General features: G+C 70.6%; 58 protein-coding genes, 2 tRNA genes and 1 riboswitch (2 of these 61 running past the window's edge). Of the genes, 30 read left to right on the top strand and 30 right to left on the bottom strand.

Translation table 11 applies throughout. The annotated features are described in order from the left end of the window. Window positions 1-41, top strand: a riboswitch (TPP riboswitch); it begins 75 nt to the left of the window's first position. After that, entirely contained in the window at window positions 31-1,368 is a 1,338-nt protein-coding gene (locus AB0K28_RS12450) for a cytosine permease (protein ID WP_364368498.1), read from the top strand. It overlaps the preceding riboswitch by 11 nt. Here the strand turns inward: AB0K28_RS12450 and AB0K28_RS12445 are convergent. Continuing rightward, window positions 1,337-1,906 (bottom strand): methylated-DNA--[protein]-cysteine S-methyltransferase, encoded by a 570-nt coding sequence (locus AB0K28_RS12445; RefSeq protein ID WP_345393466.1) that lies wholly within the window; start codon window positions 1,904-1,906, stop codon window positions 1,337-1,339. The two genes, AB0K28_RS12450 and AB0K28_RS12445, sit on opposite strands and share 32 nt — an antisense overlap. A 95-nt stretch (window positions 1,907-2,001) precedes the next feature. Here AB0K28_RS12445 and AB0K28_RS12440 point away from each other — a divergent pair, with 95 nt between their 5' ends. Together AB0K28_RS12440 and AB0K28_RS12435 are read left to right on the top strand one after the other, a co-directional pair. After that, window positions 2,002-3,870 (top strand): ATP-binding protein, encoded by a 1,869-nt coding sequence (locus AB0K28_RS12440; RefSeq protein ID WP_364368495.1) that lies wholly within the window; start codon window positions 2,002-2,004, stop codon window positions 3,868-3,870. Window positions 3,871-4,021: 151 nt separating this feature from the next. After that, window positions 4,022-4,444 carry an ATP-binding protein gene (locus AB0K28_RS12435; protein ID WP_364368492.1) on the top strand — a complete coding sequence of 141 codons (423 nt, stop codon included), beginning with the start codon at window positions 4,022-4,024 and terminating at the stop codon, window positions 4,442-4,444. On the opposite strand, the gene yidC is transcribed toward AB0K28_RS12435, so the two are convergent. The 3 genes from yidC to AB0K28_RS12420 all read right to left on the bottom strand — a co-directional run bounded on the left by yidC (window position 4,428) and on the right by AB0K28_RS12420 (window position 5,558). After that, window positions 4,428-5,069 (bottom strand): membrane protein insertase YidC, encoded by a 642-nt coding sequence (gene yidC, locus AB0K28_RS12430; protein WP_364368490.1) that lies wholly within the window; start codon window positions 5,067-5,069, stop codon window positions 4,428-4,430. The genes AB0K28_RS12435 and yidC overlap by 17 nt on opposite strands. Before the next feature lie 118 nt (window positions 5,070-5,187). Beyond that, a complete protein-coding gene (locus AB0K28_RS12425; RefSeq protein WP_345393481.1) occupies window positions 5,188-5,385 on the bottom strand; it encodes a DUF6412 domain-containing protein in 198 nt (65 codons plus the stop codon). After that, window positions 5,385-5,558, bottom strand: a complete 174-nt coding sequence (locus AB0K28_RS12420; protein WP_345393484.1) for a hypothetical protein — start codon at window positions 5,556-5,558, stop codon at window positions 5,385-5,387. Before AB0K28_RS12420 ends, AB0K28_RS12425 begins: the two co-directional genes overlap by 1 nt. A 94-nt stretch (window positions 5,559-5,652) precedes the next feature. Here AB0K28_RS12420 and AB0K28_RS12415 point away from each other — a divergent pair, with 94 nt between their 5' ends. Beyond that, entirely contained in the window at window positions 5,653-6,348 is a 696-nt protein-coding gene (locus AB0K28_RS12415; protein ID WP_355416044.1) for a response regulator transcription factor, read from the top strand. Further along, on the top strand, window positions 6,348-7,451 hold the full coding sequence (locus AB0K28_RS12410; RefSeq protein ID WP_364368485.1) for a HAMP domain-containing sensor histidine kinase: 1,104 nt from the start codon (window positions 6,348-6,350) through the stop codon (window positions 7,449-7,451). The genes AB0K28_RS12415 and AB0K28_RS12410 overlap by 1 nt, the downstream gene beginning before the upstream one ends. A 334-nt stretch (window positions 7,452-7,785) precedes the next feature. Here the strand turns inward: AB0K28_RS12410 and AB0K28_RS12405 are convergent, their stop codons facing one another. Continuing rightward, window positions 7,786-8,175, bottom strand: coding sequence for a hypothetical protein (locus AB0K28_RS12405; protein WP_364368482.1), 390 nt, complete (start codon window positions 8,173-8,175; stop codon window positions 7,786-7,788). Window positions 8,176-8,362: 187 nt separating this feature from the next. Here AB0K28_RS12405 and AB0K28_RS12400 point away from each other — a divergent pair, with 187 nt between their 5' ends. The 8 genes from AB0K28_RS12400 (at window position 8,363) to serS (ending at window position 18,728) form a co-directional block, all read left to right on the top strand. Beyond that, window positions 8,363-8,710: an STAS domain-containing protein gene (locus AB0K28_RS12400; protein ID WP_345393493.1), complete on the top strand. Its 348-nt coding sequence runs from the start codon at window positions 8,363-8,365 to the stop codon at window positions 8,708-8,710. A gap of 46 nt (window positions 8,711-8,756) precedes the next feature. Next, window positions 8,757-9,485: a glycosyltransferase gene (locus AB0K28_RS12395; protein WP_364368479.1), complete on the top strand. Its 729-nt coding sequence runs from the start codon at window positions 8,757-8,759 to the stop codon at window positions 9,483-9,485. A gap of 28 nt (window positions 9,486-9,513) precedes the next feature. Continuing rightward, window positions 9,514-10,053, top strand: coding sequence for a DinB family protein (locus AB0K28_RS12390; protein ID WP_364368476.1), 540 nt, complete (start codon window positions 9,514-9,516; stop codon window positions 10,051-10,053). A 244-nt stretch (window positions 10,054-10,297) separates the two neighbouring features. Further along, complete coding sequence (gene mptB / locus AB0K28_RS12385; RefSeq protein WP_364368473.1) at window positions 10,298-12,073, top strand: polyprenol phosphomannose-dependent alpha 1,6 mannosyltransferase MptB; 1,776 nt, start codon at window positions 10,298-10,300, stop codon at window positions 12,071-12,073. A 2,635-nt stretch (window positions 12,074-14,708) separates the two neighbouring features. Then, the gene (locus AB0K28_RS12380) at window positions 14,709-15,914 is read left to right on the top strand and encodes a glycosyltransferase 87 family protein (protein WP_364368470.1); all 1,206 of its coding nucleotides are present in this window, start codon (window positions 14,709-14,711) and stop codon (window positions 15,912-15,914) included. A 22-nt stretch (window positions 15,915-15,936) separates the two neighbouring features. Then, window positions 15,937-16,356, top strand: coding sequence for a DUF4446 family protein (locus AB0K28_RS12375; RefSeq protein ID WP_345393520.1), 420 nt, complete (start codon window positions 15,937-15,939; stop codon window positions 16,354-16,356). A 75-nt stretch (window positions 16,357-16,431) separates the two neighbouring features. Beyond that, window positions 16,432-17,352 (top strand): prephenate dehydratase, encoded by a 921-nt coding sequence (gene pheA / locus AB0K28_RS12370; protein WP_364368467.1) that lies wholly within the window; start codon window positions 16,432-16,434, stop codon window positions 17,350-17,352. A gap of 113 nt (window positions 17,353-17,465) precedes the next feature. Beyond that, window positions 17,466-18,728 (top strand): serine--tRNA ligase, encoded by a 1,263-nt coding sequence (serS, locus tag AB0K28_RS12365; protein WP_364368465.1) that lies wholly within the window; start codon window positions 17,466-17,468, stop codon window positions 18,726-18,728. 4 nt (window positions 18,729-18,732) lie between these two features. Here the strand turns inward: serS and AB0K28_RS12360 are convergent, their stop codons facing one another. Then, window positions 18,733-20,286, bottom strand: a complete 1,554-nt coding sequence (locus AB0K28_RS12360) for a hypothetical protein (RefSeq protein WP_364368462.1) — start codon at window positions 20,284-20,286, stop codon at window positions 18,733-18,735. Window positions 20,287-20,473: 187 nt separating this feature from the next. Beyond that, entirely contained in the window at window positions 20,474-20,677 is a 204-nt protein-coding gene (locus AB0K28_RS12355; RefSeq protein ID WP_043619750.1) for a cold-shock protein, read from the bottom strand. Between the two features lie 223 nt (window positions 20,678-20,900). Here AB0K28_RS12355 and AB0K28_RS12350 point away from each other — a divergent pair, with 223 nt between their 5' ends. Next, window positions 20,901-21,698: a Cof-type HAD-IIB family hydrolase gene (locus tag AB0K28_RS12350; protein ID WP_364368459.1), complete on the top strand. Its 798-nt coding sequence runs from the start codon at window positions 20,901-20,903 to the stop codon at window positions 21,696-21,698. A 30-nt stretch (window positions 21,699-21,728) separates the two neighbouring features. On the opposite strand, the gene AB0K28_RS12345 is transcribed toward AB0K28_RS12350, so the two are convergent. Both AB0K28_RS12345 and AB0K28_RS12340 read right to left on the bottom strand, forming a co-directional pair. Then, window positions 21,729-22,241 (bottom strand): bacterial proteasome activator family protein, encoded by a 513-nt coding sequence (locus tag AB0K28_RS12345; RefSeq protein ID WP_364368456.1) that lies wholly within the window; start codon window positions 22,239-22,241, stop codon window positions 21,729-21,731. 5 nt (window positions 22,242-22,246) lie between these two features. Next, window positions 22,247-23,203 (bottom strand): NAD(P)H-quinone oxidoreductase, encoded by a 957-nt coding sequence (locus AB0K28_RS12340; protein WP_345393538.1) that lies wholly within the window; start codon window positions 23,201-23,203, stop codon window positions 22,247-22,249. 201 nt (window positions 23,204-23,404) lie between these two features. Between AB0K28_RS12340 and AB0K28_RS12335 the strand changes: the two genes are divergently transcribed. Further along, window positions 23,405-25,603, top strand: a complete 2,199-nt coding sequence (locus tag AB0K28_RS12335; protein ID WP_364368453.1) for an AAA family ATPase — start codon at window positions 23,405-23,407, stop codon at window positions 25,601-25,603. 1 nt (window position 25,604) lies between these two features. Here AB0K28_RS12335 and AB0K28_RS12330 read toward each other — a convergent pair. Beyond that, window positions 25,605-25,691, bottom strand: a tRNA-Ser gene (locus AB0K28_RS12330). A 24-nt stretch (window positions 25,692-25,715) separates the two neighbouring features. Here AB0K28_RS12330 and AB0K28_RS12325 point away from each other — a divergent pair. Then, complete coding sequence (locus tag AB0K28_RS12325) at window positions 25,716-26,072, top strand: STAS domain-containing protein (protein WP_364368450.1); 357 nt, start codon at window positions 25,716-25,718, stop codon at window positions 26,070-26,072. Here the strand turns inward: AB0K28_RS12325 and AB0K28_RS12320 are convergent. The 6 genes from AB0K28_RS12320 to AB0K28_RS12295 are packed head-to-tail and all read right to left on the bottom strand — an operon-like array spanning window position 26,055 to window position 30,639. Then, entirely contained in the window at window positions 26,055-26,900 is an 846-nt protein-coding gene (locus AB0K28_RS12320; RefSeq protein WP_364368447.1) for an NUDIX domain-containing protein, read from the bottom strand. The genes AB0K28_RS12325 and AB0K28_RS12320 overlap by 18 nt on opposite strands. A 12-nt stretch (window positions 26,901-26,912) precedes the next feature. Further along, window positions 26,913-27,647 carry a M15 family metallopeptidase gene (locus tag AB0K28_RS12315; RefSeq protein WP_364368445.1) on the bottom strand — a complete coding sequence of 245 codons (735 nt, stop codon included), beginning with the start codon at window positions 27,645-27,647 and terminating at the stop codon, window positions 26,913-26,915. 29 nt (window positions 27,648-27,676) lie between these two features. Next, window positions 27,677-28,153, bottom strand: coding sequence for a universal stress protein (locus AB0K28_RS12310; RefSeq protein WP_345393553.1), 477 nt, complete (start codon window positions 28,151-28,153; stop codon window positions 27,677-27,679). Window positions 28,154-28,166: 13 nt separating this feature from the next. Continuing rightward, window positions 28,167-28,403: a hypothetical protein gene (locus AB0K28_RS12305; RefSeq protein WP_345393556.1), complete on the bottom strand. Its 237-nt coding sequence runs from the start codon at window positions 28,401-28,403 to the stop codon at window positions 28,167-28,169. Next, window positions 28,400-28,834, bottom strand: coding sequence for a hypothetical protein (locus AB0K28_RS12300; protein ID WP_345393558.1), 435 nt, complete (start codon window positions 28,832-28,834; stop codon window positions 28,400-28,402). Before AB0K28_RS12300 ends, AB0K28_RS12305 begins: the two co-directional genes overlap by 4 nt. After that, window positions 28,831-30,639 (bottom strand): MDR family MFS transporter, encoded by a 1,809-nt coding sequence (locus AB0K28_RS12295; RefSeq protein ID WP_364368440.1) that lies wholly within the window; start codon window positions 30,637-30,639, stop codon window positions 28,831-28,833. Before AB0K28_RS12295 ends, AB0K28_RS12300 begins: the two co-directional genes overlap by 4 nt. A 99-nt stretch (window positions 30,640-30,738) precedes the next feature. On the opposite strand from AB0K28_RS12295, the gene AB0K28_RS12290 reads away from it, so the two are divergent. The 3 genes from AB0K28_RS12290 (at window position 30,739) to AB0K28_RS12280 (ending at window position 33,893) form a co-directional block, all read left to right on the top strand. Further along, window positions 30,739-31,299 (top strand): TetR family transcriptional regulator, encoded by a 561-nt coding sequence (locus AB0K28_RS12290; protein ID WP_364368437.1) that lies wholly within the window; start codon window positions 30,739-30,741, stop codon window positions 31,297-31,299. 139 nt (window positions 31,300-31,438) lie between these two features. Next, complete coding sequence (locus tag AB0K28_RS12285) at window positions 31,439-32,788, top strand: glycoside hydrolase family 6 protein (protein ID WP_364368434.1); 1,350 nt, start codon at window positions 31,439-31,441, stop codon at window positions 32,786-32,788. 124 nt (window positions 32,789-32,912) lie between these two features. Next, on the top strand, window positions 32,913-33,893 hold the full coding sequence (locus AB0K28_RS12280; protein WP_364368431.1) for an LLM class flavin-dependent oxidoreductase: 981 nt from the start codon (window positions 32,913-32,915) through the stop codon (window positions 33,891-33,893). Here AB0K28_RS12280 and AB0K28_RS12275 read toward each other — a convergent pair. From AB0K28_RS12275 to AB0K28_RS12245, 7 genes are all read right to left on the bottom strand, one after another. Further along, on the bottom strand, window positions 33,890-34,288 hold the full coding sequence (locus AB0K28_RS12275) for a MerR family transcriptional regulator (RefSeq protein ID WP_364368428.1): 399 nt from the start codon (window positions 34,286-34,288) through the stop codon (window positions 33,890-33,892). The two genes, AB0K28_RS12280 and AB0K28_RS12275, sit on opposite strands and share 4 nt — an antisense overlap. 9 nt (window positions 34,289-34,297) lie before the next feature. Further along, complete coding sequence (locus AB0K28_RS12270; protein WP_364368425.1) at window positions 34,298-34,666, bottom strand: SDR family oxidoreductase; 369 nt, start codon at window positions 34,664-34,666, stop codon at window positions 34,298-34,300. Window positions 34,667-34,978: 312 nt separating this feature from the next. Then, window positions 34,979-35,416, bottom strand: a complete 438-nt coding sequence (locus AB0K28_RS12265) for a hypothetical protein (RefSeq protein ID WP_364368422.1) — start codon at window positions 35,414-35,416, stop codon at window positions 34,979-34,981. Between the two features lie 10 nt (window positions 35,417-35,426). Beyond that, window positions 35,427-36,500: a DUF6745 domain-containing protein gene (locus AB0K28_RS12260; protein ID WP_364368419.1), complete on the bottom strand. Its 1,074-nt coding sequence runs from the start codon at window positions 36,498-36,500 to the stop codon at window positions 35,427-35,429. Between the two features lie 80 nt (window positions 36,501-36,580). Further along, window positions 36,581-37,036 carry a hypothetical protein gene (locus tag AB0K28_RS12255; RefSeq protein ID WP_345393585.1) on the bottom strand — a complete coding sequence of 152 codons (456 nt, stop codon included), beginning with the start codon at window positions 37,034-37,036 and terminating at the stop codon, window positions 36,581-36,583. After that, complete coding sequence (locus tag AB0K28_RS12250) at window positions 37,020-37,811, bottom strand: PAS domain S-box protein (protein WP_364368416.1); 792 nt, start codon at window positions 37,809-37,811, stop codon at window positions 37,020-37,022. The genes AB0K28_RS12255 and AB0K28_RS12250 overlap by 17 nt, the downstream gene beginning before the upstream one ends. A 109-nt stretch (window positions 37,812-37,920) precedes the next feature. Next, the gene (locus AB0K28_RS12245) at window positions 37,921-40,290 is read right to left on the bottom strand and encodes a glycoside hydrolase family 2 TIM barrel-domain containing protein (RefSeq protein WP_364368413.1); all 2,370 of its coding nucleotides are present in this window, start codon (window positions 40,288-40,290) and stop codon (window positions 37,921-37,923) included. 364 nt (window positions 40,291-40,654) lie between these two features. Here AB0K28_RS12245 and AB0K28_RS12240 point away from each other — a divergent pair, with 364 nt between their 5' ends. Next, window positions 40,655-41,332 (top strand): SMI1/KNR4 family protein, encoded by a 678-nt coding sequence (locus AB0K28_RS12240; protein ID WP_364368410.1) that lies wholly within the window; start codon window positions 40,655-40,657, stop codon window positions 41,330-41,332. Here AB0K28_RS12240 and AB0K28_RS12235 read toward each other — a convergent pair. Next, window positions 41,329-42,255 (bottom strand): RNA polymerase sigma-70 factor, encoded by a 927-nt coding sequence (locus tag AB0K28_RS12235; RefSeq protein ID WP_345393597.1) that lies wholly within the window; start codon window positions 42,253-42,255, stop codon window positions 41,329-41,331. The genes AB0K28_RS12240 and AB0K28_RS12235 overlap by 4 nt on opposite strands. A gap of 128 nt (window positions 42,256-42,383) precedes the next feature. Here AB0K28_RS12235 and AB0K28_RS12230 point away from each other — a divergent pair, with 128 nt between their 5' ends. Both AB0K28_RS12230 and AB0K28_RS12225 read left to right on the top strand, forming a co-directional pair. Continuing rightward, window positions 42,384-43,229, top strand: coding sequence for an SDR family NAD(P)-dependent oxidoreductase (locus tag AB0K28_RS12230; RefSeq protein WP_364368407.1), 846 nt, complete (start codon window positions 42,384-42,386; stop codon window positions 43,227-43,229). A 205-nt stretch (window positions 43,230-43,434) separates the two neighbouring features. Then, window positions 43,435-43,629 carry a hypothetical protein gene (locus AB0K28_RS12225; RefSeq protein ID WP_364368404.1) on the top strand — a complete coding sequence of 65 codons (195 nt, stop codon included), beginning with the start codon at window positions 43,435-43,437 and terminating at the stop codon, window positions 43,627-43,629. Window positions 43,630-44,226: 597 nt separating this feature from the next. Here AB0K28_RS12225 and AB0K28_RS12220 read toward each other — a convergent pair. Together AB0K28_RS12220 and AB0K28_RS12215 are read right to left on the bottom strand one after the other, a co-directional pair. Further along, window positions 44,227-45,339: a hypothetical protein gene (locus AB0K28_RS12220; RefSeq protein WP_364368401.1), complete on the bottom strand. Its 1,113-nt coding sequence runs from the start codon at window positions 45,337-45,339 to the stop codon at window positions 44,227-44,229. A gap of 377 nt (window positions 45,340-45,716) precedes the next feature. Next, the gene (locus tag AB0K28_RS12215) at window positions 45,717-46,139 is read right to left on the bottom strand and encodes a MerR family transcriptional regulator (protein WP_345393615.1); all 423 of its coding nucleotides are present in this window, start codon (window positions 46,137-46,139) and stop codon (window positions 45,717-45,719) included. 44 nt (window positions 46,140-46,183) lie between these two features. Between AB0K28_RS12215 and AB0K28_RS12210 the strand changes: the two genes are divergently transcribed. Continuing rightward, on the top strand, window positions 46,184-47,008 hold the full coding sequence (locus AB0K28_RS12210; protein WP_364368398.1) for an MBL fold metallo-hydrolase: 825 nt from the start codon (window positions 46,184-46,186) through the stop codon (window positions 47,006-47,008). Window positions 47,009-47,408: 400 nt separating this feature from the next. Here AB0K28_RS12210 and AB0K28_RS12205 read toward each other — a convergent pair. Next, window positions 47,409-47,481, bottom strand: a tRNA-Arg gene (locus AB0K28_RS12205). A gap of 256 nt (window positions 47,482-47,737) precedes the next feature. Next, on the bottom strand, window positions 47,738-48,433 hold the full coding sequence (locus AB0K28_RS12200; protein WP_364368395.1) for a DUF4352 domain-containing protein: 696 nt from the start codon (window positions 48,431-48,433) through the stop codon (window positions 47,738-47,740). A 199-nt stretch (window positions 48,434-48,632) separates the two neighbouring features. Between AB0K28_RS12200 and AB0K28_RS12195 the strand changes: the two genes are divergently transcribed. The 3 genes from AB0K28_RS12195 to AB0K28_RS12185 are packed head-to-tail and all read left to right on the top strand — an operon-like array spanning window position 48,633 to window position 50,667. Continuing rightward, window positions 48,633-49,814 carry a histidine kinase gene (locus tag AB0K28_RS12195; RefSeq protein ID WP_364368392.1) on the top strand — a complete coding sequence of 394 codons (1,182 nt, stop codon included), beginning with the start codon at window positions 48,633-48,635 and terminating at the stop codon, window positions 49,812-49,814. Between the two features lie 30 nt (window positions 49,815-49,844). Next, a complete protein-coding gene (locus AB0K28_RS12190; RefSeq protein ID WP_364368389.1) occupies window positions 49,845-50,483 on the top strand; it encodes a response regulator transcription factor in 639 nt (212 codons plus the stop codon). A gap of 37 nt (window positions 50,484-50,520) precedes the next feature. Next, a complete protein-coding gene (locus tag AB0K28_RS12185; protein WP_364368386.1) occupies window positions 50,521-50,667 on the top strand; it encodes a hypothetical protein in 147 nt (48 codons plus the stop codon). 45 nt (window positions 50,668-50,712) lie between these two features. On the opposite strand, the gene AB0K28_RS12180 is transcribed toward AB0K28_RS12185, so the two are convergent. Continuing rightward, window positions 50,713-50,886, bottom strand: coding sequence for a hypothetical protein (locus AB0K28_RS12180; protein ID WP_364368383.1), 174 nt, complete (start codon window positions 50,884-50,886; stop codon window positions 50,713-50,715). Window positions 50,887-51,427: 541 nt separating this feature from the next. Here AB0K28_RS12180 and AB0K28_RS12175 point away from each other — a divergent pair. Genes AB0K28_RS12175 through AB0K28_RS12160 form a run of 4 tightly spaced genes read left to right on the top strand, consistent with a single transcriptional unit; the run spans window position 51,428 to window position 54,219 of the window. Further along, window positions 51,428-51,715 carry a hypothetical protein gene (locus AB0K28_RS12175; protein ID WP_345393645.1) on the top strand — a complete coding sequence of 96 codons (288 nt, stop codon included), beginning with the start codon at window positions 51,428-51,430 and terminating at the stop codon, window positions 51,713-51,715. 1 nt (window position 51,716) lies between these two features. After that, a complete protein-coding gene (locus tag AB0K28_RS12170) occupies window positions 51,717-52,448 on the top strand; it encodes a prolipoprotein diacylglyceryl transferase family protein (protein ID WP_345393648.1) in 732 nt (243 codons plus the stop codon). Then, window positions 52,445-53,962, top strand: a complete 1,518-nt coding sequence (locus tag AB0K28_RS12165) for a radical SAM protein (protein WP_364368380.1) — start codon at window positions 52,445-52,447, stop codon at window positions 53,960-53,962. The genes AB0K28_RS12170 and AB0K28_RS12165 overlap by 4 nt, the downstream gene beginning before the upstream one ends. After that, window positions 53,959-54,219: a hypothetical protein gene (locus AB0K28_RS12160; RefSeq protein ID WP_364368377.1), complete on the top strand. Its 261-nt coding sequence runs from the start codon at window positions 53,959-53,961 to the stop codon at window positions 54,217-54,219. Before AB0K28_RS12165 ends, AB0K28_RS12160 begins: the two co-directional genes overlap by 4 nt. A 4-nt stretch (window positions 54,220-54,223) precedes the next feature. Here AB0K28_RS12160 and AB0K28_RS12155 read toward each other — a convergent pair whose 3' ends face one another. Then, window positions 54,224-54,294 carry the 3' end of a MaoC family dehydratase gene (locus AB0K28_RS12155; protein ID WP_345393655.1) on the bottom strand. Its footprint extends 388 nt past the window's final position, so the window shows 71 of its 459 coding nt (coding positions 389-459); its start codon lies beyond the right edge, outside the window; the stop codon is at window positions 54,224-54,226.

Genomic DNA, 54,294 nt, shown 5'->3' with positions numbered 1-54,294 from the left:
TCCGGGTAATGCCGGCGTAGGGAGTGTGCGATGTCGCACGGCGTCGAAGAAGTTCCGCTGACCCTCGAAGGCGAGGCGCCCAAGACCCTGGGCGTGCTCGATCAGGGCGCGCTCTGGGCCAACCTCGGGGTCAGCCTCCTCGGCTTCTCCGGAGCGCTGCTGCTGCTCGACCCGCTGGGCAATGCGCCGCTCACTCTCGCGGCGGCGCTGGTCGCCACCGTGGTGGGCAGCCTGATCGGCACCGCCATGGTGGGCCTGTCGGCCATCCCGGGCACGCGCACCGGCAAGCCGGCCATGGTGCTGCTGCGCGGGCTGTTCGGGGCCAGGATCTCCTACGTCCCGACCTTGCTGAACATCATCCAGATGATCGGCTGGGGGGCCTTCGAGCTGTGGGTGATCGCCAAGGGGGCCGGCGCGATCTTCCCGTCGGTGCCGTACCAGGTGTGGGTGCTCGTCGCGGGCGTCCTGACGGCGGCGCTGACCGTCTGGCCGCTCGGCTCGATCCGGCTGCTGCGCCGCTACGTCACCGTCGGCGTCATCGTGGCGATGGTCTGGTTCGCGGTGTTCTTCCTGCGCGAGGCCCCCTCACCCGAGGGCGGGAGCTGGACGGCCTTCCCCGCCGCCGTCGACTACGTGATCGCGCTGTCGGTGTCGTGGGTGCCGATGGCGGCCGACTTCGCCCGCCACTCGCGGTCGGGACGCGCCGCGTTCACCGGCGTGGTCGGCGGCTACACGCTGGCCCAGGTGGCCTGCCTGGGGCTCGGCGTCTACGCGGTGGCCCTGGCGGGCGCCGACGGCGTGCTGGCCGACGCGACGTCGGTCTTCACGCCGTTCGTGGCGGTGCCGCTGGGCGCGCTGTTCTTCGGCATCCTGGTGCTGCGCGAGACCGACCAGTCCTTCGCCAACGTCTACTCCACCACCATGTCGCTGCAGAACCTCATGCCGCGGGTGGACCGCCGGATCCTCTCGACCGCCATCGGCGTGGTGACGGTCGTGATCGCGCTCTTCGCGGACGTCAACTCCTACGGCGTGTTCCTCGGCGTGATCGGCGCCGTGTTCGTGCCGATGTTCGCGGTGCTCGCGGTCGACTACTTCGTGCTGCGCCGCGGCGAGGGCTGGAACACCGCCGAGGACGCACCGTCGCGCTGGTCAATGCTGGTGCCCTGGGCGCTGGGCTTCGCCGCGTACTGGCTGACCACCTCGACGCCGACCTTCCCGCAGTGGGACGCGCTCTGGACGGGGGTGCGCGAGGCGCTCGGCTTCGTGCGTCAGTCGTGGATGAACGGCGCGCTCGGCGGCGCCTTGGTGGCGGCGCTGGTGACGCTGCTCATCGGGCTCATCCAGCGGTCGCGCGCTGCTCGACGTTGAGCAGGTGCTGCTTGGCGGCGGCGCCGCCGGCGTAGTCGCCCAGCCCGCCGTCCTCGCGCAGCACCCGGTGGCAGGGCACGATCACGCAGACGGGGTTGGAGGCCAGCGCGTTGCCGATCGCCCGCAGCGCGCGCGGCCTGCCGATGCTCTCGCCGATCTCCTCCAGCGTCGTGGTCGTGCCGTAGGGGACCGCCATGGTCTTCTGCAGCACCGTACGGGCGAACGGCGTCGCCAGCGTCAGGTCGACCGGCGTGGCGAACGTCCGCAGCCGCCCCGAGAAGTAGGCGTCGAGCTCTCTGCGCACCGGGTCGAGCCGCCGCGCGTCGGGCCCGATGAACCGCCCCACGTGCCGGGTGATCAGCTCGAACACGTCGTTTTCCGCCTCGAAGCTGCACGCCGCGATGCCTTTGCCGGTCACCGCCAGCACCATCCTGCCCACCGCGCCGTCGTAGGTGCCGAACGCGATGTCGGGTGGTGTCTCACCCCGATAGGTGCTGGAGGTCACCCGCAGCAGGGCATCGAGATCGTTGCTCGACATACCCCTCACCCTCCCACCTGCCGGGAATCACCGTGACCGCAGCGTATCGGACGGATCGCCCGACGCACCCACCGCGCCACGTGCACTATGGAGTAGTGGGGGACGAATGGGCCGGTAGTGACGATGAGATCGCTCGTGCGGCGCTCGCCAGCTCGCCCAACGCCATCGTGGCGCTCGACCGCGACCAGAGCGTGCTGGTGTGGAACGCCGCCGCCGAGCGCATGTTCGGCTGGAGCGCCGACGAGCTGCTCGGCCGCCGGGCCCCGATCGTGCCGGTCGAGCTGGGCGCCGAGCACAACGCGGTGCTGGAGCGCGTACGTACGGGAGAGCCCGTGTCGCTGCGCACCAAGCGCCTCCACGCCGACGGCCGGGTGCTCGACCTGCGGGTGGACATCAGCGCCCTGCGCCTCGGCAGCGCCGTCGCCGGTTACGTGTGCGCCTACCACCCGGCCAGGGCCGACGAGATGGCCGAGCACCGCATGGCGCGCCGCGCCCGGCTGGTCGCCCGCCTCACCGACGTCGTGGGGGACATCAACTCCGACCTTGAGCTGTCGGCCGTGCTCGACCGCATCTCGGCCAGCCTGACCGAGCTGACCGGGGCGGACGCGGGCGGGTTCGTGCTCATCGAAGGCGAGCGGCTGCGGCTGGTCAGCACGTACGAGCTGCCGGAGGCGATCAGGGGCACCACCACCGACCTGCGGACGAGCCTGGTGGACAAGCTCTTACGCACCGGCAAGACCGTGATGCTGGAGTCCCACGGGCTCGACGACCTGGTGTGGGCCAAGCTCAAGGGCCTGCACACGATCGCGCTGGGGCTCGCCGCGGTGGGCGGGCGGCCGTACGGCGCTCTCTATGCCCTGTTCGCCCGCCGCAACCCAGGACACCTGGAGCTGGAGCTGCTGGAGCTGCTGGCCGGGCACGCCGGCATCGCGGTCGGCAACGCGGTCGCCTACCAGGAGGCGGTGCGGCAGCGGGCGCACGAGCGGGCCGTGTTCGACGCCAGCGCCGACGGCATCGCCGTGCTCGACCAGGACGGCCTCGTGGTGCGCTGGAACCCGGCCGCCGCCGAGCTGACCGCGCTGCCCGCCGAGTCCGTGATCGGCGGCCCGCCGCCATTCCCGCTGCCCAAGGCCGGCGAGAAGGGCACCTTCCAGCTCGACAACGGGCGCTGGCTCGACGTGGTGAGCGCGCAGATCGAGGAGACCGGCGAGGTGGTCGTCGACTTCCGCGACGTGACCGCCGCCAAGGAGCTGGAGGAGGCCAAGGACCTGTTCCTCGCCACGACCAGCCACGAGCTGCGCACGCCGATCACCATCGTGCGGGGCTTCGCCAGCACGCTCGACTCGCGCTGGGACGACATGAGCGACCCCGCGCGCCGCTCGGCCGTGCACACGATCGCCGAGCGCGCGAGGTCGCTGGGCGTGCTCATGGACCACCTGCTGCTCGGCGCGCGGGCCGGCGCCGACGAGCTCAAGGTGCGCATCGAGGAGTTCGACCTGGGGGAGCGCATCGTGGCGGCCACGCTGGGGCTGCCCGAGCTGTCGGACCGGCACCGGGTCGAGGTGGACGTGCCCGAAGGGCTGCCGTACGTGCTGGGCGACGCGCTGGCCACCGACATCCTGCTCGGGCAGCTGCTGGAGAACGCGTTCAAGTACTCGCCCAAGGGCGGGCTGATCAGCGTGGCGGCCTGGCCGGAGGACGACAACGTGGTCGTCGTCGTGGACGACGAGGGAGTCGGAATCGCCCCGCCTGACCGTGAGCGGGTTTTTGAACGCTTCGTCCAGGTGGACAGCGGCGACCGGAGACGGTTTGGTGGAGTGGGGCTCGGTCTCTACATCGTCCGCAGTCTCGCCAGGGCACAGGGAGGAGATGTCAGCGCTCATTCGCGACCAGGAGGAGGCACCAGAATGCGGCTCGTATTGAGGGGCTCTTCCACTATCGGATCCGACACACCGATGCGGTAACGAGGTGGTCACGGTTGCGCTGATCTATCTTCCAATGTGTACAAGCTGTGATCGAGATGCGGTTTCTGGGATCGAGTAACGGGGCATTTCGGTCGTACCGGGGAGTGTTCCCGCGGGGGGCACAGGGAACGGGGAGGTGGGTGTGTCAAGCGTGGTGCTGCTGCCGTACGCGCCGTCCAGCGTTGCCGTCGCCCGCCAGCGTCTGAGCACTGATCTGCAGGACAGTGGGGTCTTCACCGCGGCCATCGACGATGCCGTGCTCGTCGTGAGCGAGCTTCTGAGCAACGCGCTGCGGCACGCTCATCCGCTGCCGTCGGGCATGGTGCGGGTGGCGTGGCTGCGCAGCGACGATCACATCGAGGTGGCGGTCAGCGACGGGGGCGCCGCGACCGAGCCCCGTGCGGGCCGGCCGACGCTGTCCTCGCTCGGGGGCCGGGGGCTCGGCATCGTGGAATATGTCGCCGAGAGCTGGGGGGTGCGGCACGACGGCGACACGACGACCGTGTGGGCGATTCTGCCCGCGCCAAGCAAAAGTGTGAACGGGCAGGTCGCGGCCCTCAGAGAGGCCGGCTAGCCAGCACGGCGCGCTCGCTCACTGCCCACGCCGTCGAGACGAGCAGATAGAGGCCGGCGGCCAGCGGCAGCACGAGCGCGGCCAGCGCCGAGCCGTACGGCAGCAGCCGCATGATCCGCTTCATGGCCTCCGGCTGCTCCTCGGCGACCTTGATCTGCCGGGCCGAGAGCCACGCCACCGCTGTGACCAGGGCGATGACCAATACAAAGACCAAAACCGGGGTGCTGACCAGACCGAAATGGGCGACCACGCCGGCCGCCTGCTCCCCCAGCGGCGCCCCGAACAACGTGTGCCCCGCGAGCGCGGTCGGATGCGTGGCCACCCGGTACATCAGCCACAGGAACGGCAACTGGGCCAGCATCGGCATGATCCCGGCGAACGGTGACGTGCCCTCCTTGGCGTAGAGAGCACTCAGCTCCTTGCTCAGGCGTTCAGGGTTGCGGCCATGGCGCTCACGCAGCGCGCGGAGCTTGGGGGCGAGCCGTTCGCGGATCTTCGCCGTACGGGCCTGGCGGACGTTCAGCGGCAGCAGGAGAAGGCGTACGGCGAGGGTGAACAGCACGATGCCGAGGGCGGCACTGCCGCCGGAGACGTGAATGACGAACGTGACGAGAGAATCGATCATGAGCCCTGTTCCCTGCTAGAGAGGCGTGATGACGACGGGCTCGCTCGTCATGGCCGAGGGAGCCCCGCTTCGACGGGGGCTCGTAAGGAAGCCCCGCGTCCAGGAACAGCGGGGCGCGCTAAGGGGCGCGGGGACGCGGCCGCCCGGCCGCGTCGGGGTCGCGCAGCCGCTGGAAGGCCGTGCGGCGCGCGTAGGACAGCGGGAAGCCCACCGGCTCCCCGAGAAGGACGGGCAGCAGCGTGGCCGCCCACGTGGCCAGCAGCAGGATCGCCATCATGGTGATCCCCACCAGCCACGGGTCGAACAGCAGCTGCATCAGCTGGAGCGGGACGTCTTACCGACGACGGTGACCGCGACGAATACGACCAGGGCGATCACACCGATGATCAAGGCAAGCTTGATCAGACCCACCAGCATCGGCAGGATGAAGGTGAAAAGCACGAAGAGACCCAGCAAGGTCCCCAGAACGAGCATCACGACTTTACCCATGCGCCCACCGTACGTCCTCGGGGCATGATCCGCGACCCTTACGAAGCCATGACGTACCGGCCGGTTCCGGGCGGCGGGGCCGTACCGTGAAGACGTGAACACGCGCATCCTGGTGGTGGACGACGATCCCACGGTGTCCGAGGTCGTGGCGCGCTATCTGGAGCGCGACGGGCACGAGGTGGAGTGCGTCGGCGACGGCGCCGAGGCGCTGCGCAGGGCCCTCGCCCATCCGCCCGACCTCATGGTCCTCGACCTCATGCTGCCCAAGATCGACGGCCTCCAGGTGTGCCGGCGGCTGCGGGAGCGCTGGCCGGTGCCCGTGATCATGCTGACCGCGCTCGGCGAGGAGATCGACCGGGTCGTCGGTCTCGAGACCGGCGCCGACGACTACGTGACCAAGCCGTTCAGCCCCCGCGAGCTGGCGCTGCGCGTCCAGTCGGTGCTGCGGCGGGCGCGCGGGGCCTCCGTCACCGGCGGCACCGGCGTGCTGCGCGACGGCGACCTGCTGGTGGACGTCGGAGCCCACGAGGTACGCCTGCGCGGCGAGGAGGTGCTGCTGACCGCCCGCGAGTTCGACCTGCTCGCCTACCTCATGCGCAACCCGCGCCAGGCCTTCAGCCGCTCCGCGCTGCTCAACCAGGTCTGGGGATGGTCGTTCGGCGACTCGTCCACGGTGACCGTCCACGTACGGCGGCTGCGGGAGAAGATCGAGCCCGACCCGACGGAACCGCGCAGGATCGTCACGGTGTGGGGGGTCGGCTACCGCTACGAGCCCCTGGACGGCCTCTGATGCCGCGCCCCGGCGACCTGCCCATGGTCATGGCCGTCACGGCCGGGCTCGGGCTGCTCATCGCGCTGGCGGGCGTCTGGCTGATGGGGCGGCTGCGCACGCGGTCGATCGGCGTGGCCATGGCCGTCGTCGTGGTGGTCGCGGTGGCGGCCACGCTGGCGGGCGTGGTGGCCATCATCAACAAGATGATCATCGAGGGGCCCACCAAGGACTTCGTGCTCAGCGTGGTGGCCGTCGGGGGGCTCGTGGGGTTGGGAGTGGCGTTCGTGCTGGCCAGGCGGGTCGTCCAGGAGAGCAGGCGGTTGGTGGCCGCCGTACGCGACCTGCCGTTCGTCGCGCCGACCGGGCTCCCGGCCGAGCTGCAGACGATCGCCAACACCCTGGAGGAGGCGTACGCGCGGGAGCAGGCCCTGGAAGGGGCGCGGCGCGAGCTGGTGGCGTGGGTGAGCCACGACCTGCGTACGCCGCTGGCCGGCATGCGGGCCATGGCCGAGGCGCTCGAGGACGGCGTGGTGACCGACCCCGAGACGGTCACCCGCTACCACGGGCAGATCAAGCTGGAGGTGGAGCGGCTGTCGGCGATGGTGGACGACCTGTTCGAGCTGTCCCGCATCCACGCGGGGGCGCTGCGGCTGTCACGCTCGCGGATCGGGCTCGCCGACCTGGTCGCCGACACGCTGGCCGGGGCCGAGCCGCTCGCCAGGGCCAAGGGGGTGATGCTCACCGCCGAGGCCGCCGCGGCCGTGCCCGTGGAGGCCGACGCGGGGGCTCTGGGGCGGGCGCTGCGCAACCTCGTGGTCAACGCCATCCGGCACACGCCGTCCGACCGGCCCGTGGTGCTCAGGGCCGCGGTCGAGCAGGGGATGGCCTGTCTGTCGGTCACCGACTGCTGCGGGGGGATCCCCGAGGAGGATCTGCCCCGGGTGTTCGAGGTCGCCTTCCGGGGGGAGGCCGCGCGGACGCCCAGCGCGGACGGCGGAGCCGGGCTGGGGCTGGCCATCGCGCAGGGGATCGTGGAGGCGCACGACGGGGAGATCGGCGTGGTCAACGACGGGCCGGGGTGCCGGTTCGAGATCCGGCTGCCGCTCGGAGAATCGAAGTGATTCTCTTGCCTGCTTCGCTTCGCTGGCATCTGCCGAGCCGGAACCTGGTCTTACGCCGCCTCCACAGGCGTTCAGCGTCTCCGGGGAACTGCCCGGCGACGTGAAACTAGGCCGCCCGCTCGCCTCGCGCGCGGCCGACAGATGCTCGAAACCGAACCTGGCGCATCTTCCCCTCTCGTGCCCGCTGCCAAGCGATCTGGTAGTGCACGCTGTTCGGCCGGGCCCAGCGGGAAAGCCTCACACGGCGACGGTCGCAGGGAAGAACTGATGCGAGCTGATCATTCCGCTGACAGCTGACAACCCTTGGTCGGCGAGATTTTGGCGTGCGGGTCTGTCAGGGGCCTTCTGCGGCCTCCCGGCCGAACGACTCCGACATCGCCCGAAACGTCGGGCAGGGCCAGCGCCACATGCAGCTCCTGCAGCGCAGGATCGGATGTGCCGCGTCGCTCGTGATGCCCCCCGCGTCGCGCGGCTGGTGGAGGTCGAGCAACCTCAGCCCGAGCTCCGAGAACCTGAGCAACTCCGTACGCGCCCCCGCCAGGAACTCCAGGTCCTCGATCGCGAGGCGGGTGCGGATGGGGACGTAGCCCTCATGGTTCACCAGGGCGCGCAGGTGACCTGCTTCTTCATGCCATGACGTCGCCTTCTCCGTGGTGATGAGGATGGTCTCCAGGCGTTCGCGGAGGCCCTGACGCTGCGGATCTTCGGGTTCGTCTGCGTTCATCGATCCGGGGCTCCTCGGTCGTGCCCCAGCCCTTCCTTCTCCGTGAGGCGGTGGCGGTTCCGGTGTCACGCTGTCAAGCTTCGCGTACTCTCCGTTTTCATGGAGCCCAAACGGAGGACAAAAACCTGTGGTTGCCCTATCGGCGTGACAACGTGACCGGAAGCCTCAGCGCCGCTAGCCTGCCCATGTGGAGCTCAAGGTCTCGACTCGATCACATGCCGGGTGCGCACTCGTTGCCGTCACCGGGGAAATCGACCTCTATACGGCGCCTCACCTGCAGTCCGAGTTCACTCGGCTGCTGCAGGAAGGGCCTAGCCGGGTGGTCATCGACATGTCCGCCGTGGATTTCTGCGACTCCACGGGGATGAACGTCCTGCTCTCGGCGCTCAAGCGGATGAAAGAGCAGGGAGGGACGCTGGAGGTGGCCGCGCCGCGTCCCGCCGTACGCAAGATTCTGCAGGTCACCGGGCTCGACTCGGTGTTCACCGTGCACGAAGAGGTGCCGCAGGAGTTCCTCATCACCGAGGGATCATGAGGCAACGCGATCGCGGCTGCGCCGCGCTTGAAGGAGGTGCGGCTCGATGAGCGCTGACACGGCGGTCGTCATCCCGGCCGCCAACGAGGCCGACCGCATCGCCGCCACCGTCAAGGCCGCCGCGGCCCTGCCGGGCGTCGATCTCGTCGTGGTCGTCGACGACGGCTCGCACGACCAGACCGGCAGGGTCGCCCGCGCGGCCGGCGCGCGGGTCGTCCGGCACAGCCGCAACCGGGGCAAGGCCGCCGCCATGGAGACGGGGGCCGAGGCCGTACGCCTCCTCGACGAGGACGACGCCCCCCGCCACCTGCTGTTCCTCGACGCCGACCTGGGCGAAACCGCTCAGACCGCCGCGCCTCTCATCGAGCCCGTACGCGCGGGCGAGGCCGACATGACCATCGCCGTCTTCTCCACCAGGGTGAAGCTGGGCGGCCACGGGTTAGTGGTCCGCCTGTCCAAAGAGGGCATCCGCCGCGCCACCGGCTTCGACGCCACCCAGCCGCTCAACGGCCAGCGCTGCCTGACCAGGGCGGCCTTCGAGGCGGCGCGCCCGCTGGCGCACGGGTTCGGAGTGGAGACGGCGCTGACGATCGACCTGCTGCGCAAGGGGTTCCGCGTCAAGGAGGTCGAGGTCGACATGGCCCACCGGGCCACCGGCACCGACTTTCGCGCCCAGCTCCACCGGGCGCGGCAGCTCCGGGACGTGGCGCGGGCGCTGGCGGTACGGGAGCCGGTGGTCGTACAAAATCTGGACAAACTTCGTCCCAAGCGCTGAACCGGCGAACCCCCTAAACTGACCGCCCATGACCGACACAGACGAGCAGGGCCGTCCTGAGCCTCCCCTCGCCGCCGACGAGCTCGGCACGCTCGTGGGCTACCTGGAGTTCCACCGGGCGACGTTCGCGTGGAAGTGTGCCGGCCTCGACGCCGCCGGGCTGAAGGCCACCGTGGGGGCGTCGGCGATGACGCTCGGGGGCATGCTGAAGCATCTGGCGTACGTCGAGGACCACTGGTTCTCCCGCATGCTGCACGACCGGCCCGGCCAGCCGCTGTGGACCACGGTCGACTGGAAGGCGGACCAGGACTGGGACTGGCACTCGGCGTCCGCCGACTCCCCGGAGGACCTGCACGCGCTGTGGCAGGACGCGGTCACCCGCTCCCGCCACCTCCTGGACGAGGCCCTGGCCGCCGGCGGCCTCGACCAGCCGGCCAGGCGCGCGTGGCCGGACGGCCGCGAGCCCAGCCTGCGGTGGATCCTCGTGCACATGATCGAGGAGTACTCCCGCCACAACGGCCACGCGGACCTCATCCGCGAGTCGGTGGACGGCCTCACCGGCGAATGATTTTCGCTCGGGGTGGCTAGAGGGCGCTCTGTGGCACGGTCCGGCAGCGCGTTCGCTTGAGCTTCGAGCGCGGGCTGACCGGCCTTCGGCTTGCCGGTGGATTCGACCCAAGCGTGCAGCAGCCTGTGGGCTGGTGGACGGAGAGGTCGGCGGGTTGTCCACAGGCCGGGGTGATTCGCTGCGGTTGTCCACAGGAGGGGCTGAGCGGGCCGGATCCCTTCCGCGGGTGTGCTGGAATCTTCCGGTGACTTCGGAAGCGCGGCGCAAACAGGGACGAGGCCGGTTGGCCGGGCCGGCCATGGTGGCGATCGTCGCCTCGATCCTGCTGACCATCACCATCGGCCTCCTGGGCCCGTCCGCGATGGTCCCCGCGCTCACCGGCCCCGCCTGGCAGCCGCCCTACTCCCTGGCGGCGCACCCCGGCCCCTACCTCATCATCGCCCTGGCAGCCGCAACCCTGCTCCTGGGCGGCCTGGGCCTCCTGGCCGCCCTCCTCGCGACAAGCCGCCCCGGCTCCCCTCCGCCCACCACCCGCGACAACCCCGACTCCACCCGCGACGGCTCCGGCCCCACCCGCGACGGCTCCGGCTCCACCCCCTACGGCTCCGACACCACCCCTACGGTCGCTCCAGACGGCCCCGGCGCCATCCCCACGGCCACTCCGGACGCCCCCGACCATGGCTCGGGGGGTGCCGCTTTCCGCAGGCCCTCTCCCGCCCCGCTCAACCGGCTCGGAGGAGTGCTCCTCAATGCCAGGGCTCTGGTGCTCGTCGGGTGTGTCGCCGCCGCCGTGCTGGCGTTCCTGCCGCCCTCCGGGTCCGGGGACCACCTCAACTACGCCGCTTACGGGCGCATGGTCACCTTGGGCGTCGATCCGTACACCCACGGCGCGATCGACCTCCCAGGCGACCCCATCGCCGACGCCGTCGAGGAGCCCTGGCGGGAGGAGCCGAGCGTCTACGGGCCGGTCGCCACGGCCGTGCAGGCGGTGGCGAGCTGGATCGGCGGTGACTCGCTCAGGCTGACGATGTTCGTCCTGGCGCTGTTCAACGCCGCCGCGTTCATCGTGACGGGGCTGCTCGTCGACCGCTTCACCCGGCACGACCCCCGCAGGCGCCTGAGGGCGGCCCTGCTGTGGACGGCCAACCCGCTGCTTCTCTATCACCTCGTCGCCGGCATGCACGTCGACACCCTCGCCATCGCCTGCATGGTCGCCTCCCTGCTGGCCAGGGGGCGTCCCATGGGCTCAGGTGTCCTGCTCGGGCTGGGGGTGGCGATCAAGGTGAACGCCGGTCTCGTCGCCCTCGGCCCCGCCTGGGAGTTGCGCCGCCGGCCCGGCCGCCTGGCGCTCATGGCGGGGTGCGCGGTCGCGGTGGTGGTCGTCGGGTACGCCGTCGTCGGGTTCGACGCCCTCGCGCCGATCACCCGTACGAGCAAGTCGATCTCCCATGCCTCGTTCTGGAAGCTCGTCCAGGGCTGGCTGCAGGCCGTCGTGGGGACGGGGAGCGCTTACCGGGGGGCCATCCAGGTCGGGTCGCTGCTGGTGCTCGTGCTCATCGCGTGGTCGTTGCTCCGCCTGGCCGTACGTGCCGGGTGGTCGAGCGGCGGTGGGGCGCTCTCCAGCCAACCTGGCGCGCTTTCCGGGCATGCCTCTTCGGTGGCGTCCGGGGGGTTGGATGCGCCGGTGGTCGCCATGGCGTTGGTGGTGGCCTACCTGTTCGCGACGCCGTACATCCTGCCCTGGTACGACGGGCTGGCGCTCGGGATGCTGGCGCTGGTGGGGGCGTCCGCGCTGGACGGGCTCGTGGTCGCGCATCTGCTGGTGCTGTCGCTGGCGTACCTGCCGGCCAGGGTCGAGGGGCAGCCCGACGACCTCGAGTGGCTGCGTACGGTGGTCAGACCTCAGCTCGGCTGGGCGCTGCTGGCTCTGACGGTGGCGCTGGTGGTGTGGGCGTGGCGAGCTGCAGGGCGCGAACGCAGGCGGCAAGCGTCAGCGGCACCGCGACGGTCAGGGCCATAGCGGGGATGGCGATGCCCGAGTCGTTCATGAGGAAGCCGATGAGGGCGCAGGCGAGCGCGCCGAACAGGCCCGCTCTGAGCGTGGGGGTCAGCCCGTACGCGAGGCCGAGCGCGGCCACGCCCCAGCGTGAGGGACGGGCCAGCACGAAGAACAGGAAGGCCAGCGCCACCAGCGAGAGGAGGGTCAGCGACCAGTTGCCGACCGTGACGCCGATCATCGCGCCGAACTTGCGTCCGATGATCGTCCACGCCTCGCCGTCGATGATCTGCTGGACGAAGGTGCCGAGGTGGGTGCGCTCGGACTCCGGACGCAGCCAGTCCACCACGGACAGGGCGCCCACGAGCACCGCCCCCGCCAGCCCGACCAGCACCAGCAGCAGCGGCGACACCCGCCGGCCGGAGAGGAGGATCAGGAAGACCGCCAGACCGACCACGAACGCCGGCACGCCCCCGAAGTCCGCACCCCAGGCCGGCCATCCGTCCGCGAACACCGCGAACCCCCCGTACACCGCACACAGCGTCACCACCACGGCCTTCGGCACGCCCTTGCCGAGCAGCCAGTGGGCGATCCCGGCCAGGGCGAGGATGGTGCCGGTGGCGTAGATGGCGAAGGCGATGTTGCTGAAGCCGTAGAACCGTCCGCCGGTCACGGGCTCGTACCCGCCGACGGCGTTCACCTGGAGCGTCGAGCCGGTCATGACGTCGAGGAGGAGGGCCAGCGAGGTGACGGCGGCGACGACCGTCAGCGGGCCGAGCACGTGCGCACGCCAGGGGCCGGCGAACGCCACGGCGGTGATGAGCCCGGCGATGCCCACGATCGTCACGATCACCGACACCATCGGCACCGGCAACGTCCACCAGGGCACGAGCTGCGCCAGAAACGTCGAAACGGTGATCGCCCCACTGACCACAGCCACGACCTGCACGGACTTGAGCACGAGAGACCCGCTCGCCGGCTCGCCGGCCGAGTGGGCGGCGGCCAACTGGCCCGGGGCGGCCACGTGCGCTGGGGCGCCGCCGCCTGGGGTCGGCCGGCCCGGGGTTGCCGGTTGTGCTGGGGTGCCGGCCGGGGTCGCCTGTTCAGCCGGGGGCTGGGTGGCCGGTGGTTGCTCTGTGGGGGCGTCGGTCTGGGCGGCTTGTGCGGATGTGGCGGTTGCCCCCGGGGGTGCTTCTCCTTCGAGGGCTGGGGCGGTGGGCTGGTGGTCTGTGGGCCGAGGCTGGGTGGTGGGGGGTGTTCGTGTGCTTTCTGCACCCGACCGCTGGGGTTTCCGGGTGGGGTGGCGGTGGCGGAGGGTCAGGGCGGCGAAGGCGTAGAAGAGGAGTTGGGCTATGACCAGGACGGTGAAGAACGGGCCGCGGACCTCACGCAACACCTGGCTGGCCAGGTCTTCGTCGGCCAGTTCCGTCGCCACGTCGGCGGGGGTCGCGGGGGGTTGGCCGCCGGCCTGCCAGGGGCGGCCGACCACTTCTCGGGGTGGGGTCAGGCCCAGGACGTCGATGGCCGTCGCGGTGAGGTCGCTGATCGTGACCAGGGCGTCCTGGCGAGTGGAGGTGGCGGTCAAGTAGCCGTGGGGGTAGGCGGGGCCGGTCGGTGCAGGGCCGGTGGCGATGGCCACGTGGAGGTGGGCGTTCGGGGTGACGTCGGAGACGCCGGCCAGCAGGATCGTCGTGTCGGGAGGGAGCCGGGTGAGCAGGGCGCCGATGCGCCGGTCGGCTTCGGCGACGGCCTTCTCGCGGGCCGCCGCGGGAAGGGCGGTGGGGATGCCGTAGTCGTCCACGGGCTGTTGTGACCAGGCCGTTGCCAGGCCGGCGGCTTCCAGGACGATCAGGTGGTACGGGGTGGGGTCGCCCAGGGCGGAAGGAGTGGGGGCGTATTTGGCGATATTTCCGGACTTGTCGGCGGCGGCCAACGCGGCGCCCGGACCTATGGCGGCCACCTTGCCGCCGCCGTCCGTGACGATCTGGCCCAGGGTGCCGAGGCGGGCGTTGTACCCGGTCTCCGACTGGTGGGCGGTCAGGGCGTCCCAGCCCGGGATGGTGGCGCCCTCGCCGCTCTGCTGAGGGGCGGGTGGTGCGGGGCAGCCCTCGTCCGGTGTCCCGGCTCGCTGGCCTGCCGAGACGGTCAGCCAGCCCGCGGTGGGGCAGGTGATGCCGCGCCCGGGGGGCGGCACGGTGCGCGTCGAGAGGGAGGCCGACGAGCCCTCGGACATGAGGCGCCACAGGTTGGGGGTGCGCGTCTGGTCGAGGTCGCTCCACTCCAGCCCAGGGACGCCGATCAGAGCCACTCGGCCTTGGAGGGCGTTCGCGGTGCCGCCCGTGGGGGTGGCCGTCGCCGGGGCGCTCGTGCCGCCGGTCGCGGTGGTGGCTCGCCCGCCCGGGGCGGCAGGACGAGCGCTGCCGATCAGAGGGTCATCGGGCAGGGCGGTTTCTCGGTGAAGGCTCGAGGTGGGGTGAGCCGTGGCCGCTGTGGCGGGGGCGGTCCAGAGGAGCGGGACGGACAGGGCCAAGAGGGTCGTCAGGAGGCGGCGGCGCCGCCGCTTTTCGCGCCGGACCGGGCACGCCATGGCGTTCGGCATGTACGGACCCCCAGTAGTCTGCCCCTCGACCAAACAACAGCCACGGTAACGTGCCACACCGTGACAAGTGGCGAGGTACGGGTGAGACGGCGGCAGTGGTGGGCCTGGGTGATCGCGGCCCTGCTCGTCGCGGCGGCCGCGGCGCCGCTGGTGTACGAGTGGCTCACCAACCCCGACGACCAACGCCTGGTCGACCTGGACGTTTACCGTACCGGCGGGCAGATGCTGCTCGACGGCCGCCCGGTGTACGACTACTTCACGCCGGCCCCGCAACTGCTGCCGTTCACCTACCCGCCGGTCGCGGCGATGCTGGCGGTGGGGCTGGCCGGGATGTCGTGGGAGACGGCGCAGTGGGTGTGGACGGCCGGGATCTTCGTGGCGCTGGCGGTGACGGTCGGGTTCTCGTTCCGGCCCTTGCTGGTCAGGGAGTCGCTGCGTAAATACGCGCCGTGGGTGTTCGCGCTGCTCATGGTCCTATGCACGTACCTGATGCCGATCAGGGACCAGGTCAGGTTCGGGCAGGTGGACATCCTGCTGGTCGCCTTGTGCGTGGCCGACTGTGTCGCGCGGCGGCCGTGGTGGCCCAGGGGGTTCCTGATCGGGCTGGCGACGGCGGTGAAGCTGACGCCGGGCGTCTTCCTGATCTACCTGCTGATCACCAAGCAGTGGCGGACGTTCTTCATGGCCTCCTTCGCGGCGGCGGTGCTGACGCTGCTGCCGTTCGCGGTGATCCCGCAGGACGCGGCCGACTTCTGGTTCTCCGCGCTGCTCGACCCTGAACGCCTCGGCGCGAACGCGGCCACCACCAACCAGTCGATCCGCGGGATGCTGATCAGGCTCTACTGGCCGGACGCGCTGACCTCGGTGCTCTGGCTGGCGATCGTGGCGGCGGTCGGCTGGTACGGCTTCCGCGGGGCGCGGGACGCGTACCGGAACGATGATCACGTGACGGCGGTCGCGCTGGTCGGGCTGATGGCCGTGCTGCTGTCGCCCGTCGCCTGGATCCACCACCTGGCCTGGGTGGTCGTGGTGCTCGCCGCGATCGCCGGCGACGGCCGCGATCCGGTACGGCTGCGCGTGGCGGCCGGAGTGTGGCTGTACTACGTGGTGCCGGTGCCATGGTGGGGGGTGTCGCTCAAGGCGGCGGACATCCCGGGCGTCAGCGTGGTGCTGGGGAAGATCGTCCAGAACGGGTTCGGGCTCGGCGCGCTGGCCCTGGTGTGGTTGCTGGTGCATTGGCTGCCGAAACGGCGGCAGCTCGCTTGACTTTCCCGTTACCCTTCGTGTCGTGCTCGTTACCATCTGGGTGATCGTGGGCGCCGTGGCAGGCGTCAGTGGCGTGCTGGTCGGTTATTCGGCGCTGCGGCAGGCCAGGGCCACGGTCGAAGACTGCCGGCGGCTGCTCGCCCGGCAGCTCGGCGAGGGCCGCGGCGATCTCAAGGCCATCAGGGACGTCGCCGTGTGCCGGTATGACGCGCTGTCGGAGATGACGGGGCGGCTGTCGTTCTCGGTGGCGATGATCAACGGGCTGGGCGACGGCATCGTGCTGACGTCCATCAACGGGCGCAGCGAGACCCGTACGTACGTGCGCCCCGTGGTCGGCGGCAAGGGGCAGGAGCCGCTGTCGCCCGAGGAGGAAGAGGCCGTGCGCGCGGCCAGGCTCGGGCTGGGGCCCCTGGTGGCGGGGCCGGTGCCGGGGACGTTCTAGCAGGTGATCCACACCGGAGATCAGCCGTCTGAGTAAACGGCCGCGAGGCCGCCCACCTGCGGATACCCTGGACGCATGCCCAGACTCGCCTATCTCGGACCGGAAGGCACCTTCACCGAAGAGGCCCTGCGGCTCCTCGATCCCACGGCAGACCGGCTGCCCTGCGCCAACGTGAGCGCCGCGCTCAACGCCGCGCGCTCCGGCGACGCCGACGGCGCCGTCGTGCCGCTGGAGAACTCGATCGAGGGTGCGATCACCACGACGCTCGACGAGTTCGCGTGGGGCGAGCCGCTGGTGATCAACGCCGAGCTGCTGCTGCCGGTGCAGTTCTCGCTGCTGGCGCGGCCGGGCACCGAGATCCCTCACATCAAGCGGGTCTACACGCATCCCGCGGCCATCACCCAGTGCCGCGCGTTCGTCGCGCGCGAGCTGCCCGACGCCGTCGTGGTGTCCGCCCCCTCGACAGCGGCCGCGGCGCAGGAGGTGGCGCTGCCGGGCTCGCCGTACGACGCGGCCATCGCCGCCCGCATCGCCGGCGAGCACTACGGGCTGGTCGAGCTGGCCTCCGACATCGGCGACAGGTCCGACACGGTGACCAGGTTCGTCAAGGTCGCGCGGCCCGGGCCGCTGCCGCCGGCGACCGGGGCCGACCGCACCACGCTGGTGGTCTTCCTGGCCGACGACCACCCGGGCGCGCTGCTGGAGATGCTGACCGAGTTCTCGGTGCGCGGGGTCAACCTGACCCGCATCGAGTCCAGGCCCACCGGCGACGGCATCGGCCGCTACTTCTTCCACTTCGACTTCGAGGGCCACATCGCCGACGCGCGGGTGGGCGACGCCATCGCCGGCCTGCACCGCATCTGCGGCGAGGTGCGCTTCCTCGGCAGCTACCCGCGTGCCGACGGGCTGGTGCCGCAGATCAAGCGCGGCACCTCCGACTCCGACTTCGCCGAGGCCGCCGAGTGGCTGGCCAAGGTGCGCGCGGGCGAGATCTGACCTGGCGTGCCGTGCGGCCCGCCGGCGGGGCGCGGTCCAGGTCGTCGGCGGGTTTTCCGGGTGTCGGGGATAACGAGGGGCAGCGGGGGTCCGTACGCCGGTAGCCTTTCCTTGTGATTGACCTGCGTACCCTTCGTGAGGACCCCGACCGGCTACGGGCGTCGCAGCGTGCCCGCGGTGAGGACGACTCTGTCGTCGACACGCTGCTCGACCTCGACGAGCGCCGCCGATCCGCGCTGACCTCGTTCGAGTCTCTGCGCGCGGAGCAGAAGAGCATGGGCAAGTCGGTCTCCAAGGCGCAGGGCGAGGAGAAGGCCGCGCTGCTCCAGCGGGCCAAAGACCTCGCGAGTCAGGTCAAGGCCGCCGAGGCCGAGGCGGAAAAGCTGGGCGCCGAGCTCGACGGCGTGCTCCAGACGGTGCCCAACATCGTCGAGGAGGGCGCCCCGGCCGGCGGCGAGGACGACTACGTCGTGCTCGAGACGCACGGCGAGCCCCGGCAGTTCGACTTCGAGCCGAAGGACCACGTGGCCCTGGGCGAGGCGCTCGGCGCGATCGACATGGAGCGCGGCGCCAAGGTGTCGGGCGCCAGGTTCTTCTTCCTCAAGGGCGTCGGGGCGCGGCTGCAGCTCGGCCTGCTCAACATGGCGATGCAGCAGGCCATTGAGGCCGGGTTCACGCCGATGATCACGCCGGTGCTCGTCAAGCCCGAGACCATGCAGGGCACGGGCTTCCACGTGGCCCACGACAAGGAGATCTACCGGCTGCCCGACGACGACCTCTACCTCGTCGGCACCTCCGAGGTGTCGCTGGCCGGCTACCACGCCCAGGAGATCGTCGGCGGCGACGAGCTGCCGCTGCGCTACGCGGGCTGGTCGTCGTGCTTCCGCCGCGAGGCGGGCTCGTACGGCAAGGACACCAGGGGCATCATCAGGGTGCACCAGTTCGACAAGGTCGAGATGTTCTCGTACGTACGGCCCGAGGACGCCCACGAGGAGCACCTGCGGCTGCTCGCCTGGGAGAAGGAGATGCTGGCCAAGATCGAGGTCCCCTACCGGATCATCGACACGGCGGCCGGCGACCTCGGCATGTCGGCGGCCAGGAAGTTCGACTGCGAGGCCTGGATCCCGACCCAGGGCCGCTACCGCGAGCTGACCTCGACGTCCAACTGCACCGAGTTCCAGGCCCGCAGGCTCGCCGTCCGCTACCGCGACAAGGACGGCAAGCCGCAGCACCTGGCCACGCTCAACGGCACGCTGGCCACGACCCGCTGGATCGTGGCCATTCTGGAGAACCACCAGCAGGCCGACGGCTCCGTGGTGGTTCCCGCGGCGCTGCGGCCGTACGTCGGGCTCGATGTCCTGGAGCCCCCCAAGTAGGTGCTCAGAGCCCCGCCGAGGAGCGTTGCTCCTCGGCGCGGGCGTCGCGCCTGACCAGCAGGGCGCCCGCGACCAGCACCGCCGCCGTCAGGAGCACGGCCAGGGCGACGGCCATCTGGTACGACGCCAGGGAACCGTCGGCCCAGGCCCTGAAGGGCAGCGAGACGGCGGCGTAGACCAGCGGAGCCCCGAGCACGCCGGTCAGGACGGGCACCTTGCGCGGCCGTCCTGCGACCGCCAGCCCCAGGCAGACCGGGGCGCCCAGCACCGCTGCCAGAAGTCCGCCCGTGCCCATGAGCATCGAGACCTCCTGGTTCGCCGGCATCGACGCGTGGTCGAACCAGGGTGTGAGCGCCGCCGCGAACCCGGCGCAGGTGACGGCGGCGATGCCCAGATACGTACGCCCGTAGCGGCGCAGGCCAGCCCCCATGAAGCCGAACAGCGCGCACGCGGCCAGGGCCCAGGCCCAGACGAGTTCGCCGCGCAGCGGGACTTCAGGGGCCTCCTCGGGCAGGGAGACGCGGCGCCACGTCCCTGAGACGTCGCGGACCACGACCGAGTCGGGGCCGCCGGCGACGACCACGATGTGGCCGCCGGGCCTGGCCTGCACGGCCAAGGTGGTGGGGAAGCCGGAGGGGTCGTCGTAGCGCCTGCTGAGGCGTTCGATGTCGTCCGACGACAGGCGCCAGGACGGTCGCCAGGCGCTGCCGCCGTCGTCCGACTGCTCGACGCCCTTGCGGTCCTCCGTCACGCGGTAACACCGGGTGGCCTGCTTCGGCACGCACTGGGCGGTCTGGCCCTTCCTCTCCTTGTCCGCGGTGCTCTCCGACCATGTGCGGCCGCCGTCCTCCGAGGTCCACACGGTGTGCGGCCAGGTGTGGACGGCGATGCGGTCCTGGTCGTCCACCGTGACGGAGCCGACGTACGGGGTGGGCGGGGCCGCCGAGGTCGCGGTCACCGCGAGCACGGCCAGGGGCATCGTCACCGCGAACCGCCAGCGGGCGGCGGGCGGGCGGCGGAGGCTGTGGGCGCGTACCCACCAGGCGAGGGCGAGGGCCGGCAGCGCCAGGAGGTCCGTAGGATCGGCCAGGACGCGCGACGGGCCCGCGAGGAAGGTCCAGGCATGGGAGGCGGCCTCAGCGCCCGTCTCCGTCGTTTTGACGGCCGCGAAGAGCACCCCGGTCACCACGACCGCCACCCCGTCACTCCCCACCCACGGCCCCCCGGACCGCACGAAGCGGGAAAGCCGGCGCAGCGGCCCGACCGAGGAGGGGTGGTGGCCGCTTCCGGAGAGGTGGGAGGGGCGCCGATCGGAGCGGCCGCTCCGGGAGGACCGGGCTCCTCCGGGGAGCCGCCGCAGGAAGCGCCGCAGCCGCTCAGGGAGTCGTCGGTCGAGACCGTGGAGCAGGCGTTTCGTGAGGGCTGCTGCGGGGCGGGTCAGGAGGAGGGCGACGAGGGCGGGGGCCACGAGCAGGCCGGCCACGTCGCTGAGCTTGCCCGTCACGACCCCGGGAAAGGCCGCTTTGAGCAGGTGGTCGTTGACCAAGAGCACGAGCACCCCGGCAACCGTCACGGGGTGGCACAGCCACGCGTACCTCATACCCAGGTTGACCGCTCGGGGGACGGGGCGGTTCAAGGGTCATGTGAGTCGAGTCACAGCCGTGACCAATCCGACATCACGCTCGACACAAGCAAAAGACCGGAGCCCGCTGGAAGCGAACTCCGGTCTGTCTCGCTGCTACAGGTCAGATGGCTCGGACCTGAGAGGCCTGCGGCCCCTTCTGGCCCTGCGTGATCTCGAACTCGACCCGCTGGCCGTCTTCAAGGCTGCGGTAGCCGTTGCCGACGATCTCGGAGAAGTGCACGAACACGTCCGGCGCACCGCCGTCCGGGGCGATGAAGCCGAAGCCCTTCTCGGCGTTGAACCACTTGACGGTTCCCTGAGCCATAAAAGCTCTCCCTCAGGATGTGAATCTATGGGACCCACACCTCGTGGGTCCCGGTGTGTCGTACAGCAAGCACCCGGGGTGGCTCAGACAAAGTCATGCTGGTTTTCACTACGGGATCAGCTAATACAACGCCATCACATCTAACACCATTCTGGAGCGTTGGTGTTCCCCTCCCAACGAAGATTTCTGTCAGGCGGCATCACCGGGCAAACTGGAACCTGTTATGCGCAGCCTTCCCGCACCGCGTCTAGTGGCCACCGACCTCGACGGCACCGCGTTGCGTACGGACGGAACCGTGTCTCCCCGCACGGTCGCCGCCTTCGGCAAAGTCGAGGAATCAGGGGCGGTCCTGGCCTTCGTGACCGGGCGTCCGCCCCGGTGGATGGGCGGGGTGGCCAGTGCGGTACGTCACCGTGGCCTGGCGATCTGCGCGAACGGAGCGCTGATCTACGATCTCCATACCGAACGGATAGTGGAATCTCACCTCATCGGCATCGAGGTGCTCGAGGAAGTCGTCGCTCAGCTAAGAGCGAACGTGCCCGAACTCGTATTTTCGGTCGAGTATGAAGCCGGTTTTGCGCATGAGTCAGATTTCCGGCTCGGCGGGTTGGACCGGGCACTCGGAGCAGCGCGTGTGGAATCGGTCACTTCCCGTCCATGCGCCAAGTTGCTCGCCCTGCATCCCCGCATGAACGCCGACGAGCTCCACGCGGCCGTGGACGAACTGGTCGGCCATCTCGTGACCACCACCCACTCCAGTAGCAGAGGGCTGATCGAGATGAGCGCCCAGGGCGTGACCAAGGCCACCGCCCTGGCGGCGCTCGCGGAGCAGCTGGAGATCAAGCCATCGCAGACCGTCGCATTCGGCGACATGCCGAACGACCTGCCCATGCTGAGCTGGGCAGGCACGTCGTACGCGGTCGCCAACGCGCACCCTCGCGTGCTGGCGGCGGTCGATCACGTGACCGCGACCAACGACCACGACGGTGTCGCGCAGGTGATCGAGAAGCTCTACGCCTGACGGCGGAGCCCCGCAGGCCCTGAGAAGGGCCTACAGGTAGGGGCCGGAACCGCCGGGCGGCCGCTGCCCCTCGTCACCCGGCACCCCTGGCAGCGCCCTGCGCATCTGCTCCAACTGGGCGCGGGCGGCCATCTGCTGCGCGAACAGCGTGGTCTGGATGCCATGGAACAAGCCCTCGAGCCAGCCGACCAGCTGGGCGTGCGCGATGCGCAGCTCGGCGTCACTCGGCGGCGTGCCGTTGTCGTCGGTGAACGGAAGCGAGAGCCGCTCCAGCTCATCGACCAGCTCGGGCGCGAGACCGTCTTCGAGCTCCTTGATGGAGGACTCGTGGATCTCCTTCAGCCGCTTGCGGCTGGCCTCGTCGAGGGGAGCCGCGCGCACCTCCTCGAGGAGCTGACGGATCATGCTGCCGATACGCATCACCTTGGCGGGCTGCTCGACCAGGTTGGTGACCGAGCGGTCGTCTTCTCCACCATCGCCCTGACCTTGGAAATCAGGGCCCACCACCACGACGTGGGGGGTGTTGTTGTCCTCAGCATTCATAACACTCACCGTACTAGCAGGATCTTGCCGACGTGCTCCCCCGAATCCAACATTCGGTGAGCTTCGGCGGCGTCGGCCATGGGCACCTCGGCGTACACGACCGGACGTACGGCACCCGCTCCGACCAGGGGCCACACGTTGTCGACCACGCTGCGCACGATGGCGCCCTTCTCGTCGACGGGCCGCGAGCGCAGTGTCGTGGCGTGCACCGAGGCGCGCTTGGCCAGCAGCATGCCCAGGTTGAGCTCGGCCTTGGTGCCGCCCTGCATGCCGATGACCACCAGCCGGCCGCCGGTCTTGAGGGAACGGACGTTCTTGTCCAGGTATTTCGCGCCCATGATGTCGAGGATGACGTCGGCCCGCACCTTGTCGGTGAAGTCCTCCTCGCGGTAGTTGATCACCTCGTCGGCGCCCAGCTCCCTGGCCCGGTCGGCCTTCTCGGCCGAGCCGACGGTGGTGACGACGTGGCTGCCGAGCGCCTTGGCGAGCTGGATCGCGAACGTGCCGATGCCGCTGGCCCCGCCGTGGATGAGCAGCGTCTCGCCCCTGCGCAGCCGCCCGACCATGAAGACGTTGGACCAGACCGTGCAGGCCACCTCGGGCAGCCCGGCGGCCTCGCGCAGCGATACCTGGGAGGGCACCGGCATGACCTGCTGCCAGGGCGCGGCTACGCGCTCGGCGTAACCGCCGCCGGCGAGCAGCGCGCACACCTCGTCACCCGGCTTGAACTGCTCGACGTCCGCCCCTACCTCGGCCACCACGCCCGAGACCTCGAGCCCCGGGTACGGCGACGAACCCGGCGGCGGGTCGTAGAATCCCTGCCGCTGCAGCACGTCGGCGCGGTTGACCGCCGACGCCGTCACGTCGATCAGCACGTCTCCGCGCCCGACGTGGGGATCCGGCGCCTCGCGCCACTCCAGCACCTCTGGTCCGCCCGGTTCGACGATCTCAATGGCTCGCATGCGAACCACGGTAGCCGGGCAAAGAAGTTGTGGGTTGCCGGGCTGCGACCGAGCGGGTGGCGTTACCCTGCAATGTATTTGCTGCCCCTTTAGACCCACCCGAGGGGGAACACGGTGGCAAGACACGATCGAGAAGAATCTCTCGAGGAACAGCTCGCCTGGCTTGACGCGATCAAAGAGACGGAAGAGGCTCCCGTCTCCGTGAGCGCGCCGGCCGCCCCGGTCGACGAGCCGGTCGCGTCGCCGTACCCCCAAGACCCCTGGTCGCTCGTGCCGCAGCAGCACGAGACGCCGCCGCAGCCGCTGTTCAGGGCCGCGGTCGACTCCGCGTACGGTGGCCCGGCGGCGACCGAGGAGCGCTCGGCGAGCGACTCGGGCGAGTGGCCGGCCAGGTTCACGGCCGACGAGCCGCGGGCGAGCGCCGCGCCGAGCGTGGACGATCCGTTCCTCGCGCCGCTCAAGCCGCTGCCGCGGCCGGACGACACCGACACGTACGCGCTGCCGTTCACCCCGGCGGAGCCGGCCGGGAAGACCGAGGAGAGCACCTGGCCGCCCGCGTCCGACTGGCCTGGGCCCGATGACACGGTCCGGGTGGAGCCGCCGCAGGACAAGCCCGCCGCGGAGGACGAGAGCGCCCGAGAGCCGGCCAAGGAGACCAAGGACTCCGGGGCAACCGACACCCGGCCGCGCACCGAGCCTCCGGCTCAGGCCGACGACGCGGAGGAGCCGGCCCAGAAGAAGGCCGAGGAGCCGGAGGAGCAGCCGGCCGCGCGTGACGACCGTCCGAATTGGCCGCCCGACGTGTCCGAAACCCTGCCGCGCACCGAGCGCCCGCAGTGGGACGCCGCCGAGACGCCGGCCCCCGAGACCGAGGACGAGCGCCGGAGCGCGCCCGAGACCGACATCCCGCAGTGGGCCAAGGAGGGCTCGCAGTGGAGCCGCGAGCAGTCGGAGGGTCTCCCGCACTGGGACCGCCGCGCGGACGAGCAGCCCGCCGCCACCGAGCCGCCGGACCGGCCCACCAGCTGGGTCGACCCGCCGGAGAAGGCGCCGAGCTGGGGTAAGGCGGCCCAGGCGGACGAGACCCCGGCGGCCTGGACCCAGGACCCGGCCGCGAAGGACGAGACCCCGAGCTGGGACCAGAAGGACAAGACGCCTGGCTGGGGCCAGGACCCGAAGGACAAGCCGTCGGGCTGGGGCCGCGACCAGACGGAAGAGGCTCCTCGCTGGGACCAGGAGGACGCTCCCCAGTGGGGCAGGGAGCAGCCGGAAGAGCGCCCCCAGTGGGTACGCGACCAGCCGGAGGAGCGCCCCCAGTGGGCCGAGCAGCCGGAGGAGCGCCCCCAGTGGGCCGAGCAGCCCGAGTGGCGCCCGGCCGAGCGGGACATCCCCCCGGTGCGCCCGCCGCGCCGCCCGGCCCCCGTGCCCGTGTTCACGGCGCCGCCCAGGCCACCGGCGACCGGCAAGCCCACGGCCGAGAGCCTCGACCCGGAGTCCCTGCTACGCGGACGGCGTAACGCCCCCTCCAAGGGCTGGCGGCGCATCGTCTACAAGGCGTCGGGCGGCTGGATCAAGCCGGGCGAGCCCCCGGAGGTGCGCCGCCGCCGCGAGCTGGTGACCCGCGCCCGCACCCCGGTCACCGCGGGACACCACCGCGTCGCGGTGCTCAGCCTCAAGGGCGGCGTGGGCAAGACCACGACCACGGTCGGCCTCGGCGCGACGCTCGCGCAGGTGCGCGGCGACCGCGTGATCGCCGTCGACGCCAACCCCGACCGCGGCACGCTGTCGGACAAGCTGGAGCTGGAGACCTCGGCCACCGTACGCGACCTGCTGAACGAGCGTGACCAGGTCAAACGGTACGTCGACATCAGGGCGTTCACCTCGCAGGCCCCGTCGCGGCTGGAGGTGCTGGCCTCCGACCGCGACCCGTCGGTCTCCGAGGCGTTCAGCGGCGCCGACTACCAGGCTGTCTCCCAGGTGCTGGAGAACTTCTACTCGATCTGCATCACCGACTGCGGCACCGGCCTGCTGCACTCGGCGATGGGCGGCGTGCTGGGGCTCGCCGACCAGATCGTGCTGGTCAGCTCCCCGTCGGTGGACGGCGCCAGGGCGGCCTCGGCGACGCTCGACTGGCTGGAGGCCCACCACTACGGCGACCTGGTGAAGAACGCGACCGTGGTGCTGTGCAGCGTGCGGCCCAGGTCGAAGTCGGCGGTGGACATCAAGAAGCTGGAGGCCCATTTCGCCGCCAGGTGCCGCGCGGTGATCAGGGTGCCGTACGACCCGCATCTGGAGGAGGGCGCGGAGATCGACCTGGACCGGCTGCAGGAGCCGACCAGGGACGCCTATCTCCAGCTCGCCGCCAGCGTGGGCGACGGTTTCGCGGGGATCCGCGACTGAGCGGAGGGTGTGGGATTCGAACCCACGAGGCCATCGCTGACCTGGCCGCTTTCAAGGCGGCTGCACTCGTCCACTATGCGAACCCTCCTGTGCGGAAACCACGATAGCGGCTGTGGTGACAGGGGTGTACGTTCAGGTGGTGGCGGATCTCGACGTCGAGGTGCAGCGCGGCTCCCGCGACGCGCTCGTACGGCTGAGCGGTGACCTCGACAAGCTCACCGCGCCACTGCTCAAGGACACCCTGGTCGCGTTGTTCACCGAAGGCAGGGTGCAGGTGGTGATCGACGCCGGGCGGCTCGAGTTCTGCGACTCCAGCGGGTTGTGGGTGCTGGTGGAGCACCGGCGCAGGGTCGCCGCGCAGGCCGGGTCGCTGGGCATCGTGGGCGTCCACGGGGTCCTGCACCGGGTGCTCGACGTGACGGGGCTCAGGGCCGCCTTCGACCGGGTGGACCTACGCGGGCAGTTGTGAGAGCAGCCACTTGGGGCCGACGGTCTCGGCGCCCAGCTTCGCCACGCGTTCGCGCAGGCCACGATCCGCCGTGACGACGAGCAGGCGTTCCCAGATCCTGGCCCGGCGTACGACGTCCACGATCGCGTCGTCGCCGCTCCCCATGGCCGCGACCACCTGGATGCCGGGCACCTCGGGCGCGCTGCGTGCGGCGCCCTCCACGACGGCCACCATGCGCGGATACCACTGCGCCAGCACCGGATGGCTCAGCCGCAGCCTTGAGACGGCCTCCAGCAGCCGGGTGGCGGCGCCCAGGCGGTCGTTCCACCAGCCCCGCTCGGCCCGCGCGCCGACGATGTTGGCGACGTCGAGCACGAGAGTCTCGGGCTGGAGCGCGCCGCTGATGTCGTCCCAGGTGGCGGCGAAGCCCGGGTGCAGCTCGCGCTGGGGCACCTCGGGCAGGGCCAGCCAGCGCATCTCGTCGCTCTCCGAGTTGGCCGGCGCGGCGGCGATCAGCTCGGGCGACTCGGCGATGACGGTCTCGAACGCCCACCCGCCGTGGTCGTCGCGGTAGACGCCCTGGACGCGGAGCGCCTCCGCCCCCAGCGCGGCCTCCTCGTGGGCCTCGCGCAGCGCGCTGGTGACGGCGTCCTCATGGCTGTCGCGGGCGCCGCCGGGCAGCCCCCAGGTGCCGCCGTGGTGGCAGCGCAGCGAGCGCTTCTGCAGGAGCACGTACGGGATGCCGCGATCGTCGTGGTGCACGACCAGGAGCCCGGACGCGCCGTGGACGCCCCAGTGCCGATGGCCTTGGGCGCATTCGGTCCAGCCGTCGCCGTCCTTCGCCGTCATGAGGGAATCCTCTCAGCCTCCGCCCTTGGAGAAGTGCTGGTAGTCCTTGGCGCCTGACCAGTAGCCACCCCACTCCCAGCCGACCTGGGCGAAGGTCTTGACGACCCGGTCGCCGGGATTAATCACACCTTTACCCTTCATTGGGCGCTTGGTGAACTTCTTCGCGTTGCGGTGGGCGGTGCCGCCGCTCGCGGTGACGTACGGGTTCTCCAGCGGGTTGACGTCGATGGCCTCGCCGTACGCGTGGTTCGACCAGTTGCTGGACCCCGTGGCCCGGCGGCAGTTGAAGGCCGAGGTGTTGTCGGCGTCGATCGAGTCGTAGTCGTCGGCCTTGTACGCGTCGACCAGCTTCATCTGCCTGATCGGCCAGCGGCGGTCGTACAGCTTCTTGAAGACCGTCTCGATGTCGTCGGTCACCGTCTTGCGCACGACCAGCTCACCGGTGTGCGGCTTGCCGTCGAACCCCCAGTACGACAGCGTCACCAGCCGCAGGTCGCGGTAGTGGACGGGGCACCCGGGGCGCCAGGAGTAGGGCAGGCGGTCGCGGGAGACGCGCGAGACCTTCGAGGTGAACGCGGGCGGCGCCGTCGGGCTGGGCGTCGCTGTGGAACGCTCCGACGTCGGCTCGGCGGTGGCAGTTACGGTGGCGGGCTCTCGCGGCGGGTCGGCGGAGGCCGCGGGCTCCTCCGCGGCCGCACACGCGGCGGACGCGAGCACCACGAACGCGATGGCGGCAGCACGCTTCATCTCGCCACCATATGCGACGTCGGGCCAGGTCAGGGCACTACCAGCACAGTACGGCGAGCTCGTTTCGCCAGGCTGGCCGCCACCGACCGCCGCCACGAGGAGCGGGAGCGGCCCACCACGATGGCGTCCGCCATGTACGTGCTGGCCAGCGCCTCGAGCTCGCGGGCCGCGTCACCGCGCAGGCTGACGAACCGCCACGGCACCCCGGCCCCGCGCAGTTCCTCCCTGAGGTCCTGGGTCAGGTCGGCCGCCGCGTCGGGGATGATGGGCGACCCGGCGAAGAACCACAGCGTCGAGGTGTTGAGCGCCTCGACGAAGGCGATCAGCAGGGCCGCGTCGTCCCTGCGGGCGAGCCCGGCCGCGTACGCGAGCGCGTTGCGGCTCGGGCCCGATCCGTCGAAGCCCACGACGAGCAGGCCGACGCCGTCCTTGCCGATCTCGAACCGCCCTTCGGGGAGCCTGCCTGCCAGCGGCTCCCACTGCGGGTCCGTGCCACTGCCGAACACGGCATCGCCCGCGTCAGACGTCGGCGTGCCTGCCGCGGTGCGCCAGCTCGCGCAGCGCGTCGGCCGCGTAGATCACCAGGGCCACGAACGAGATCCCGGCGAGGGCGCCGCCCAGCCAGAGGTCGTTGACGGTCGCGTCGGCGTATTCGGCGCCGCGCGGCTGGTAGCCGACCGCGAACGGGGCCGCGATCAGCCACAGGCCGCCGAGGAACAGCAGCACCAGGGCGCCCACGCCCAGTTTGGCCTTCAACGGTTGTCCTCCACTCCGACCAGGGAAGCCTTGCCGTTCTGGCGGTGCTCGCCACCGCCCGTACGGGTGTTGAGGTCCTCACGCAGCGCCTCCACGAGCGGGGCCAGCAGGCTCGCCAGCTCGGCGGAGGTGGCCTGCGGCCCGGCGGGAGCGACCGGCACGGGCTCAGGCTCCGGCTCTGGCTCGCGGCGCGGCTTCGGCACGACCAGGCCGCGCACCACCAGGTCCTCGTGAATGGCCGCCACGAAGGCGATCGCGCCCACGACGCCCACGACGGCCACGCCGAGGCCGGTGAAGAACTCCGACTGGGTGGCGTTCGTCCAGTCGGCGTCCTCCGGCTGCGTGCCGAGGGCGAAGGGCGCGATCATCTGCCACAGCCCGGCCATGACGGCCAGGGCCGCGGCGACGGCACCCACGAACTTGCGAATCATTGTGTGATTCCTCCTGAGACGAGGTCCTTCTGCGGTGGCGTGGCCTGCGCGATCAGGGCGCGCGAGGTGGGCCGCAGCACGCTCTGCGCGACCGACCTGGCCCGTTCGCGTTCCGAGCGGCCGTCGGGTGGCGCCATGTCGGCGACCGCGGTGAGCAGTGCCGAGCGCTCACCGTTGGCTCGCTCGATGCGCTGGGCGATGAGCTCCAGCAGCAGGCCCGCCAGGACGAGGTCGTCCTTGCTGAGCGGTTGAGGGGTGGGTGCCGCGGGCGCGGCCGAGCCGCGCAGCGGCAGCTCCTTGAGGAAGATCGTGGCGACGAAGCCGAGCAGCGCGATCGGCACGCCCACGATGAACACCGTCTCCAGGCCCCGCGTGAACGACTCCAGCACGATGTTCTTGACCGGCCCTGGAAGGTGCTGGATGGCCTCGGGGCTGCCGAGCTTGACGTCACCGCCGCCGGGGAGCTTGATGCCGGCCGCCGCCAGCATCGCGGCCATCTCGTCCTTGAGCCGGCCGGTGAGGATCGCGCCGAACGCGGCCACGCCGACGGCGCCGCCCAGGGAGCGGAAGAACGACACGCCTGACGTGGTCGAGGCCATGTCACGCAGCTCGGAGCCGTTCTGCGCGGCCAGGATGAGCATCTGCATGGACAGGCCGAGGCCGGTGCCCAGGACCGCGACGTCGAAGCCGATGAGCCACTCGCTGGAGTCGACGTGCAGCCTGGACAGCAGGAACAGCCCGATGGCCACGATGAGCAGGCCCGCCACGGGGAAGATCTTCCACCGCCCGGTCTGGGTGACGATCTTCCCGGAGATGACGCCGGCCAGGAACAGCGCTATGACCATCGGCAGCGTCATCAGGCCCGAGTTGGTCGGGCTGAGCCCCTTGACGATCTGCAGGTACTGCGGCAGGTAGATCATCGCGCCGAACATCGCCATGCCGACGAACAGCGAGGCGAGGCTGGTGAGGACGAACGTCCTGTTGCGGAACAGCCGCGGCGGCAGGATCGGGTTGCGCGCGGTCCGCTCCGAGAGCACGGCCAGCGCCAGCATGAGCAGCGCGGTGGCGGCGAGCACGTACGTCCAGGGCGAGTTCCACTCGAACTCGTTGCCCCCGAGGGTCAGCAACAGCATCAGCGCGCTCGCGCTGGCCGTGATCGTCGTGGCGCCCCAGATGTCGATCGAGGTCTTCCGCTTGATCCGCGGCAGCTTGAGCACCTTCTGGATGACGAAGAACGACACCAGGGCGAACGGCACGACCACGTAGAAGCACCAGCGCCAGCCCAGCCACTCGGTGTCCACGATGAACCCGCCCAGCAACGGCCCCGCGACCGTCGAGATGCCGAAGACGGCGCCCATGTAGCCGGAGTAGCGGCCACGCTCGCGCGGCGAGACGATGTCCCCCAGGATCACCTGCGACAGAGCCGACAGACCACCGACGCCCAGGCCCTGGATGGCACGCGCGGCGATGAGCTGCCCCATGTTCTGCGACATGCCGGCCACCGCCGAGGCCGCCACGAACAGCACCAGAGCACTCTGGAAGAGCAGCTTGCGCCCGAAGACGTCGGACAGCTTGCCCCACAACGGCGTCGAGACCGTCATCGTCAGCATGGTCGCGCTGGCGACCCATGAGTACTGGTCCTGACCGCCTAGTTCCCCCACGATCGTCGGCAGCGCGGTACCCACCACGGAAGTCGAGATCATCGAGGTCAGCATGGCGAGCATGAGCCCGGACAGAACCTCGAGGATCTCGCGGTGGGTGTAGTGCCGCTTCGCGGGGGACGCGGCCGGTGCGTGCGCTACCAAGACAACACCACATCCCCTTCGTTCATTTTTGTCCTCGACGAGTATACGTCCGTTTACTAGCCGCGCGGTAAGTGGGTGACCGCCGAGTAGAGTGCGGGCATGAGTCCCCAGGTGACTGAGGCCAGGCCGCGCGACCGCGAGGCCACCCGGGAGCGGATCCTCCAGGCAGCCCGCGCGCTCTTCGGCGAGCAGGGCTACGAGCAGGTGACCGTACGCATGATCGCGGCGGCGGCCGAGGCCAACATCGCGCTGGTCGGCCGCTACTTCGGATCCAAGGCCGGCCTGTTCGGCGCCGTGCTGCAGGGCGAGCCGAGGTTCGGCGCCCTGTACGAGGGCGACGCCGAGGACCTGCCCAGGCGGCTGGCCGAGTACGCCGCCGAGCGCATGCACCAGCCGCCGGACAGCCCCATCCTGCGCACACTCGAACGCTCGGCCATGCACCCCGAGGTGCACGCCGTGGCCAGGGAGCGGCTGATCACGGCGGTGCTGGAGCCGCTGGTCGCCCGGCTTGAGGGGCCCGACGCCCGCGCGCGGGCCCGCATGGCCACCGCGGTCCTGCTCGGCATCGGCGCGACGCGCCGCCGCCTCGGCCCCCAGCAGCCCACGCCGGAGGACGTCGACCGGCTCACCGCCGTCTTCGAGGCGTGCCTGGCCGGCTGAAAGTTTCACCGCCCGCACCCGCTCCGACCTGCGGCGCAGGGTTCGGGAGCGATCCGATGTCTTTGTCATGTACGGGGGCGCTTTCTACGATCCACGGAAGCCCGTGGGAGCGCTCCCACATGACGGACGGAGATCGTTCATGTCTCGCAGAAGGCCCGTGTTGGCGGTGCTCCTCACAGCGGCCGCCATGGCCGCGGCGGGGGCGGTCGTCGTCGCCGCCTCGTCGTCCACCGCCCAGGCCGCCGACTCCGCTTTCTACGTCGATCCCCAGACCAACGCCGCCAAGTGGGTGGCGGCCAACCCGGGCGACAGCCGGGCGGCGGTGATCAGGGACCGGATCGCGGCCGTGCCGCAGGGCCGCTGGTTCGCCACCTACAACCCGAGCACCGTACGCAGCCAGGTGGACGCGTACGTCGGCGCCGCCGCAGCGGCCGGCAAGATCCCGATCATGGCCGTGTACGCCATGCCCAACCGCGACTGCGGAGGCCCCAGCGCGGGCGGCGCCCCCGACCACGCCTCCTACCGCGCCTGGATCGACCAGATCGCCGCCGGGCTCGGCGGCCGGCCGGCCACGATCGTGCTGGAGCCCGACGCCCTGGCCATCATGACCAACTGCATGAACGGCTCGGAGCAGGCCGAGGTCAAGGCGTCCATGGCCTACGCCGGCAAGCGGCTCAAGGGCACGTCGTCGCAGGTCAAGGTGTACTTCGACATCGGCCACGACGCCTGGCTGTCCGCCTCGGAGGCCGCCTCCCGGCTCAACGGCGCCGACGTCGCCAACAGCGCCGACGGCATCGCGGTCAACACCTCCAACTACCGCTCGACGCCTGGGCTGGTGTCGTACGCGAAGAGCATCATCGCGGCGACCGGCGTCTCCAGGCTGAAGGCGGTCATCGACACCAGCCGCAACGGCAACGGCCCGGCCGGCAGCGAGTGGTGCGACCCGGGCGGCCGCGCCACCGGCATCTGGAGCACCACGGAGACCGGCGACTCCGCGATCGACGCCTACCTCTGGGTCAAGCCGCCCGGCGAGGCCGACGGGTGCATCGCGCAGGCCGGGCAGTTCGTGCCGCAGCGGGCGTACGACCTGGCCATGGCCGCGCCCGAGCCCACGGTCTCACCCACCGTCACCGTCTCGCCCACCGTCTCGCCCACCGTCTCGCCCACCGTCACGCCGACGACCGGGCCCGAGGGGTGCTCGGCGACGTTCAAGGCGATCAGCCAGTGGTCGGGCGGCATGCAGGGCGAGGTCACCGTCACCAACACCGGCGGCGCGGCCACCAGCGGCTGGCGGGTCGGCTGGACGCTGCCCTCCGGACAGACGATCTCCCAGCTGTGGAACGGCGACCTGTCCGTCAGCGGCGGATCGGTCACCGTCACCAACCTGAACTGGAACGGCAACATCGCCCCCGGCGCGACGACCACGTTCGGATTCATCGCGAGCGGCGGGTCCGGCGGCCCGTCCGGGCTCACCTGCGCCACCTCCTAGCGCTCACGCGCACCCGGCCGAGCCCCCGCCCGACGCCTGCGGGGGCTCGGCCCCATGAAATAACCGGGCAGGCGCCGCTGTTGACCACCACCAGGTCACCCCGCTCTGCGAAAGGCGCTCACTCATGGCTCTGCCGCTGTCCATCCTCGATCTGGCGCACATCGGCGAGGGCGAGACGGCCGCCGACAGCTTCGCCGCCAGCGTGACCCTCGCCCAGCGCGCTGAGGAGCTGGGCTACCAGCGCATCTGGTACGCCGAGCACCACAACATGGACAGCATCGCCTCCTCCGCCACGAGCGTGCTGATCGCCCACATCGCCGCCCACACCCGGACGATCCGCCTCGGCGCGGGCGGCGTCATGCTGCCCAACCACTCACCGCTGACCATCGCCGAACAGTTCGGCACCCTGGAGACGCTCCACCCCGGCCGCATCGACCTCGGTCTCGGCCGCGCGCCCGGCAGCGACCAGCAGACCATGCGCGCCCTGCGCCGCACGCCCTCGTCGGCCGACTCGTTCCCGCAGGACGTGCTGGAGCTGCAGGGCTACCTCACCGGCGAGACCCGCATCCCCGGCGTGCACGCCACCCCCGGCAGGGGCACCGACGTGCCGCTCTACATCCTCGGGTCCTCGCTGTTCGGCGCGCAGCTCGCCGCCGCGCTCGGCCTGCCGTACGCGTTCGCCTCCCACTTCGCGCCCGCCGCCCTGGAAGAGGCCGTCGCCCTCTACCGGCGCGACTTCAAGCCGTCGGCCCAGCTCGACCGGCCCCACGTGATCGCCGCGCTCAACGTCATCGCCGCCGACACCACCGAGGAGGCCGAGGAGCAGTTCCTGGCCTCCAAGCGGCTGCGGGTCACCCGGTTCCTCGGGCGCGGGCGCACGTTCACGGACGAAGAGGCCGACATGATCCTCGACTCCCCGGCGGGCCGGCAGCTCGTGCAGATGGCCAAATACTCGGCCGTCGGCGACCCGGCCGAGGTCAAGGCGTATGTCGACCGGTTCGCCGAGCACGCTCAGGCCGACGAGCTGATCGTGGCCTTCTCCGCGGTCGACAGGAAGGCGTGGCTGCGCTCGGCCGAGCTGCTCGCCGAGGTCCACGCCTCTTAAGGCCGGTAGGCGGGGTGGCGGGCGACCGCGCCGGGCCGCCGCGGCGTCCCGCCGCCTGCCAGGGCCCGTACGAGCCGGTCACGCACGGCACTCAGCTCGGCGATCCGCTCGTCCAGGTCCGCCACCTTCCTGGTCACCGCCTCGACGCTGGGCGGACAGGCCGGCCCCAGCGCCACGTCGTCGCCCTCCAGGCAGGGCAGGAAGCCGCGGACGTCCTGGGCGGTGAAGCCGTTGGACAGCAGGAGCCGGATGTTGCGGACCGTCGACACCGCGCCGCGGTCGTAGTGGCGGTAGCCGTTGGAGGTCCGTTCCGGCCGCAGCAGGCCCTGCTGCTCGTAGTAGCGCAGTGCCCTGACGGTGACGCCGCTCGCCCGCGCCAGCTCCCCGATCAGCATCGCTCCAGCCTATGCCTGCTGCCCCGCCGCCACGGAAAGGCCGCCGTCCACCCGGATCACGGCCCCGGTGAGGTACGCGGCCTCGGGGCGCGCCACGTTCACGATCCACCATGCGATCTCGGCGGGCCGGGCGATGCGGCCGAGCGGGATGCGTCCGGTGAGCCCCGCGCCCGCGGCGGCGATCTGCTCCTCGGGTCTTCCGCGGTACGCCGATCGATGGCCCCGAGCGCGGCCGGCTGGGTGATCGCCGCGTTGTTGACCAGGACGTCGTCCGGCCCAGCCGCCCCATCGCCGCCTCCACGATGCGCTCGGGCCCGTCGGGCGCCGCACTGTCGGCGGCGAACAGGTGCGACTCGGCGTCAAAACGCCGCACGACATCGCACGGTTCGGTAGTGTGTTCGACGGTGGTGATGACCAAGCCACTGGACGAACGATCGGAAACATCCTCGCCGCCGGGCTGGCGGAGAGGTGAAACGCCTGTGGAGCTGGTGTAAGACCTCAACGAGAGTTTCTTTCTCGGGCGGGCGACCGGCTGTGAAGCAGGAAGCCTCACGGGCGACCGTGGGAATCCCCCTCGTTCACGAGGTGGAGGATGTCAAGAACGTCCTCTCGTAGGTGAGTGGACGTGAAGCTGAACGTTGACCCGGGCGTCAGGGTCAAACCGCGGCCTGACGCCCGGGTGCGATTCCGCTAGTCGGCCACCAGGCGGGCGCGGCGGCCCTCGTGCTCGCGCTGGCGGCGCACCACGTACGTGCCGGGCGCGCAGCCCGAGCCGCCGTGCTCCGGATGCAGCAGATAGACCGGGGCCGAGGCGGAGAACACGCCGATCGCCAGGCCGTCGGCGTCCGAGACGTTCACCGTCCAGCGGCAGGTGCCCGGCTCGGCGACCAGCGTGTGCGGGTTGCCGCCCGCCGCGCCGCGCAGCAGCTCGACGCCCTCAGGGGGCACGGCCTGCCAGCGGGGGTCGTCGCGGATCTGCACCGACGCCGCCACCAGCCGCAGCGGCACCACGATGAGGTCGCCCTGGGCCTGCGGGCCGTCGAGCACGGGGATCTGGATCGACTGCTCCAGGTGGTCGAGCACGGTCAGGCCGGTCTGCCGGGCCAGCGTGGCCAGCGTCACTGTCATGAGCATCACCTCAGGTTCTGCGTAGGAGTTGGGCGTACTGCTCGCCGGACAGCCCGTACGTCCAGCCGGCGGCGGCGAGCGGATCGTCGAAGTAGCCGGGCACGGTGAGGCCGTACTGCCTGCGGCGGCCGTCGCGCTCGACCGAGCCGTTGACCGCGAGCAGCACCCGCGTGTCCCGGCGCATGTCGTAGAGGCGCAGCTCCGTGCCCGCGTTGCCGGGGTCGGGGGCGGTGGCGACCAGCCGCAGCTCGGCCCGCGCGATGTAGGCGGGCCAGCCGAGGCGTTCGATCGCGCAGCGCCTGACCTCGACGTTGGGCTCGGCGGAGATGCGCTCGGGGGTGGGGTCGTGGATCACCCAGGACGGGATCCTGGTGCCGTGCCAGGCGTAGGTGGCCCAGCCGTCGGCGTACCGTGCCGATGGGCCGTCCGCGTGGTGCGGGCGCTGCTCGCCGGTCGCCGTCCACGTCTCCGTGTGCAGCTCGGCGGGGCGTTCCGACATCACGCACACGTGCTCGGACGGCCACCACCAGTGGCACGCCGTGGCCACGGCCGTCCACATGTCCACCTGGCGTGCCAGCTCGGCGGGCAGCTCCACGCCGGCGATCCGGCGCAGCGCGTCGCAGTGGGCGATCCAGGAGACGCACACCGTGCGGTACCAGGTCTGGTGCCGCGACGCCTCGTTGTGCGCGAGCTCGACGGGCGGCAGCAGGCAGCGGCCGGCCGTGTTGAGGAGTGGCTGGTGCACCTCGCGGCGCAGCAGCACGTCGACCGGGCGTTGCGCCGGGCGTACGCGGGCGTGCACCGCCCCGTACACGCGGTGGCGCAGCGTCGCGAACCTGGCCGGCAGCGGCCACGCGTCCACTCGCTCGACGCTCTGCCCGGGCGGAAGCCCGGCGGGCACGGTCGCGAACGCGGCGGCAGGCGAGGTCACCCAGTGGAAACGGGGTGGGGACAGACCGATGAACCGGTAGAGATCGGAGACGGCGGCTTCTGCGGCCTTGCGGTCCGCGGGCCGCGTCGAGAGCGCGCGGCCCAGCCATCGGTCACGGAGCGAAGCAGCTTCCCGCTGCAGGATGTCGCTCACCGGGCGAGGGCGGAGGCGCCCTCCTTTCGCATGATCATGAAAGAAATGGTGACAGAAGGGGGCGCCCCATGTCCACCCGATCAGTCGGCCAGCCGGTGCTGGAGCTGGTAGGGGCCGGTCGTCTCCGAGGCGGGCGCGGGAGCCAGGCCCGCCGCGAGCAACTGGGCGCGCAACGCGATCACCGTACGTTCGAGCGCCCGGATCTGCGCCTGCAACCTGCGGATCTGGTCGCGCATCGCCGTGGACATGTCCTGCTCAGTAGTCAGGTCGGCGCTCACCTGCTCCGCCTGGCCCTGCATGCGGGCGAGCTGCCGCTCCAGCTGGCTCAGCGCGTCCTCGTAGATGGTCTTGGCCCTGGTGTACGCCTCGGCGTCCACCTTGGAACGCTCCAGCTCCGCTTGCCGCTCCACCTGCAGCAGTGCCGCCTCGTGGGTCTTCCTGTTGGCGTCGGTGGCCGATCGGAAGGCGAGGTACGCCACGCCCAGCGGGACGACCCCGACCGCGATCTGAATGAGGACCTCAGTCAGACTCGACATCGCCGGCTCCTCCCACGAGCCTGATCACACCGGTGTAGCCGACGCCGTCGTCGCCCCGCCAGGTGTTCACCGTCAACGCGATGGGGATCTCGCTGCCGTCGCGGCGCAGCCCCATCAGCCGGATGATCCGCCCGGACAGCACCGATTCGCCCGACGACCGCACCCTGGTCAGCCCCGCCAGGTGCCGCTCGCGCAGCCGGGGCGGGATCAGGATCGTCAGCGGCCGGCCCACCGCCTCCTCCGTGCTCCACCCGAACAGCGCCGCCGCCTGCGGGTTCCACGACTGGATGACGCCGCCCCCGTCCGCCACGACGATGGCCGGCCCGCCCCGGCACCCCGACGTCAGCCGGTGCACTGTGGCCGCCTCCGGCCAGGTGGCGATCAGCGCGATCCAGCCGCCGAACGCCAGCCACACCGCCCCGGCCACCCAGCCGCGCGGATTGTCGCCGGTGAACGTGGAGATCAGGTGCACCAGGCCGTACAGCAGGAGCAGCGCGGTGGCCACCGCGAACGCGACCCTGTCGGAGCGCAGGAACATCTGCACCAGACAGAGCACGCCTGTCAGGCACCAGGCCAGCGCCCACACCGGTATCGGGGCGATCGTGGTGAGCATCGCCTGACCGGCGGCGGCCCGCTCGCCGCCCTGCCTGAACGCGAGCGACGCGGCGACGGCCAGGCACAGCAGGCCCACGAACGCCAGCGACGCGCCGCGCCGGCCGATACGGCGCAGGACGCGTGCGGACAGGGCCGCGGCGACGGAGTCTCCGTTACTCACGGTCGTCACACTAATACATGCGGTCAGCCTCGGATGACGTTGTCAGCGAGCGTCGCCCGCACGTCGCCCCGATCGCCGGCGGAGGGCGCTTTCCGGCGTTGCGGGGGAGTCACGCGCCGGCGTCGGTCAGGGTCGTCGGCGGGAGGTTCCACGCGTCCAGGCGGATCCGGCGATCCTGCGGCGGCACGCCGTCCCAGGTGGCGTGGAGCACGCGTTCCTCGCCGGGCAGCAGGTCGAACGCGTTGTCGTCCCAGCGGGCCCAGCCGGGCGCCGCCGCCGGGCGGGCGTCGAGCAGGCGCACGAACGGCACCACCGGGCCCGCCTCGTGGCGCAGCCGCAGCGTCCAGGTCGTGTCGCCGGTCTCCAGCTCGGTGGTGACGCGGGCCTCGGGCAGCGTGAGCAGGTCGGCGAAGCCCGGGCCTGCGGTCAGGACGTACCGGTTGGTGATGGTACGCCGGTTGGTGAGGGTGCGGCGCTCGCCGCGTACGGACAGGTCGAGCACGAAGCTGCCCGGCCCAGGCGCGCACGTGATCGTTCCGACCTCGCCGGGGGCGGCGGCCGTCCAGCGCCGCTCGGCCCGCACGCCGCCGTCGAGGCCCAGCACGCGCGCCTCGACCTCGGCCGGACCGCCCTCCCACCAGGCCCAGACGACCGCGCGCAGCTCGTGCGCGCGCGGCGCGGGCAGCGCCGCGCACACGTGCTCATGCCGGTACGCCCGCCGCACGTAGTGGTAGGCCGCCTTCGGCTCACCGAAGTAGTCCACGGACGCCGTGCACCAGCCGTTCGGGAACGACTCGTTGAGCTGCCACGGCAGCACCCCGCAGCTCTCGGGGCGGCGCCTGTTGGCCTCGACCGCGTACCGCAGTCCGTCGGCCTGGAGGAACTGGCTCGCCCGTGACAACGTTCCCAGGTCCTCGATGGCGTCGCCGAACGCGGCGCGTACCAGGGGCTCGTTGTTCCACCAGCGGCCGAGGTGGTCCCAGATCGGGTTGCGGGTGGTCGGCAGCCGGCGCTCCGAGGCCGGCACCACCGACTCGATCGCCCGCAGGTTGCTCATCCCCTCCACCCCGAACTCGCTCAGCAGCAGCGCCTTGCCCTCGTCATAGAGGCGGTAGTGGTCGTCCAGACCCTGGTGCTCCCACGGGCCGTGCACGTCGTGGTGCTCGGGCCCGGTGCGTACGCTCTCCAGCGTGTTCCCGAACACCGGCCCCGTCGGGGAGGTCGGCAGCCAGTGCCGGTCGGGGTCCAGCCGGGCCACCACGCCGTGCAGCGCCGCCAGCACCGGCGAGTCCGCGTCCTTCAGCGGCACGCCGTCGGCCCGCTGCAGCTCGTTGCCGCCGCACCAGATCGCGAGGCTCGGATGGTTGCGCCGCGCCGGGACGATGCGCTCCGCCTCGGCCGTCATCCTGGCCACGAACGCGGGGTCGTCGCTGGGCAGGCTCTCCATGCCCGAGCTGGACTGGGCGAACTCCTGCCAGACGAGGATGCCGTACGCGTCGCACAGGTCGTAGAACGCCTCGCTCTCGATGAGCCCGCCGCCCCAGACGCGCAGCATCGTCACGCCGGCGTCGCGGGCGAGCGTGAGGAGGTGGCGCAGTTTGTCCTGGCCGATGGCGCCGTAGAGCGCGTCGGCCGGCACCCAGTTCCACCCCTTGATCGCGGTGGGCCGGCCGTTCACCGCCAGCCGGTACGGGAGCGCGTCCGCCGGTGCCCCGGGATCACGGGTGAACCGCACGTCCCTGAACCCGATCCGGGTGTCACGCCGGTCGCTGACCTCGCCTTTCGCGTCGCGCAGGATCGTGGTGAGGGTGTAGAGGCAGGGCTCGCCGTGCCCGTTGAGATGCCATCGGCGGGGATCGTCCACGGTGAGCGTGGTACTGCCGCTGGGCGGAACGCCCGCCTCCGCCACGACCTCGCCTTGAGCCGTACGAAGGACCAGCTCAGCCCAGCCTTCTTGGTCGGCCGCATCCGTATCAAGCCGAACGACGACCTTCCCGACCTCGCCCTCAATGCTGGCCCGCGCCCACACGTCAACCAGCCGCAGCGCCTTGGTCGTCCGCAACCGCACCGGCTGCCACAACCCCTGATGCACGAGCCGCGGGCAGAAATCCCACCCGTACCCCATACGCCCCTTGTGGACGTTCACCTTGGCCGTGTACCCGACCTGCGGCTCACTGACCGGCGCCGGCTCCACCACGACCGCCAGCGCATGCTCCCCACCGACTTGCCCGGTGACCTCGACGACCAGCGGCACGTAGGTGCCTTCGTGCACCGCGACCCGCTCCCCGTCGAGGTAGACGGCCGCCGCATAGTCGATGCCGTCGAACTCGAGAAACACCCGCTCGCCGGCCTCCGGCGTGGGCATGACGAGCCGCGTCCGATAAACCCAGGTCCGCTGAGGCACCCACTCGGACAGCATGCTCTGCCGCCCGACGTACGGACTGACCGCCTCCCCGGCCGCGACCAGATCAGCCAGCACACTCCCGGGCACCTTCGCCGGCACCCAGCCCCCGGTGTGCCCCTCCCGGGCATGCAACTGCGCCCGATGCAACTGCCAGTCATCCCCGAGAAACCCCCGAAGCTCCCAGCCCTGATCAAGAACACGTACGGAGGACATGGGCGCCTTTCGCGGTATGGCAACGTTCCCACACGATGCTAGGCCCGCCCCGTCCAGGAGGTCAACGACAGGATCCGTATGCACAGTAGAAGGTGCCGGCGAGAAAAGCACTGGAGCGCGAAAAGATATTGATCAAGGAGGCCGTGGATCACTTGGAAACCGCCATTGAGAAGGATGCTTTGGCGGCGGCCACCGATCACGTCTGCGGATATGTCAGCGAGGAGACGTGGACCGAGCTCACCAGACGCTGGAGCGGGAAGCGCTGCCAAACGTTGGCGCAGATCGCGCGGGCGTGGATGAGTGGCCGCAAGCCGCCGCCAATAGTGCGGGCTGGGTGCCGCCCCCAGCGCTATTGTGCTGGGACAGCTCGATTCGAAGAGGGGTCTTCCTGGCAGTGAGCCCATGGCACGAACGCATCAGGGGGCGCCGCACTCGTAACCCGCTGGGTGAGCTGCATCCGCCGGCCACCGAAGCAGAGGTACGGGAGTTTGAAGAGCGGCTGGGTGTGGAGCTGCCGACGAGCTACCGGCAGTTCCTGATGGTCGCCAACGGCTGGGGCGGCGACGATGACTGCCGCCTGCTGCCTCTGCAAGAGGCCGGGTGGCTGCGTGACGTCGATCCGTCGATGGCCGAGGTCTGGTCGACGCCCCTGTGTGTCCCCGACGAGCTCTATTTCGTCTACGGACCTGATCAGGAGTCCATCCATTTCAGGGGGGAGTACGTGCCCGACACCCTTCTGGCCGGTTATTGGGACGATGGCGTGGCGCTCCTCAATCCGCATGTCAAGAGCGCCGAAGGTGAGTGGGAGGCCTGGTATCTCGCGCCCTGGAAACCCGGCGCCACGCGCTACCGGTCCTTCTGGGATCTCGCCATGGACGAGCTGAGCCTGCGCTACCCGAGTTAACGGTTGCGGCGGACCTGCTTCTTCTCGTCGATGACGGCGAGGGCGTCGGCGATGGGGCCGAGGTGGGTGAGCTTGTCGGGGTTGACGATCGAGCGGATGGTCTGGATGCGTCCGTCCTGGATGTCGAGCGTCCAGACGTTGAAGATGCGGCCGTCGCGGTCGCGGATGATCGCGCCCGGCTGGCCGTTCACCTCGGTCGGCTCCAGCGCCGCGCCGATCTGGGCGAACGGCGGGATCATGACGGCCAGCACCTTGGCGACCTTCGTGTCGCCGAACAGCGGGATCGTGCTGCCGATCTTGCCGGCCCCGTCGTTGACCAGCTGCACGTCGGCGGCCAGCAGCTCCTGCAACCCCGCGACGTCCCCCTCGCGCATCGCGTGGAAGAAGCGCCCGGCGAGCTGGTCGCGGGCCCGGCGGTCGGCCTCGAAGCGGGGCCGGCCCGCCTCCATGTGGCGGCGCGCCTGCACGGCGAGCTGGCGGCAGGCCGCCTCCGACCGGTCCACGGCGGCGGCGATGTCCCGGTAGCTGAAGGCGAACACCTCGCGGAGGACGAACACCGCGCGTTCGAGCGGGCTGAGCCGTTCCAGCAGGATCAACGCCGCCATCGACAACGAGTCGGACAGCTCCGCCGACCGCTCGGGGTCCTGGTAGGGGTCGGACAGCAGCGGCTCGGGGAACCAGGGCCCGACATAAGCCTCACGCCGTACGCGGGCGGAGCGCAGCACGTCGATCGAGATCCGCGTCACCGTCGCCGACAGGAACGCCTTGGGCGAATCGGGCCGGGTCGCGGAGCCCTCGTAGCGCAGCCAGGCTTCTTGGACGGCGTCCTCGGCCTCGCTCACGCTGCCCAGGATGCGGTAGGAGATCGCGAAAAGCAGCGGCCTCAGTTCCTGGAACTCCTCGACGCGGGTCACGCCGACCATTGATATCACCATCCCGGACAAAAGGGGCATGTGTCGCAGCTCACACGTCCGGGATCTCACAGGTTCACGGGGCTGTCTCGTCTTGGAGGTTGAAAGGGCTGACAGCGGCAAACCACAAGGAGCACATCATGCAGAAGGTCTGGTTCGTCACCGGCTCGTCCCGCGGCCTGGGCCGCAACTTCGTACAGGCCGCCCTGGAGCGCGGCGACAAGGTCGCCGCCACCGCCCGCAGCACCGAGAGCTTGAAGGCGCTGGCCGACACCTACGGCGACGCCGTCCTCCCCCTGGAGATGGACGTCACCGACAGGGCCGGCGTCTTCGACGCCGTGCAGCGTGCCCACGAGCACTTCGGCCGCCTCGACGTCATCGTCAACAACGCCGGGTACGCCCAGGTCGGCGCCGTCGAAGAGCTCACCGAGCAGGAACTGCGCGACCAGATGGAGACCAACCTGTTCGGCGCGGTGTGGGTGGTGCAGGCTGCGCTGCCGTACCTGCGGGCACAGCGCTCCGGGCACATCATCCAGCTGTCCTCCGCCGCGGGGATCATCGCCATGCCGCTCGGGGGCGCGTACCACGCCTCCAAGTGGGCCCTCGAGGGCCTGAACGAGGCGCTCGCCGGCGAGGTCGCCGAGTTCGGGATCAAGCTGACCATCATCGAGCCCGCCGGGTTCGCCACCCGCGACGGCAACAACCCCGACCCCCTCGCCAACGGCCACATGGCCAAGCCCGACCCCGCCTACGACGGCCTCCGTCAGCGGCTCGGGGCGATGGCCGGCAAGATGCCCGCGGGCGACCCGGCCGCCGCGGCGCAGGCCCTGCTCAAGCTCGTGGACTCCGACAACCCGCCGGTGCGGGTGCTGTTCGGGAAGGGGTTCCAGCCGATGATCGAGCAGGCGTACGCCGCCCGCCTCAAGATCTGGTCCGACTGGCAGGACCTGTCCATCGAGGCCCACGGCGACCTCGAAGCCCGCTGACTCGGGTGAGAGGCCGTGCGCACTGGCGGCGTCCAGGCCGTCCCGAGAGCGGGACGTCTCTGGACGTCCGCACGGTGGTCACGGGAGCAAAGCTTCCACCCGTCCGTACGACGATCACCGCGGCGCCTGAGCCTCTGCCGAACCTTCCAGGCCGGCCGTTTCAATGACGGGGTACGAGACCGAAGAATGCGCTCCCATCAGCGCCTTGGATCAGGCTCTCTTCTTCGTCTGGCTCTTCGCGCCGGTCGGCTGCGCCCTGCTGGGTGCGATGATCACGATGATCCCCCGACGTATGCGGCGCACGCGCTTGACGGCGCTCTGGCTTGTCCCGCTCTGGCCGCTTTCGGTCGTGGCGGGCGCGGTGCTGACGTATGAGTTCTACTGGCCGTTGTCCGACTGACCTGGCAGTTCGAGGCTCCGGTCATCCATGGCGAGCCGCTCGTCGGGCGTCGGCATCCTCGACCAGCACACCCGCATCGTCCCGGCACCTGCGATGCCGAAGCCCTCCGGCGGGATGATCCACATTCGGACGATACGCCCGTAGGGCCCCGACGGTCCTCAGCGGTGTCGGTCCTGGTCTCTACTCTCAGGTGCATGGGAGTAGGCCGTCCTGCACACCTTCGACGCCGCCGGCCATCACCTCGACTCTCGCATCGAGCGGACCGGCGCTGAAGACGACCATCGGGCAGCCGTCGACCTCGCGAACGAGCGACTCGATCACTGGCTCGAGGCGCTTCCCGGGTTCCGCCTCGACGACATCGCCATCCGGCCCTTCCAGCGCACGTTCGACGGGGTCCTGTTCGGTCTGGTCATCGAGACCTTCGAGGGATGGAACACGCCGAGTTCTACCCGGACAACATCGGCTTCTACGAGCCGTGGGACGGCATGTACGACACCTGATCAGGCCCTCCCTGATGATCCCGGAGGGCCTGTCGTACGGAGCGGCGGCCGACCGGCGCGGAGCGGAGCGGCCGCCGGGCCAAGGGTCTTCCGTGACCTATGTGAACGCTTCGTGGAGCTGCGTCATGGTGCTCTCGACGCGGCTCTTGTCGCCGACGACCACGTAGGTCTCGTAGGTGCGCTCGTCCCCCTCGTCCATGGCGCCGCTGGGGCTCGTCACCTGGATGGTGTTCTCGCCGAAGTGGCCGTTGTAGTCCATGGGCGGGCGCGTCATCGTGTAGTAGTACGCCTTGTCGCCCTGGACGTCGGGCTTGACGTACATGCCGAGGCAGTAGTGCCCGTCAGCTGTGCAGCGGACCATGGGGTCCTTGCTCGTGTGCGACTCCGCCGGCCGGGCCGACAGCTGCCGCAGCTGGGGGCTGTAGGAGTAGACCTTGGTGAAGTCCGGCTGCAGGTAGGCGACGAAGGCGCTGCTGAAGTGGTCGTACGGCTCGTCCTCCGAGGTGATCGTGGCGGCGGCGCGGAAGACGTTCTCCAGCCCTTCCGCGTCGTGGTCGGGAGCCATGTCGATCTTGGTCTTCAGCCAGTACGGCGACAGGCCCATCGTGTACGGCACACGCGCCGGCTGGCGGTCGGCGGGGCGGCAGCCGCCCCAGCCCGGCTGCGTGTCCGTCAAGGTCATGAACATCGCCGGCCGCTGCTCCGTACGGATGGAGCTGCCCGACCCGGCCATGGTGTAGAGCGCGCTCGTGCTGGGTCCGTGGTACGGCGGCGGCTTGCCGTCGTCGTCCCTGCGGGCGCCGGCCTGCGTGGGGTTGTAGCACTCGCTCGCCTCCTGACCGTCCTTCCAGGCGTGGAAGGCGTACTGGAAGGCCGCGCCGTGGCCGCCGCTGGAGATGAACTCCTTCTCGTTCACCTTGACCGACGCGATCGCGCCGGCCAGCGCCGTCGAGGTCGTGACCGACAGCTCGTTGCGCCCGTCGACCAGCGCGGACACCGTCACGTCCGGAAAAGTCCGGTCGTAGTTGTTCTTCGAGGCGCACTCGGTCTTGTACGTGAGCACGAAGTCGTCATATTCCGGACTGTCGGGTGGCGGCGCCACACACGTCTCCGGCACGGCCGTCGCCGCCGCCGGTAAGGCCACGGGAACAGCCACCGCGGCCAAGCCCAGGACCGCCGCCAGCACGGCCCTTCGTCGGTTGGATGTCATGATCGAATAGAACCAGGTCCGGGGACCGCGGCGGCCTCTGTTCATGAAAGCCAGAAATGTTGGACACGCCAACACCTCATCCTCAAGCCGCACATTGTGTTCGAGCGCGGCCACGCCGTCGAGACGGCGCCCTGTTGGATGCTGTCGTTCCTCCAGGTCAAGGTGGCGAGGACGCGCCGCCGTTCTGTCCGCGACGGCTTCACGACCTCCGCCACATCCACGCCACGACCCTGCTCCTCGCCGGCTTCCCCGTCCATGTCGTCGCGGCCGTCCTGGTCACGCCGACCCCCCGATCACTCTCCGCGTGTACAGGGCTCCGGCGCGCATGGCAGGGAGCCTTCACCGCAAGGACAGGGCGCATCGGGACCAAGCCTGATCTACAGGGACTGGTCCCAGGGGGCGGGAGGGGTGCCGGGTTGAAAGGTGCGCTTGAAGTCGGGACACTCCACGAGCGGCTCGTGCGTACAGGTCGAGGCATGGCGGAGGCCGTCGCGCATGCGGATCAGGCGAGCGATGTCTTCCTCCAGTTCCTCGGCCTTGCCGATCATGCGGGTGCGTAGCTCCAGGTCGCCGGGGGTTGCCCGCAGGAATCTGGCGATCTCGGCGATGGTGAACCCGGCGCCGCGTGCGCAGGTGATGAAGGCGAGGTGATCGAGGACCTCGGAGTGGTAGGTCCGGCGCAAGCCGTTGCGGCCCGCCGGGGAGACGAGGCCCCGCTTCTCGTAGAACCGCAGCGCCGACGCCGCCAGTCCGGAGCGCTCGGCTACCTCTGCGATGTCCAGCAGTTGCTCGCCCACCATGCCTCCTTGACTTGAACCGCGCTTCAACTAGCAGGCTAGCCGCCATGCAGATCCATCACCTCAACTGCGGGTCCGTACGGCAGATCGAAGCCACCTACGCGGGCCCGGCCCCCGCGCACGCCGTCAACCACTGCCTGCTGGTCGAGACCGACTCCGAAGGACTGGTCCTCATCGAAACCGGTCTCGGCCTGGACGATGTACGCGACCCCAGCCATACCCTCGGCGCCGACTGGGTCGAGATGGCCCAGCCCTTGCTAGACGAGCAGGAAACCGCCATACGCCAGATCGCCCGGCTGGGGTATGACCCCGGCGACGTACGCCACATCATCGTGACGCACCTCGATGTGGACCACTGCGGTGGCCTGCCCGACTTCCCCACCGCCCAGGTCCACGTCCTGGCGGCCGAGCTTGAAGCCGCGACCAGCCAGGCGCCCAGCTTCCGCTACCGCCCGGCCCACTGGGCACACCACCCGAACTGGGTGACCTATCCCACCGGCCCCGGCGAGGACTGGTTCGGCTTCGCCTCGCTGCAGCCCCAGGGCCTTCCGCCGCAGATCCGCCTGATCCCGCTCGGCGGCCACACCGCCGGCCACGCCGGAGTGGCGGTCCAGGACGGCGACCGCTGGCTCCTGCACTGCGGTGACGCCTACTACTACCACCGGGAACTCGGTGACACCCCCCAGCCTCACCCGCTCCTGGATCTAGTGCAAACCAGCTCAGAAGTTCACCACGATCTCAGACTCGGCACTCAGGCTCGGCTACGCGAACTCCTCCGCCGCCACGGCGACCAGGTGTCGGTCTTCAGCGCTCACGACCCCTGGGAACTCCATCACTACCGTCATCCCGGCCAACCCTCGGTGCTGCAGTAGGTTCACAGGGCCATGCGGCCACCGGATCGGCTGCGCGAGACGGAGCGCCACCACGGGAGTGACGCGTGATCACGCGGTCTGATCCTTGCCGCCGGGCATCCGGACTGCGGCGCGCGGTCGACTGCGCTTCCCCGTAAGCCGGGGTGAGGAACGAACCCTGGCTCCTCGATCGCCCCGACCGCGACAGACCTCGATCACCCCATGGCGATCGGACGACGTCCCGCTTCGCCGGGCGGACGAAGGCTGCCGGCGACCTCGGCAGCTGACATCTTCGCCGAGTCGGTCGGCGAGGGGGGAAGAGGGCGCTTGTCAGCAGAGGTGTTAGCAAGATCACGAGATTGTCCTCACAAACACGAAGGCCCGCTCCCAGGAATCCCTGGTGGCGGGCCTTGATGCTGTGCGCGGCCGAGAGGACTCGAACCCCTAACCTTCTGATCCGTAGTCAGATGCTCTATCCATTGAGCTACGGCCGCTTAGCTTGTGCGCCTTGACCTGCTCGGTCTCAGCGACAAGAAGACTCTACCAGAGTCGCACGGTGCTTTTAGCCGTCTGATCGGCGCTCAGGGGCTCGCGGCTCTCGCCCGAGGAGCCAGGGCCTTCCAGGTGGTCACGGTCGGGGTGGTCGGCGTCCTGCGTCGGCGGGCGAGCCGGCGTCGCCACTGCGGTCGGTTGCCTCCGGGCTGGCCTCCCGCCCCCTTCGGGTAGGGGCGGGAGACGTTCTTCGGTGGCTCAGGACAGGGAGACTCGGGCGCCGTCGGAGAAGATCGAGTCGTGTAGTTCGATGGTCTCCGGGGTCAGGTTCTTGGGGATGTCGAACAGGACGACGCCGCGTACGGCATTGCCGGGGTTGATCTTCTCGTAGAAGCTCTTCGAGCCCTCCAGGTAGATGGAGGCGCTGGAGTCGGCTTCGTACTCCTTGCCGTTGGCGTACAGCTTCTGGGCGCTGGAGGTGAAGGCCTGGGCCTCGTCGCCGATGTTCTCGACGGTGATGTGGACGAGCAGGAACACGCCCTGTGCTTCGGCGCCGAGGAACTCGCTGCCGACTCGGGTGCGTCGCTCCGTCTTGGTGACCGTGAAGGCGAACTTGCCGTCCCGGACGGTGCTGCCGATCTTCGGCGCTTTGGCCTTCTTCGGCCGTGAGGTCTCCTGCGTGGCCCCCGGCTCGTCGTCGCCGGCATCGGCCTGGTCGATGGCGGCGCTTGTGGATGAAGGGCTGCCGGCGCTGCCGAGGGCGGCGATGATGGCGGCGCAGCCGCCGAAGAAGATGACGGCCACGACGCCGAGGATGATGAGCACGGTCGGGGCGCTGGACTTTCTGCGGCGCGGCGGCGGGCCCGGCGGATGGCCGTAGCCGGGCTGCTGGGGCGGGTACGGCTGTGACGGAGGCTGGTGGCCGTAGGGGTTCTGACCGTATGGCTGCGACATCGGAGCCCTTTCCCGATCGGCTGGGGATAGCGATTGGGACGTTCCAATGACGCGTGGGGTTGGCGTGACATGCGCGATCGGTATGGCCGGATGTGGACAGGGGAGCTGGTGAGGCGGGGCTGTGGATACATCGAAGGGTGTATCCACAGGCGGACCTTCGCAGGAGGTCGCGGGGGGTGGGAGGTGGTGGGATGGGGGCATGTTGCGAGCGGTGTTGCCGGCCGGGGTGGCCTTCGTGGTCGGTGTGCTGCTGATCGCGGGGAACGCCTACCTGCCCCGCGGGGTGCCCTCGTGGGTGCTGGTGGGGCCGTTGACGCTGGTCTGTGCCGGGATCGTGGTGCGGCGGCGGGCGCCGCTCGTCTCGCTGGGGCTCGGGGTGGCCGGGATCGTGTTCGACGGGTTCGTGGGGCCGTCGCTGGGGACGGTGCTGCTGTTCACCGACAACCTGTACGCCGTCGCGCTCTACGGCCCCGCTCGCCTCGCCCGCGTGCTGCTGGGCGCCACCGCGGTGCTGACGATCGCGGCGGGGGCGGTGGCCGGGTTCCTCATGGCCGACTGGCGGCAGTTGGCCGTCATGGGGATTCAGGCGGGGCTGGTGCTCATCACGCCGGTCACGACGGCGCTGGTGCTGCGGGAGCAGAGAGACAGGGCGGCGGCGGAGCGGGCGCGGGCCGAGCAGGTCGCGCATCTCGCCGAGCTCGACCGGCAGGCGGCCATCTCGGCCGAACGTACGCGGATGGCCCGCGAGCTCCACGACATGATCGCCAACCACTTCAGCGCCATCGCCATCCAGTCCACGGCCGCGCTGTCCCGTAAGGATCTCGACGCCGCGACGGTTCGGGCGATCATGGAGTCCGTACGCGAGAACAGCGTCAAGGGCATGGCCGAGATGCGGGCCATGATCGGGCTGCTGCGGCAGGAGGGCGACGACAGGGAGAGCGAGGCCACGCGGCCCCGGCTGGCCGACGCGGAGAGCCTGGTGGAGAGGGCCCGGCGGGCAGGGCTGGACGTGGACGTGCAGGTCGGGGGGGACGTACGGGAGCTGCCCGCGGCGGTCGACCTGGCCGGTTACCGGATTCTGCAGGAGGCGCTCACCAACGCGATGAAGCACGGGGAGTCGCCCGTGCTGGTGCGGATCGCCTACGAGGACGAAAGGATTTCCGTGCGGGTGGAGAACCGGGTCGGCGGAAGGCGGCCGAGGGGCGTCGAGGGGTTGCCGGGGGCTGGGGCGGGGCTGGTCGGCATGCAGGAGCGGGCGGTGCTGGTGGGCGGCACCTTCGAGGCAGGCCCGGCGGCGGCGGGAGACGACGGGGTGTGGCGGGTGGCGGCGGTGCTGCCCGCCGAGGCCGGTACGGACGACGTGCCGGCTCTTGGTCGGTAAGGGATTGGCTTCGGGTCTCGGCGGAGGTTGATGGTGGCTATTCGGGTGCTGGTCGCTGATGATCATGCGGCGGTGCGGGTCGGCATCGTGCTGATCCTGGGCGGGGCCGAGGACATCGAGGTCGTGGGCGAGGCCGCCGACGGGGTCGAGGCCGTGGCCATGGCTCGGGAGCTGCGGCCGGACATCGTGTTGATGGACGTACGGATGCCGCGCCTCGACGGCATCTCCGCCACCCGCGAGCTGGCGGGGGTCTGTGACGTGCTGATCCTCACGACGTTCGACGTGGACGAGTACGTGTTCGGCGCGTTGCGGGCCGGGGCGGCCGGGTTCCTGTTGAAGAACACCGACGCCGATTCCCTGGTCGAGGCCGTGCGCGTGGTGGCTCGCGGCGACGGGCTCATCTCGCCCGGCGTCACGCGGAAGCTGATCTCGGCGTTCGCCGAGCAGGCGCCGGTACGCAGGGCCGAGAGCGCCGCTGGTCTCGACGCCCTGACGCCTCGCGAACGTGAGGTGCTGGCCTGCATCGCCAGAGGGATGTCCAATGCCGAGATCGCCAGGGAGCTCGACATGGCGGAGGCCACGACCAAGACGCACGTGAGCCGCGTGCTCAACAAACTGGGGCTGAAGAGCCGGGTGCAGGCCGCGATCTATTACTCGGAGGGCGCGTGACGGGGTAGGTGGGGTGCTGGGCCATAGGGTGTGCGGGGTGAGCGTTTTGTCGTTGCTGTCCGGGTCGTCGTCGGCGTCCCTCTCGATGCGGTACGCGCTCGTCGCCGTCGTGATGGGATCGATCATGACGACCAAGGGGGTGGACCGAGCCGATGACCACGACACCGCCGCCGGGGCCTGCTGAGGAGCCCGAGACGCCGAAGCCGGGACAGGAGGACGCGACGCCTGATCAGGTGACCCCTGAGGAGGAGGTCGCGCAGGTCGGGGAGCCGCAGTTCCTGCCGCCTCCGACCGGGGAGTCGGTCGGCGTGCCGCCCAGCGCCGAGCCGTCCGGCGGGCAGCCGGTGCCGCCGCCTCCCAGCGGCCGGCCGGTGATGATGCCGCCGCCCACCGGTAAGCCCATTGCCATTCCGCCGCCGTCAGGTGTCCCCCAGCCGATGGCGGTCCCGGACGAGGAGGTATCTGGTACGAAGCCGCCGACCGGCCAAGGCACGTCCAATCAAGGCGCGCCGGGTCAAGGCGTGCCGGGGCAAGGGGGCGTTTCGGGGGAGCAGGCGCCTTCGGGGGCTGGGCGGCCGACGTTCGTGGCGCCCGACACCCCTTACCCCCTGCCCTCCCAGCAACCGCCCCCGCAAAGCGGCCCCTTGCACGAGGGCGCCTTCCCCGGGCAGGCACCCTACGGACCCCCGGCGGCCCATCAAGGCCAACCACCGCACGGCCAGCCGCCCTACGGGAACCAGCCGTACACGAACCAGCCGTACACGAACCAGCCGCCGTACACGAACCACCCACCGCACGCAGGACAGCCACAGTACGGAGGCCAGCCGCCGTACCCAGGCCAGCCCCAGGGCCCCTACGGGGGGCCGCCGCCGGGCGGTCAGTACCCGCCACCCACATTCGGCCCCCCACCACCCCCACCCACCGCCACCAACACCACCGGCGTCGTGGTCGCCTTCTTCTTCGCCGGCCTGGCCGTCTACAGCGTCCTCAACGCCCTCATCGGCTTCTTCGTCTTCTTCGCCGCCATCAGCGCCCAGGGCAGCTCCAACCCCTACGTCATCGCCGGCACAGTGGTGCTGGCCGCGGTGGGCCTGGTGGCGGGCATCGGGCTGTGCTTCGTCCGCAAGCCGTGGGCGAGAGGCACAGGGTTGGGCCTGATGATCGGGTGGGCGTTGTGGTCGATCCTGTCGGCGGGCTTCTGTACGGGACTCAACCCGGGCCTGTACACCTGACATGCCGTACCACGAGATCTTCGTCGGCCTCGGCGTGCTGGTGGCCGCGGTCGTGTTCGTCAGGGAGGCGCGGGGCAGGGGCGCGCTGAACGAGCAGTCGCTGGTCGCGGTGGCCGGCGCCCTGGTCGGCGGGGCGATCGGGATGCGGCTGGCGGGCTGGATGGAGACGCTGGACCTCAAGGACCTCTGGCTGTACGGCTCGCGCAGCATCCTGGGCGGCCTGACCGGCGCGTACGTCGGCGTGCTGATCGCCAAGCGGGTCATCGGCTACAAGGAGCGCACGGGCGACCTGTTCGCCCCTGCGGTGGCGCTCGGCATGGCGGTGGGCCGCATCGGCTGCCACCTGACCGAGGCGCCGGGACGCCCCACGGACCTGCCGTGGGGCGTGCACGCGCCGCCGACCACCCCGGAATGCCCGGGATGCCTGACCGGCGAGGCCATGCATCCGTCGTTCGTCTACGAGATCATCTTCCAGCTCGCCGCGTTCGTGGCGTTGCGCTGGGCGCGTGAGCGGATGACGCAGCCGGGGGAGCTGTTCACGCTCTACCTGGCGGGGTACGCGGCCTTCCGCTTCCTGGTCGAGTTCACGAGGGCGAACGAGACGGTGTGGCTCGACCTGACCAGACCTCAGTGGTTCCTGCTGCCGGGGCTGGTGCTGCTCGGGGTGCGGCTCGCGTACGGGTGGCGGCGCGGTTACTACGATGCCCTTTTCGAGCGGAAGGTCATGACATGAGTGCTGGGATGGGGCTGCGGGGCGACCGGATCCTGCGGTACGTGAACGCGTTCTGCCCGAAATGCCATGGCCGCGACCTGGAGGAGGTCGAGCGGCTGAGCGGCTATCTGGCCGAGCGGGACGGCCGGGTCTGGCTCGAACGCGGCTGCCGCGAGCACGGGTTGATCAGCACGCTGTACGACGAGGACCCGGAGATCCTCGCGTACCTGGAGGAATGGACCGCCCCCACAAAGCAGCACGTTCCCGACATGTCGGGAAACTTCAGGCCCATCCCCTCCGCCTACCTCCACGGCCTCCCCGAGATGCAGACCCAGCACACCTGCATCCTCCTGGAGGACATCGCCGAGACCTGCAACCTGCGCTGCCCCACCTGCTTCGCCGACAGCTCACCCGACCTGAGCGGCGTCGTCCCGGTCGCGGACGTGCTCGCCAACGTCGACCAGCGGCTCCAGCGCGAGAACGGCAAGCTCGACGTCCTCATGCTCAGCGGCGGCGAGCCCACGCTGCACCCCGAGCTCAAGACCCTGCTCGCCGAGCTGACCGCCCGCCCGGTCACCCGCATCCTCATCAACACCAACGGCGTGCTCATCGCCAAGGACGACTCCCTGCTCGACCTGCTCACCGAGCACAGGGAACGGGTGGAGGTCTACCTCCAGTACGACGGCACGTCGGCCGAGGCGTCCAGGCACCATCGCGGCGGCGACCTGACGAGGATCAAGGCGGACGCCGTACGCCGGCTGTCGGAGCGCGAGATCTTCACCACGCTGGTCATGACCGCCGCGCTCGGGGTGAACGACGGGGAGATCGGCGACGTCGTACGCCTGGCCCTGGACACCCCGTACGTCGGGGGCGTCTCGCTGCAACCCCAGTTCGGCTCCGGCAGGTCGGGCGTCATCGACCCGAACGACCGCCTCACCCACACCGGCGTGCTCAAGCGCCTCGGCCCGCAGACCGACGGGCTCGTGACGTGGCGCGACCTGACCGCGCTGCCCTGCTCGCACCCCCACTGCTGCTCGGTCGGCTACCTGATCCGCGACGACGCGAAGCAGTGGCGTTCGCTGACGGCGTTGATCGGCCACGACCGGCTCAAGGCGAACCTCGGCCTGGTCTCCAACCGCATCGCCGACACCGAGATCCCGCGCGAGCTGCGCATGGCCGTTCAGGAGTCGCTGCTCGGGCTGCTGTCGGAGCAGTCGTCGCTGTCGCATCCGCAGATCGGCGACGTGTGGCGGACCATCTGCGAGAACTGCGACCTCGGCGTCTCCACCCTGCTCACGCTGGCCTCGTCGGCGCTGCCGGGCAGGCGGAAGAAGCTGCGCAGGATGCTGGGCGAGCGGGTGGTGCGGATCACGGTCAAGCCGTTCATGGACCTGTCGACGATGATCGAGGAACGGCTCACGCAGTGCTGCGTGCACGTGGGGACGCGCGCCGAGCAGGACCAGTGCGCGCCGTTCTGCGCGGTGCAGGCGTGGCCGCAGCTGTCGCGCCAGCGGCTCTCGGCGGTGGCGCGGTGACCCGGCAGAGCGGAGGGGCGCAGCCGTACGATCCGCTGCGCCTGTGCGTGTACGCGACGGTCGCGCTGCTCGCCTGGCTGCTCGGGCCGTGGGCGGTGCTGGGGTTCGCGGTGCTCGGGTTCGCCGGTTATTGGCGGGCCAGGCGAGCGGGGTTGTCCAGGAGCAAGTGCGTCCTCCGGGACACCCGGCTCGTGCTGGCCTACCTCGGGCTCATCGGCCTGGCCGCGCTGGCCGCGATCGTCGCGGGACTGCTCTGAGCGGTCACTCGGCGGGGACGTAGAGGCTGAGGGTCTCGGCGACGCAGGCCGGCCGCTTCTCGCCTTCGATCTCGA

This window comes from Nonomuraea sp. NPDC049504 (assembly GCF_040676845.1).
Taxonomy (GTDB): Bacteria; Actinomycetota; Actinomycetes; order Streptosporangiales; family Streptosporangiaceae; genus Nonomuraea; species Nonomuraea salmonea.
The sequence above is the reverse complement of the archived record's forward strand: the minus strand, read 5'-3'. Positions and strand labels throughout refer to the sequence as shown.

Bases quoted from the DNA above. Each gene is read 5' to 3' on its own strand.
- AB0K28_RS12170 (WP_345393648.1), top strand. From the start codon at position 51,717: ATGCCGTACCACGAGATCTTCGTCGGCCTCGGCGTGCTGGTGGCCGCG.
- AB0K28_RS12340 (WP_345393538.1), bottom strand. From the start codon at position 23,203: ATGCGAGCCATTGAGATCGTCGAACCGGGCGGACCAGAGGTGCTGGAG.
- AB0K28_RS12235 (WP_345393597.1), bottom strand. From the start codon at position 42,255: ATGGTCGGCGTGACCCGCGTCGAGGAGTTCCAGGAACTGAGGCCGCTG.
- AB0K28_RS12230 (WP_364368407.1), top strand. From the start codon at position 42,384: ATGCAGAAGGTCTGGTTCGTCACCGGCTCGTCCCGCGGCCTGGGCCGC.
- AB0K28_RS12200 (WP_364368395.1), bottom strand. From the start codon at position 48,433: ATGTCGCAGCCATACGGTCAGAACCCCTACGGCCACCAGCCTCCGTCA.
- AB0K28_RS12390 (WP_364368476.1), top strand. From the start codon at position 9,514: ATGACCGACACAGACGAGCAGGGCCGTCCTGAGCCTCCCCTCGCCGCC.
- AB0K28_RS12270 (WP_364368425.1), bottom strand. From the start codon at position 34,666: ATGTCGTGCGGCGTTTTGACGCCGAGTCGCACCTGTTCGCCGCCGACA.
- AB0K28_RS12275 (WP_364368428.1), bottom strand. From the start codon at position 34,288: ATGCTGATCGGGGAGCTGGCGCGGGCGAGCGGCGTCACCGTCAGGGCA.
- AB0K28_RS12215 (WP_345393615.1), bottom strand. From the start codon at position 46,139: ATGGTGGGCGAGCAACTGCTGGACATCGCAGAGGTAGCCGAGCGCTCC.
- AB0K28_RS12255 (WP_345393585.1), bottom strand. From the start codon at position 37,036: ATGTCGAGTCTGACTGAGGTCCTCATTCAGATCGCGGTCGGGGTCGTC.
- AB0K28_RS12410 (WP_364368485.1), top strand. From the start codon at position 6,348: ATGCCGCGCCCCGGCGACCTGCCCATGGTCATGGCCGTCACGGCCGGG.
- pheA (WP_364368467.1), top strand. From the start codon at position 16,432: ATGCCCAGACTCGCCTATCTCGGACCGGAAGGCACCTTCACCGAAGAG.
- AB0K28_RS12395 (WP_364368479.1), top strand. From the start codon at position 8,757: ATGAGCGCTGACACGGCGGTCGTCATCCCGGCCGCCAACGAGGCCGAC.
- AB0K28_RS12450 (WP_364368498.1), top strand. From the start codon at position 31: ATGTCGCACGGCGTCGAAGAAGTTCCGCTGACCCTCGAAGGCGAGGCG.
- AB0K28_RS12405 (WP_364368482.1), bottom strand. From the start codon at position 8,175: ATGAACGCAGACGAACCCGAAGATCCGCAGCGTCAGGGCCTCCGCGAA.
- AB0K28_RS12355 (WP_043619750.1), bottom strand. From the start codon at position 20,677: ATGGCTCAGGGAACCGTCAAGTGGTTCAACGCCGAGAAGGGCTTCGGC.
- AB0K28_RS12280 (WP_364368431.1), top strand. From the start codon at position 32,913: ATGGCTCTGCCGCTGTCCATCCTCGATCTGGCGCACATCGGCGAGGGC.
- AB0K28_RS12320 (WP_364368447.1), bottom strand. From the start codon at position 26,900: ATGACGGCGAAGGACGGCGACGGCTGGACCGAATGCGCCCAAGGCCAT.
- AB0K28_RS12300 (WP_345393558.1), bottom strand. From the start codon at position 28,834: ATGATTCGCAAGTTCGTGGGTGCCGTCGCCGCGGCCCTGGCCGTCATG.
- AB0K28_RS12190 (WP_364368389.1), top strand. From the start codon at position 49,845: ATGGTGGCTATTCGGGTGCTGGTCGCTGATGATCATGCGGCGGTGCGG.
- AB0K28_RS12220 (WP_364368401.1), bottom strand. From the start codon at position 45,339: ATGACATCCAACCGACGAAGGGCCGTGCTGGCGGCGGTCCTGGGCTTG.
- AB0K28_RS12265 (WP_364368422.1), bottom strand. From the start codon at position 35,416: ATGACAGTGACGCTGGCCACGCTGGCCCGGCAGACCGGCCTGACCGTG.
- AB0K28_RS12345 (WP_364368456.1), bottom strand. From the start codon at position 22,241: ATGAATGCTGAGGACAACAACACCCCCCACGTCGTGGTGGTGGGCCCT.
- AB0K28_RS12445 (WP_345393466.1), bottom strand. From the start codon at position 1,906: ATGTCGAGCAACGATCTCGATGCCCTGCTGCGGGTGACCTCCAGCACC.
- AB0K28_RS12165 (WP_364368380.1), top strand. From the start codon at position 52,445: ATGAGTGCTGGGATGGGGCTGCGGGGCGACCGGATCCTGCGGTACGTG.
- AB0K28_RS12315 (WP_364368445.1), bottom strand. From the start codon at position 27,647: ATGAAGCGTGCTGCCGCCATCGCGTTCGTGGTGCTCGCGTCCGCCGCG.
- AB0K28_RS12290 (WP_364368437.1), top strand. From the start codon at position 30,739: ATGAGTCCCCAGGTGACTGAGGCCAGGCCGCGCGACCGCGAGGCCACC.
- yidC (WP_364368490.1), bottom strand. From the start codon at position 5,069: ATGATCGATTCTCTCGTCACGTTCGTCATTCACGTCTCCGGCGGCAGT.
- AB0K28_RS12210 (WP_364368398.1), top strand. From the start codon at position 46,184: ATGCAGATCCATCACCTCAACTGCGGGTCCGTACGGCAGATCGAAGCC.
- AB0K28_RS12350 (WP_364368459.1), top strand. From the start codon at position 20,901: ATGCGCAGCCTTCCCGCACCGCGTCTAGTGGCCACCGACCTCGACGGC.
- AB0K28_RS12420 (WP_345393484.1), bottom strand. From the start codon at position 5,558: ATGGGTAAAGTCGTGATGCTCGTTCTGGGGACCTTGCTGGGTCTCTTC.
- AB0K28_RS12195 (WP_364368392.1), top strand. From the start codon at position 48,633: ATGTTGCGAGCGGTGTTGCCGGCCGGGGTGGCCTTCGTGGTCGGTGTG.
- AB0K28_RS12180 (WP_364368383.1), bottom strand. From the start codon at position 50,886: ATGGGCTTACCGGTGGGCGGCGGCATCATCACCGGCCGGCCGCTGGGA.
- AB0K28_RS12425 (WP_345393481.1), bottom strand. From the start codon at position 5,385: ATGCAGCTGCTGTTCGACCCGTGGCTGGTGGGGATCACCATGATGGCG.
- AB0K28_RS12285 (WP_364368434.1), top strand. From the start codon at position 31,439: ATGTCTCGCAGAAGGCCCGTGTTGGCGGTGCTCCTCACAGCGGCCGCC.